A 55,710-nucleotide genomic window follows, 5' to 3' on the forward strand; every position below is an offset into this window, starting at 1 on the left:
TTTGTTTTCTCTGTTGTGTTGGGGGGGGGGGACCCGCGCGGGGGGGTGGGTGGCCCCCCCGCGGGGGGGGGGGGGGGGGGGGCCCGCCCCCCCCCCCCCCCCCCCCCCGGCCCAGGGGTGGGGCAGCGTGAGCCTGCGGATCCTGACCTGACCGGCTCTGCCGTCGCGCCCCTTCCGGGGGGAACGCCTCACGACATTCAACCGGCCGAGGTCGCGCCGGCACCAACCTGGTGGACGTATGTGGTCACAGTGTCAGGAGGCCTCCTCGACGGTGTCGGAGAGGCGGTGGGCGGTGGAGGTGTCGACGCCGAGGGCGGCGAGCAGGTCGAGGACGACGGTGAGGGGTGGGGCTCCGGCCAGGCGAGCGGCTGCAAGGTGGGTGGGGAGGCGGTCGGCGGCGATCAGGGCTGTCCACTGGGTGGCGGAGAGGGCGAGGTAGCGCAGGCCGGGGAGATCGGCCAGCAACGCCAAGTCCGCGGTGGGGCAACGGGACAGGTCGAGGGAACGCAGTCCGGGGAGGGTGCGCAGCGGGGCGAGGTCGACGGGTGACGGGACGTCATTGAGGTGGATCGCCTGGACGCCCGGCGTGAGCCGTTCGTCCAGGGCTGAGGCCACCAGCTGGCGCGAGTCGTCCCCGGACTGCTGCGGGGCGTGCGGATCGGGCTGGCCCAGGATCTGGCCGAGCCAGGCGGTGACGGAGGAGGCGACGTAGCGCGGGCCGCCGTTGTCCGGAAGAAGGAGCCCGGACGGCTCGGCACCACGTACCCGCCGCCGGACAGGCCGACGCTCCCTCGGCTCCCGTGCCCGCGCAGCACGCACTTCGTCCAGCCCTCCGGCGCCTGTGCGACGACCTCCGCCGTGATCTGCCGCGCCGCCTGTTCCACCGTCAGGTCCACACCCACCCTTTTCGTCCCACTGTTCGGACGATCATGTCAGCAGGGTGTGACAGAGCGACCGGCAGTCGGCGCCGACGAGCCGCTTGCCGTCTCCGATCTCGTCAACGCCAACCCGGCCGACCTTCTCGGTCACGGCGCGGGCGTTTTGCGTCGGACGTCTGGGCGAACCCGTACCCGGGATCCACCGCGGCCACCGGCTGACGTGCGGGTTCCGACTCCTCGGCGCTCAGCATTCCGGGAACCCGCGCGTTCTGCCGCGAACCGGGGCGATGCCCGCCATGGGTCACGCGGGTCACACGGGTGACGCGGTGACCTTGGCGACGAAGGCGGCGACGTTGGCCACCGTGCGCCGGATCTTCTCCTCGACGGTGAGCGACTCGTGCAGCCGGGTACCGGTCTCCCGCTTGCCGCGCACGTAGAGCGAGCAGGCGAGGTCGCTGCACATGTAGGCGCCGACGGAGTTGCCCTGCTTGCCGGCCTTCCCGGCCAGGGGTGCGACCAGCAGCGAGACGCCCCCGGTGTGGGTGGTCACGCAGAGCGAACAGATGCTGCGGCGGGCCTGCCAGGAGGCGGCACCGGAGGAGCGCAGCGCGACCGCCACCGCGCGGCCGTCCGACTCGGCCGCGAGGTAGGCGCGATCGGGCGCCTGCGGGTCGCGCCACCCGAGGAAGTCCAGGTCGTCCCAGGGCTGTTCGGCCAGGTCGCGGGGGATGTGCAGTCGCTTCGCCTCGCCCTTGGTGCAGTTCACGAAGGCGGCACGGATCTCTTGGTCGGTCAACGGCTTCATAGGAGCCAACGTAAATTACCTAGGACTATTAGGCAAATGTATAATGGCCTCAGTCGATCGGAGGGAAGGCCATGGCGCGCGTAGGACTGAACGCGGAACGACTCACCCGGGCGGGAGCGGAACTGGCCGACGAGGTCGGCTTCGACAAGGTCACGGTCTCGGCGCTGGCACGACACTTCGGCGTCAAGGACGCGAGCCTGTACTCCCACGTCAAGAACTCCCAGGACCTCAAGACCAGGATCGCCCTGCTCGCACTCGAGGAACTCGCCGACCGGGTCGCCGCCGCCCTGGCCGGACGCGCCGGCAAGGACGCCCTGGCCGCCTTCGCCAACGCCTACCGCGACTACGCCCGCGAACACCCCGGTCGCTACGCCGCCGCGCAGCTCGAACTCGACCCCGAGACCGCGCGCGCCAGCGCCGGCGTCCGGCACTCGCAGATGACGCGCGCGATCCTGCGCGGCTACGACCTCGCGGAACCCGACGAGACCGACGCCGTCCGGCTGCTCGGCAGCACCTTCCACGGTTACGTGGCCCTGGAACGGGCCGGGAGCTTCCAGCACACCCCGCGCGGCACGGAGGACACCTGGGCGCGCATCCTCGACGCCCTCGACGCACTGCTGCGCAACTGGCCGGCGGCCTGACCGCCCGCTCGCAGGCCGCCTGCGCCCCGGGGCGGCCGGTAGGAGGCCATCACCGCGAGGCGGGTGAGCCGGAGTCCGCCCCGGGCCCGGCGGCAGGTGGCCGGCGGTCGGCGCCGGTGTCGGCGTCGGCGTCGGCGGCGCGGCCACACCGGCCCTCTGACGGGGTGACCCCAACCACCCCGAAGAACTCAATGGCGGGCGTCCGCTCCCGGGCCCCTCACCATGGAGCCATGACCGGATCACCGCACACCACACTCGTTCTCGGCGGTACCGGCCGCACCACCGGTTGCATGCCGACCGCGTTCCGGGAGTTCGCGCAGCGCAACGCCCACGCCTGGACCGCAAAGGCGGGTGCGTGACCATGACCATCGGGAACCTCGAGGACTTCGCGGCGCTGGACCCGTTCTTCCGGATCATCCAGGAAGGCCTCGCCGGTCTGGTCGACGGCGGCCACTTCTTCGACCTCCTGGCCGAGGACGTCGTCGTCGAGTACGTGGTCTCCGTCCCCGGCTACCCGCGCCGAGTCCAGGGCCGCCAGGCGGTCGCCGACCTGTACCGGGGCTACGGCGACGCGATGGTCCTGACCGGCGCGGACGAACTGGCCGTCCACCGGGACCCCGACACGTCCGTGGTCGTCCTGGAGTACGCCGTGCACGGGCACGCCGTCCACACCGGGCTCCGCTACGACAACCACTTCGTCTCAGTGATCACCGTCAAGGACCGCCGGGTGACGCACTGGCGCGACTACCTCGACCCCGTCGCCGTCTTCCGCGCCCTCGGATGGCCGTCCGATCGCCACTGACGGAGCGAGCCGCGGTCGCGCACGGGTGACACTGCCACGGCCGTGTCCCGGGCCGACCCGGCCGCCCGGGCCCGAGGCCGGCACCCGTCCCGAGTCCTGGCCTGTCGCGACGGGCACGGAGCGGCCGCGCGGTAGACATGGAGACCATGGAGCGCGCGCGAGACGACGTCTCGGACCCGGACCGGGCCATGCCGAGGCCCGGTCGCCCCCGGGCCTGGGCTGGACTCTGGTACCCGGGCCGTGTGCGGCGGCGGGAGGAAGGTGGTCCGTGAACGTCGTGTTGAGCGAGGTGACGCCGCTCGCCCTGGCCATCGCGCTGTCGCCGCTGCCGATCGTTCCGGCGCTCTTCCTGCTGTTCACTCCCCGGCCCAGGGCGACGGGCGGAGCCTTCCTGGCCGGGTGGGCGGCCGGGATCCTCGTGGTGGCGTCGGTGTCCACGGCCCTCGCGGCCGTCATCGAGACCCGCGAGGAGACGCCCACCTGGGCGTCCTGGACGAAGGCCGGCCTCGGCGTGGTCCTCCTCCTGCTCGCCGGGCGGCAGTGGCGCTCCGGCTCCAAGACGGGGACCCCGGCCTGGATGCGGAGCCTCACGGATGCCACGCCGGCCAAGGCCCTGCGGCTGGGCCTTCTGCTGTCGGCAGCCAACCCGAAGAACATCCTGCTGTCCGCGGCGGCGGGGCTGACCATCGGCTCCGCCGAACTGGGTCCGTCCCGTGGCGTCACCGCCGTGGCGGTGTTCACCGCGATCGCCGTTTCCACCGTCGGGCTTCCCCTGCTGCTCCACATCGCGGCGGGGGAGCGGGTCCTCACTCCGCCGGGCAGGGCCAGGACGTGGTTGGAGACCCACAACAGCGCCGTCACCGCCCTGGTCCTGGCCGTGATCGGCGTGCTCCTCGTCGTCGAGGGTGTCACCGGACTGTGACCGGTACGAGGACCGCCTCCGCCGCGGCTGCCTCTCGGACCGTACGGCCCGGCCCTCCCGGCCGTCGCACGATGCGGCAGGAGGGCTGAGGCCGTGAGCGCGCGAGGCTAGAAGAACGTGGGCCGGCGCGGGACGTAGGGCTCTTCGAGGGAGTCGGTCTCCTCGGCGGTGAGCGTCAGGTCGAGCGCGGCGACGGCGTCGGCGAGGTGGTGCGGCTTGGTCGCGCCCACGATCGGGGCGGAGACCACCGGGTTCTTCAACACCCAGGCCATCGCGACCTGTGCCATCGACACACCGCGGGCCAGGGCGATGCGCTGGACAGCCTCGACGACGGCCCGGTCGCTGTCCAGGAAGATCGGCCGGTCCTGCTGGTCGACTGTCCGGTTGAGCTCCGCACGTGGCGTGGAGCGTTCGCCCCAGGGCCGGGTGACCAGCCCCCCGCCCAGGGGGCTCCACGGAATGCTTCCCACGCCCTGGTCGGCGAGCAGGCCGAACATCTCGCGCTCCTCCTCGCGGTGGATCAGGCTGTACTGGTCCTGCATGGAGACGAACCGGGTCCACCCGCGGGCCTGCGCGGCATGCTGCATCTTGGCGAACTGCCAGGCCCACATCGACGAGGCACCGATGTAGCGGGCCTTGCCCGCCTTGACCACATCGTGCAGCGCCTCCATCGTCTCCTCGACCGGCGTCTGCGGGTCGAAGCGGTGGATCTGGTAGACGTCGACGTAGTCGGTGTCCAGGCGCCGCAGCGAAGCGTCGATCTGTTCCATGACGGCCTTGCGGGACAGCCCCGACCCGCCCGGTCCCTGGTGCATCGGCGCCCACAGCTTGGTGGCCACGACGATGTCCTCACGCCGGGTGTACTTGCGCAGCGCCCGCCCGACGACCTCCTCCGAGGTGCCCAGACCGTAGATGTTCGCGGTGTCCCAGAACGTGATGCCGAGTTCGACGGCCTGGCGGAAGACCGGCTCGGCCGCGTCGTCGTCGAGCGCCCAGGTCGTCCTCCTGGCCGGGTCGCCGAAGCTCATACAGCCCAGGGCGATCCGGCTGATCCTGAGCCCCGACGTTCCCAAACGCGTGTACTCCATGGCGTACTCCTCTTCCTCGGTGACGTGGACGTGTGTACCTGCTCCGAAAGGCCGCCGCGCTCACTCCCCCCCCCACCGTGAACTCACCCTCGGCTACGAGGCCCTGGAACTCGCCGCGACACCGGACTGACCCTCATGGCCTACGGCGCCGAACCCGCCATACCCGCGTGCGACGCCCTGAACCTGCTGGCCGGCTGGGCCGCGACGATGGATCGGGACCATGATCTCCGGCTCGGAAGCTCATCCCTCCCCCACCCCGCGGCCCGGCACCTCCGCCTGACCTCGCGCTCTCATCGCGCGTCCTCCCCGGCGACTGGTCAAGGGCGATCGTCGGCATTCATGGGGTCTGCTCTGTCGTGGGAGGGCCGGAGCGGCCGGCGGCCCTCGCGAGCGGTCAGGTGTCCGGGACGACGGCGACCGGGCAGCGGACGTGGTGGATCGCGGCGTGCGCCACCGGGCCGAGGTGGGCGCCGAGAGGCATCCGCCGGACGTGGCGGCCGAGGACGACCAGCCGGGCCGTCTCCGACGCTTCCACCAGGACGATGGCGGCGTTGCCCCGGACGAGCTCGGACGTCACGGTCACCTGGGGGTAGCGGGCCAGCCAGAGGGCCAGGGCGTCGGCGAACCGCTTCCGCTCGGAGGCGGACAGCTCCTTCTCCAGCCCTCCGATGGCGTCGAACGCCATGTACTCGCTGCCGGCCGGCGGCGCCCAGACGTGGACGATCCGCAGGGGTGCCGAGCGGTGGGCGGCCGCCTCGAAGGCGAACGCGAGGACGTCGTCCGGCGGATGCGCGAGGTCGATGCCCGCCAGGACGGGGTCGGTGGCGGCGCCCCGCTCGCCCTCACCGGCCCGGACCAGCACCACCGGGCAGGTGGCCCGGCGCAGCACCTCCTGGCTCACCGAGCCGACCAGGAAGCCGCGCACGGGCCCCAGCCCCCGGGAGCCGAGCACGAGCACGCTGGAGGTCCGGCCGGCGGTCTCCAGCGCCTTGGCCGGGTCGTCGGGGACCTGGCGGGAGGAGACCTGGAGGCCGGCGTGCGTGGCGCGCAGCTCCGCCTCGCGGGCGGCCAGGGCGTCCCGGCTGCGGTTGTACACCTCGTTGGTGCCGACCGAGTCCCGCTTGGGCCAGGGCCAGGCCTGGAGGAGTTCGAGGGCGAGCCCGCGGCGCAGCGCCTCCCGGGCGGCCCACGCGGTGGCGGCGAGGCTCTCCGGCGAACCGTCGAAGCCCGCGACGACGGGACCGTTCACGGCGACGGGACCGTTCACGGCGACCTCCCAGGGGTCGGGTCCGGGCCGGCCAGGCCCGCAGCGAGTCGAGGGCGGCGGCGACCGTTTCGACCGCCTGCCGGAAGGGGCGGTCGAGCCGGACGCCGCGACCGTGGTCCATGCCGCGTCCCGCAGGTCGTACGTGGCCCGGGCACCCCGGCCAGTATCGGCGGGAGCCGCTGCCGGCGCCTCCCGGCGCAGGGCCGCGCCCCGGGCGGTCCGGCCCCGGCTCGGCGGATCGGCCTGGGGAACGTGGGTGGTCAGAGCACCGGTCAGACGCGCGGGGCGGTGTGCAGGACGGCGAACAGGCCCCGTGCGCGCGTGCCGTCGGGCAGCTGCCAGAGGCCGCCGAGGTGGCCGGCCGTCTCCGGGGCCGGGAGGGCCGCGTCGTCCGCGGCGGGGTGCAGCACCCGGTGCAGGCGCAGGGTCGCGCCCCGGGGTGCCGACAGCTCGGTGCCCTCCTGGTCGTCGGCGGCGGCGGTGGGGCTCAGGGGGGTGTCGCCGCGGTAGGAGCGGGTGACCTCCAGGTCGGGGGTGTCGCTGATGTTCTGGTCCTGGGCTTGGACCCGGCCCTCGATCAGGGCCGACAACTGGGCGACCAGCACCGGGTCGTGGCAGCCGTCGTAGGCCCAGCGGCGCCCCAGCTCGCCGTGCTCCATGGTGCCGACGAGCGCGTGCTCCGCCCCGTCGAGCGGGGCGCCGCGGTAGGTGAGCGGGACGAAGTAGGTGGCGGGGGCGGGGCCCGAGGTGTCGGTGACCACCATGAACTCGATCCCGACCTCGCCCTGGGGGTCGTCCAGCCGGAAGCCGCCGGCCTTGGCCAGGTCCGGGGCGCCCGCGCCGCCGCGGTACCAGGGGCGGGAGGGGAGCCAGGAGGCGAGCAGCTCCAGCTTGCTCGGCTGGAGGGTGGTCTGGTGGATGACGGACATGCCGGGGGTCTCCTCCGTTGTGCGAATGCGATGGTCATACCCTCCCACCCGTGCGGGGCTGACGGGCGGGCAGGTTTCGCTGCGACGTTCGTTGCCGTTCCGGCCCGGTCCTGGCCCTGCTCCTGCTCCTGCTCCTGGCCCAACTCGCCTCCCCGTCCTCCGTCGTCCACCGGCGGGCCTCCCGCCCGGCACCCGCGCGGCCGTCGGGCGGTAGGGCGTACCGGCACCAACTCGCCAGTCTGGCTGGAAAGATGGTTCCGGGTCGGCCGAACTTGCGATCTTTCGGACAAGCAGGCGATCAAGGTCTTGATCTGCTGAGGGGTCACCCTTAGATTGCAGTGCAATGTCACACTGAACCGACCGACACGGCGTGCCTGGGGGACCGGTGCCGGACACTGCACAGCAAGTACCGCACCAGAGCGCCGACAAGCTGCCCCGGGTGTTCTACCGGCTGGCACTGGGCGACGCCCTGTCCACGTACGGGAGCCAGCTCGACCTGGTGGCGCTCAGCCTGTTCGCCTACGAGGCGGCCGGGAACGCGCTCGGCACGGCCGGGTACCTGATCATCCGACTGGCCGGCGGCCTCGTCGGCGGCCTGGTCTCCGGGCGCCTGGTGGCCCGGACCGACCGGCGGCGGCTGATGACGGGCTGCGCGCTGGCCCAGGCGCTGGCCCTGGTCGTGGTGGCCCTCGCGCCCGTCCCGGCACGCATCCCGGTGCTCTACTCGCTCGCGCTGGTCTTCGGCGGCGCGGCCGCGGTGTGCGCCGTCGCGCTGCGGACCAGCATCCCGGAGATGGTCGGCTCCGAACGCAGGGCCCGTGCCAACAGCCTGATGGCCAGCTGCCGTTCGGCCGCCATGGTGCTCGGCTTCGCCTCCGCCGGCGTGGTGGTGGCCTGGGCCGGGTTCCGCGCGGCGCTGCTCATCGACGCGTCCAGCTTCCTGGTGTTCGCTGCGGTGGTGCTCCGGCTGCCGCTGCGCACCCGGGCCGAGCCCGCCGAGCAGCCCGCCGCAGAACCGGCTGATCCCGCCGGTCCCGCAGCGGGGGCGAAGCGGCGCGGGAGCCGGTGGCAGGCGCTGATCGTCCTGCGGGCCGCCCCGGTGGTCGGCGCGATGGCGGCGATCCGGCTGCTGGACGCCTTCGGCTCGGCCGCGCACAACATCAGCCTGCCGGTCTTCGCCAACCAGCACTCTCCCGGCAACCCGGCCGCGCTGCTGGGCATGTTCTGGGCCACCTGGGCGGTCGGCAACCTCGGCGCCCAGCAACTGGTCTCCCGGCTCCTGCTGCGCCGGGGCATCGAACCGGGCGAGCGCGCCTTCGCCCTGGGCACCTGTCTGATGTCCGGCTGTTTCATCCTGGTCTTCACCGGACTGCCGACCCCGCTGTTCCTGCTGGCGGCGATCGGCGCCGGGCTCGGCGACGGCTTCACCGAGATCTCGTACACCACCCGGATCCAGGCCCTCGCCGACGAACGGCGCGGCCAGGCCTTCGGGCTGCTGACCTCCGCCGAGAACGTCGGCATGGGCACCGGGATGCTGCTGAGCGGATCGCTGCTGGCGCTGCTCAGCCCGCTGACCGTGGTCGGTGTCTCGCACGCCGTCCCGATCGTGCTGGCGCTCGGCTTCCTGGTCGTGGTCGCCCGGTCCCGCAAACGCTGAACCCTCCACCCCGCCGCAGTCAACCCACCGCACCCCACCGCACCCCACCACAAGCACCGCGCCACCGGATCCGCCGGCGCCACCGCGCCGCAGGCACCAGCCCGATCCGCTCACCCTCCGTACCCCGGGGCGGTCCGTACCCGCGCGCCCCGGCACCGATCCGAAAGGTGCCGTACCTGATGAGCTCCACCGGTCCCGACCGCGCCCGGCTGCGTGCCCTGGAGGCCCGGCTGCTGCTGCGTCCCGAGGTCGCCGACTGCGCGCTGCTGCCGGTCGAGCGCGCCGACGGCCGCCGCGGGCTGCTGGCCTACCTGGTGCCCGCCGCCGACACCGACACCGCCGCGCTGCGCCGCCGGGCCGCCGCTGCCCTGCTGGACGCCGACCCGAGCGCCGAGGTGCACCTCCTGGACGGCATCGTCCGCACCCCGCAGGGCGAGCCCGACCGCGCCGCACTGGCGGCCGCCGCCGCCCGGCCACCCGCCGAGCCCGGACCCGCCCTGCGCCACCTGCGCGAACTCACCGCGCACTGGCGGCCGTTCGGCGACACCGGGACGACGACGGGCCCCGCCCCGGACGGCCCGACGACCGCCCCCGAGGGCGCCGGGACCGAGGCGGTCGGCGCCCCGCTGCCCGACCCGGCGCCGGACGCGCCCCGGACGCTGCCCGAGGCGCTGCTGCGCGCCGCCGAGCGGCACCCCGGGCGCGGCCTGCACCTGGTCCGGGCCGACGGCGGGGCGACCCGGCTGACCTATCGCCGACTGCTGGAGCAGGCCCGGGAGACCCTCGCCCTGCTCACCTCCGCCGGACTGCGGGCGGGCGACCGGGTGATCCTCCAAGTCCCCGACCCGGAACGCTACTTCCCCACCCTGTGGGCCTGCCTGCTGGGCGGGGTGCAGCCGGTCACGGTGGCTCGCCCGCCGGCCTACGACGAGCGCAACCCCGTACTGGAGAAGCTCTGGCACGCCTGGCAGACCCTGGAGGAGCCGCCGGTACTCGCCTGCGGCCCGGCCGTGGCGGGCCTGGCACGGCTCGGGGAGCTCTACCCGGCGCCCGGGCTGCGGGTCATCGCGGTCGACCACCGGCCCGCCGATACCGGTGCCGCCACCGTCACCGGCGCCGCGCTCGACACCATCGGCGTGCCAGGCGCCGAGCACGCCCCGGACCCCGGCGACGTCGCGATCCTCCAGCTGTCCTCCGGCAGCACCGGCCGGTCCAAGGCGGTGCAGATCACCCACCGCGGCATCCTGGAGTACGTGGCCGGAGCCACCTCCCAGGGCAGCTCGCCCGAGGACGTCACCGTCAACTGGCTACCGCTGGACCACGTCGCCGGGCTGCTGATGTTCCACCTGCGGGACGTGGCGCTGGCCGCCGACCAGGTGCAGGTGCCCACCGAACTGGTGCTCGCCGACCCGCTGGTCTGGCTGGACACGCTGGAGCGCTACCGGGGCGCGCACTCCTGGTCGCCCAACTTCGGCTTCCGGCTGGTCGCCGAGGCGGTCCGGGCCGCCGACCCCGGCCGGCACTGGGACCTCTCCGCGCTCAAGTCGCTGATCAACGCCGGGGAGCAGTGCACCGAGGCGGTGCTGGACGAATTCCTCGCCGCCACCGGTCCGTTCGGCGTTCGCGCGGACCACGTCCTGCTCGGCTGGGGCATGGCCGAGACCTGCACCGTGATCACCTACAAGCGCTACCACGAGGACGGCGCCCGCCGCCTGGTGCGCACCGACTCGCTGACCGGCCGGCTGGAGCCCGCCGACCCGGCCTCGCGCGAGCGCGGCACCGGCTTCCTCAGCATGGGGCGTCCCGCGCCCGGCACCCGGATGCGGGTGGCGGGCGAGGACGGCCGGGCCCTGCCCGAGCACTGGGTCGGCCGGCTCCAGGTCAACTCCGGCCGGGTGACCCCCGGTTACCTGAACAACCCGGCCGCCGACCGGGAGTCCTTCGTCGGCGACGGCTGGTTCGACACCGGAGACCTGGCCTTCCTGGCCGACGGGGAGGTGGTGCTCACCGGCCGTCGCAAGGAGATCATCATCGTCAACGGGGTGCACTACTTCTGCCACGAGCTGGAGGACGTGGTCGCCTCGGTGGCGGGAGTGCGCTCCGGGCACGTCGCCGCCTTCGGGGTCCCGGACGACCGCACCGGCACCGAGCAGCTGGTGGTCGCCTACGTGCCGAACGACCAGGACGCCCCCGCACCGCCCGTGGCCGCCGAGGTCCGGCGGCTGCTGGCCGCCCGCCGACAGCCCGCCCCCGCCCTGGTGCTGCCGGTGCCGCCGGCGGAGTTCCCGCGCACCACCAGCGGCAAGATCCAGCGCACCGCGCTGCGCCGACGGCTGCTCGACGGCGAACTCGACGAGCACATCGTGGCCCTGGACCTGGCGGAGGCCAACTCCCGGACCCTGCCGGACTGCGTGCGCCGACTCGCCTGGGAACCCCGCCCGGTGCCGCAGGCCCCGGCGGCCGGAACGGTCCCGGGCGACGGGGCTCCGGCGGGGCCGACCCTGCTGCTCGGCCCCGCCGGCCCCGGCACCCTCGCCGAGGCGCTGCGCGCCGCCCTGCCACAGGCCGTGGTGGTGGACCGGCCGCCGACCACCGACCCGGGGGAGTGGCTGCGGGCGCTCGGCGAGGAGCGTCCCGCGCGGGTGGTGCACCTGTGGGGCGCGGGGCCCGAGGGCGCGCCGCGGCCCTCGGACGCCGCTGCGCGGGACGAAGCGCTGCTCGCCCTGCTGCGGGCCCTGGCCGGCCGGCCGCCGATCGGCGAGCTGGTCACCGTCAGCGCCGGGTTGCATGCCGTGCTGCCCGGTGAACTCCCCGACCCGAGTGCGGAGTTGACGGCGGCGCTGATCGCCGGAGCCCGGGCCGAGCAACTGGTGCCGGCCGCCCGGCACATCGACCTGCCGGCGGGCGCACCGGCCGCCGAGCAGGCCGCCGCGCTGCTCGCCCTGCTGGCCGAGGCCCGGCCGGAGCCGGAGTGCGCCTGGCGCGAGGGCCGCCCGTGGGTGCCCCGGCTGGGACCGGCCGGGACCGTGACCGGGACCGCCACCGACCCCGACGCCGGGATCGTGAGCGGGCCCGACGCCGGGAGCGCCACCGAGGGCTGCTCACTGCTCACCCCCGGCGCCCGCTACCTGGTCACCGGCGGCCTCGGCGGGATCGCCGCCGAGCTGCTGCCCGGCCTGCTCCGCGACCACGGCTCCCGGCTGCTCGTGATCGGCCGCACCGACCTGGACGCGCCGACCGCCGAGGCGGCCGAGCGCCGCGCCGCGCTGCACCGGCTGTCCTCCTACGGCGGCCGGGTCGACTACCGCCGCGCCGACGTGACGGACCCCGAGCAGCTGGCGGCGGTGGTCGCCGAGGCCGAACGGGACTGGCAGGCGCCGCTGGACGGCGTGCTCCACCTCGCCGGCAGCTACCGGCTCGCGCTGCTCGCCGACACCGGCCCCGACGGCTGGCGCGAGGCGGTGCGCGCCAAGACGACCGGCACGGACCACCTCGTCGAGCTGGTCCGGAAGCGGCCCGGCGCCCAGTTCGTCGGCTTCTCCTCGATGGTCGGCTTTCAGGAGGCCGTCGGCTCCACGGCGTACGCCGCCGCCAACCGCTACCTGGAGAGCGCCGTGGAACGGCTGCACCGGGAGACCGGGGCCCCGGCCTGGACGGTCTCCTGGGGCCTGTGGAGCGGGGTCGGCATGAACCGCGCCACCGACCACGAGCAGGCCGCCGCCGACCGGGGCATCGCCGTGCTGAGTGCCGCGCACGGCCGCCGACTGGCCTCGCTGCTGCTGGCCGCCGCCCCGGGCCGCTGGTACGCCGGGCCCGACCCGAGCGCTCCGGCCGCGCGCCGCCGCCTGCTGGCCACCGCACCGCGACCGGTCCGCGAAGCGCCCGCCGCGCGGCCGACCGACGAGCGGGCCCCGCAGCGGGCCACCGAGCCGCCCGCAGCCGTACCGTCCGCCGCCACCGGGCCCGCCGGCCCCGTCCACCCCGCCACCCCTGCCGCCGCCGAGTTGCGCCGGGCCGTCCTGGACGCCTTCGAGGCCGTCCTCGACACCCCGCTCGACCCGGGCCGCCCGCTCGCCGAACTCGGCATCGGATCACTCCAGTTGATGCGGGTGCACGGCGCGCTCGGCGCCGTCCTGCCGACGCCCCCGGCGCCCACCGAGCTGTTCCGGCACCCCACCGTGGACGCCCTGATCGCGCACCTGACCGAAGCGCCCACCGCGTCCACCGCCGCCACGACCGCCACCGCCGCGCCCGCCGCCCGGGACGGCGGCCCGGACGGCGGCGACCGCCGGGTGGCCATCGTCGGCCTGGCCCTGCGCTTCCCCGGCGCCGACACCCCCGAGCAGTACTGGCGCAACATCGTCGACGGCGTCCGCAGCACCACCCGCTTCACCGAGGACGAACTGGCGGCGGCCGGTCTGCGCCCGGCGGAGTACCGCCACCCCGACTTCGTCCCGGTGACCGGCGCGCTGCCCGACACCGACCGCTTCGACGCCGAGGCCTTCGGCATCAGCGGCACCGAGGCGGCGCTGATGGACCCCCAGCAGCGCCTGCTGCTGGAGATCTGCCGCCAGGCCCTGGAGAACGGCGGCTACGACGCCCCCGACCCGCGCCGCCGGGTCGGGGTCTTCGCCGGCACCGGGATGACCCTGTACGCGCTGCGCAACTACTACCAGCACACCCTGGCCGCCACCGCCGACCCGGCCGAGCCGGTGGCCGCGCTCCAGACCGCGATCGGCAACCAGGCCGATTTCGCCGCCACCAGGGTCGCCTACCGGCTGGGCCTGACCGGGCCGGCGATCGGCGTGCAGACGGCCTGCTCGACCTCGCTCGTCGCGGTGCACCTGGCGGTGCAGTCGTTGCTGGCGGGCGACTGCGACCTGGCGCTGGCCGGGGCCGCCGCCCTGCACATCCCGCAGGCCGCCGGATACCGCTACGAGGAGGGGTCGATCCTCTCCCCGGACGGCGCCTGCCGGGCCTTCGACGCGGCGGCCGGCGGCACGGTCGGCGGCAACGGCGTCGCGGCCGTCCTGCTCAAGCGCCTGGACCGGGCGCTGGCGGACGGCGACACCGTGCACGGCGTGATCCTCGGCTCGGCCGTCAACAACGACGGCGGGCTCAAGGTCGGCTACACCGCGCCCAGCGTGGACGGGCAGGCCGCCGTGGTCGGCCGGGCCCTGGACCTGGCCGGGGTGCCGGCCGAGAGCGTCGGCTACATCGAGGCGCACGGCACCGGCACCCCGCTCGGCGACCCGATCGAGTTCCGGGCGCTGTCCCAGGCGTTCCGCGCCCGCACCGAGGCCGCCGACTTCTGCTCGCTCGGCTCGGTGAAGCCCAACATCGGCCACCTGGACACCTGCGCGGGAATGGCGGGGCTGATCAAGGCCCTGCTGGTGCTGCGGCACGGCACGATCCCGCCGCTGGTCAACTTCAGCCGCCCCAACCCCGCGCTGGAGCTCGCCGGAAGCCCGTTCCGGCTCTCCGCCGAGCGCCGGGACTGGCCGGCCGGCCCCACCCCGCGCCGGGCCGGGGTCAGCGCGCTGGGCGTCGGCGGTACCAACGCCCACCTGGTGCTGGAGGAGGCGCCGGCCGCGCCCGGCATCGCCGACCCGCGCCCCGCCCCGACCGTGCTGCCGCTGTCCGCCCGCACCGAGCAGGGCCTGACCGCCCTGGCCGGCCTGCTCCGCGACCGGCTGGCCACCGGGCCCGCCCCCGCCCCCGGCGACCTGCCGCTCACCCTCGGCGGCGGCCGCCGCGCGCTGCGCCACCGCCTCGCCGTCACCGGCGCCGACCCCGACGAGCTGCGCCGGGGCCTGGAGGCCCACCTCGCGGGCCGCACCTCCGGCGTCGCACCCGATGCGGGCCGCACCTCCGGCGCCGTACCTGTGACGGGCCGCACCTCCGGCGGCGTACCCGTCCACCGCGAGGCCCGGCGCGGCGACGTGCAGCCGGTGCTGCTCTTCACCGGCCAGGGCGCCCAGTACCGGGGCATGGCCGCCGAACTCCACCGCGCCTTCCCGGTCTTCCGGGCCGTGCTGGACGAGTGCGACCGGCTGCACCGCGACGCCTGGGGCGAGCCGCTGCTGCCGCTGCTGCTCGACGCCGTGCCCGAGGGCGCCGACGACGCCTGGACCACCGAGGCGGCGCAGCCCGCGCTGTTTGCCCTGCAAGCGGCCTACCTGCGGCTCTGGCAGGAGCTCGGGCTCCGTCCGGCCGCGGTCGCCGGGCACAGCGCCGGCGAGTACGCGGCCTTCCACGCGGCGGGTGCGCTCGACCTCGCCGACGGGATGTTCCTCACCGCGTTGCGCGGGCGGCTGATGCACCGGGCGACCGAGCCCGGCGCCATGACGGCGGTGATGGCCGGCCCGCAGCGGCTCGCCGCACTCGGTGACTGGCTGCCCGGGGTGGAGCTGGCCGTGGTCAACGGCGCCGGCCAGTGCGTGCTGGCCGGCGCGCCGCGCGAGATCGCGGCAGCCGAGGCCGTGCTGGCCGCCGACGGCGTGACCACCGAACGGCTCGCCACCGACCGGGCCTTCCACTCCCGCCTGCTCGACCCGGTGCTCGACCCGTTCCGCGAGCAGCTCGCCCGGCTGCGCCTGCGGCCGTTGACCGTACCGCTGGTGAGCAACCTGGGCGGCGAGGTGCTGGCTCCCGGCACCGTGCCCACGCCCGACTACTTCGTCCGGCAGACCCGGGAGACCGCGCGCTTCGACCTGGTCCTGGCCGCCCTGGACGGGCAGGGCCGCGAGCTCTTCCTTGAGCTCGGCCCGCACCCGACGCTCACCGGCATGGGCCGCCGGGAGCTGCCGCACCGCCACTTCGTGGCCGGCGCCCGGCGCGGCGCACCGCCGGAGCGGCAGTTCGGCGTCGCGGCCGCCGCGTTGTGGTCCCACGGCGTCCCGCTCGACTGGGCACGCTTCGCCGCCGCCCGCGACTGGCCGGACGGCCCGGCCCGCCGCGTTCCCCTGCCGACCACCGTCTTCCAGCGCCGCCGCCACTGGTTCACCGCCCCCGACCGGCCGACCACCGAGGACTCCGCCATGCACCAGGCACCGCCGCCCCGGCAGCCCGTTCCGCCGTCGTCCATACCCGAGGCCGTATCGACGCCCGGCCCGGTGCCCGTCGTATCGGCACCCGCCGCAGTGACGCCCGCAGCGAGCCCCGAGCAACTGGCCGAGGAGGCCGTGCTGCGCCAGGTGCTGGAGCAGACGGCCCGCCAGCTCGGCCACGACGAGGGGTCGGTCGGAGCCGACGAGCCCTTCTTCGACCTCGGCGCCGACTCGCTCTCGATGATCAACATGATCCGGGACCTGGAGCGGACCTTCCGGGTACGGGTCTCGATGCGCGAACTGTTCGAGGCGGCGGACACCCCGGCCCGGCTGGCCGGGCTGATCGCCGGCCGGCTGGAGCCCGCCGTCCGGGACGCGCTGCTACCGGCCGCCGCGCCCGAGCCGGCGGCGGCTCCGGCACCGGTCCCTGCCTCCGTCCCCGCCTCGGCCCCGGAAGCGGCACCGATACCGGCACCGATACCGGCTCCGGCACCCCCGCCCCAGGTGGTCGCGGCAGCCGCCGTCCCCGCTCCGCCCGTCCACCTCGCTCCGCCCGTCCCGTCCGTGCCCGCGTCACCGCCCGCGCTCGCCCCGGTGGCCGACGGCGCCGGTCTGATCGAGCGCCAGCTCGACCTGCTCGGCCAGTTCTCCGACCTGATGCGCGACCAGCTCGGCCTGCTGGCCGGGACCGGGGCGGCGCCGCCCGCGCTCCCCGGGGCTGCCGCCCCCGTCGCCCTGCCGCCGGCCGTCGCCCAGGTCGCTGCCGTCACCCCGGCCGCCGCTGCCTCCGCCGTCACCTCCGCCGCCGCCGCACCCGCGTCGGCCACCCCGCCCGCCCCGCAGGTGCACGGCCCCCGGGTGACCGTCTCCCGGGAGTCCGGCATGGCCTCCGGCGGCCTGACCGACCAGCAGCGCGCCCACGTGGACGAGCTGGTCGCCCGCTTCACCGCCCGGACCGCCGCCTCCAAGGCGGTCACCCGCCGCCACCGGCGCACCCTCGCGGACAGCCGCGCCGTGGTCGGCTTCCGCTCCGCGACCAAGGAGATGCTCTACCCGCTCGCCGCCCGCCGGGCCCGGGGCTCCCGCCTGGAGGACCTCGACGGCAACACGTACGTCGACATCACCATGGGCTTCGGCGTCCTGCTGTTCGGCCACGACCCGGAGTTCGTCTCCGACGCCGTCCGCGAGCACCTGGCCGGCGGACTGCGGCTGGGCCCGCGCGGCCCGGAGACCGGCGAGGCCGCCGAACTGCTGGCGGAGCTGACCGGCACCGAGCGGGTCGCGTTCGCCAACTCCGGCACCGAGGCGAACGCCGGGGCGATCCGGCTGGCCCGCGCGTACACCGGCCGGGACAAGATCGTCATGTTCGAGGGCTCCTACCACGGCCACTTCGACCACACCCTGGGCCGGACCGTGGGCCGCGGCGCCGACCGGGAGACCGTCCCGGTGTCGATCGGCATCCCCGGCAGCGCGGTCGCCGACCTCGTGGTGCTGCGGTACGGCGATCCGGAGAGCCTCCAGGTGATCGAGGAGCTCGGCGACCGGATCGCCGCCGTGCTGGTCGAACCCGTCCAGAGCCGCCACCCGGGGCGCCAGCCGGTCGACTTCGTCCGCGCGCTGCGCGAACTGACCGCCCGCCGCGGCATCGTGCTGGTCTTCGACCAGATGCTCACCGGCTTCCGGCCGCACCTGCGCGGCGCCGAGGGCTTCTGGGGCGTGACCCCGGACGTCTCCACCTACGGCAAGGTGCTCGGCGGCGGCTACCCGATCGGCGCGATCGCCGGGCGCGCCGACATCCTGGACGGGATCGACGGCGGCCACTGGGACTACGGGGACGACAGCTACCCGCCCAGGGACACCACCTTCTTCGGCGGCACCTACATCCAGCACCCGCTGGCGATGACCGCGGCGGGCGCCGTGCTGCGCCACCTCAAGGCGTCCGGCCCCGGCTTGCAGGAGCGGCTGAACGCCCGCACCGACGAGCTGGCCGCGACCCTCAACGGGTTCTTCGAGGAGGAGGAGTTCCCGCTGCGGCTGGCCCACTTCGGCTCGCTGTTCCGGTTCGAGCCGCGGGCCGACATGGAACTGCTCTTCCCGCAGCTGCTGACCCGCGGGGTCTACGTGTGGGAGTGGCGCAACTTCTTCCTCTCCACCGCCCACACCGACGGCGACCTGGAGTTCGTGGTCGACGCGGTCCGCGACTCGCTGCGCGACCTGCGGCGCGGCGGCTTCTTCCCGGCCTCGCCCGGGGTACGGCTCCCGGCCCCGCGCCCGGCGGCCGCACTCCCGGAGCCCGCGGCGGACGACCGTACGAGCACCGGCACCACCGGCACCACCGGCGCCGGCCACACCGAGCCCGCCGGGACGCCCTATCACCCGGTCAGCGACCCGCAGCGCCCGGTCGACTTCAGCCTCTACTTCTTCGGCGACTACCCCCTGGACTCCCCGGAGGACGAGAAGTACCGCATCGTCCTGGAGAGCGCCCGCTTCGCCGACCGGCACGACTTCCACGCCGTCTGGCTGCCGGAGCGCCACTTCCACTCCTTCGGCGGGATCTTCCCCAACCCCTCGGTCCTGGCCGCCGCACTGGCCCGGGAGACCACCCGGATCCGGCTCAACGCGGGCTGCGCGGTCCTGCCGCTGCACCACCCCGTCCGGGTGGCCGAGGAGTGGTCGGTGGTCGACAACCTGTCCGGCGGCCGGGTCGGCCTGGGCTGCGCCAGCGGCTGGCACCCCAACGACTTCCTGTTCTTCCCCGAGAACTACGGCGGCCACAAGGAGCTGATGCACCAGCAGATCGACACCGTCCGGGCGCTGTGGCGCGGCGAGCCCTACCGGGGCCGCAACGGCAAGGGGGAGCCGATCGAGGTGACCCTGCACCCGCGCCCGCTGCAGGAGCAGCCGCCCATGTTCACCGCGATCGTCGGCAACCCGGACAGCTTCCGCGAGGCCGCCCGGCACGACCTGGGCATCATCACCAACCTGATGACCCAGGACGTCGCCCAGCTCGCCGAGAACGTCGCGCTCTACCGGCGCACCCGGGCCGAGCACGGCCTCGACCCGGAGGCAGGCCGGGTGGTCGTGCTCGTCCACACCTACCTGGGCGCCGACCTCGCCACCGCCCGCGAGCAGGCGTACCGCCCGTTCTGCCACTACCTGCGCTCCTCGCTCTCGCTGTTCGGGCAGATGGCCAACAGCCTCGGCCTGACCCTGGACTTCGAGAACACCCCGGAGGAGGACCTGGAGTTCGTGCTGGAGCGCGCCTACGAGCGGTACTGCGCCTCCCGCGCGCTGATCGGCACCCCGGAGAGCGTGCGGTCCGTCCTGGCCGAGCTACGGGCGGCCGGCGCGGACGAGATCGCCTGCTTCGTGGACTTCGGGCTCGCCCCCGACCTGGTGGCCTCCGGCCTGCCGCAGATCGACGCCCTGCGCCGCTCCGCCCAGCGCGGCGCCCCGCTGTCCTACGCGCAGCAGCGGATGTGGTTCCTGCACCGGATGCTGCCCGACACCGGGCAGTACAACGAGGTCAAGGCCATCGAGCTGGACGGCCCGCTCGACCCGGCCGCACTCGACACCGCGCTGCGCGCGCTGGTCGAACGGCACGTCGGGCTGCGCACCGCCTTCCGCGAGCAGGACGGCGAACCGTTCCAGCAGGTGCTCCCGGTGCCCGAGGGCCCGCTGCTGGAGCGGGTCGTGGCCGACGGGCCCGAGCACGAGGCGGTGGCCGCGCTGGTCGCCGCCGAGGGCACCCACCGCTTCGACCTGACCGAGGGCCCGCTGTTCCGGGCCCGGCTGCTGGAGACCGGGCCCGACCGGCAGGTCCTGGTGCTGTCGATGCACCACATCGTGATCGACACCCTGTCCACCGTGGTGATCACCCGGGAACTGGGCGAGCTGTACCGGGCCGCCCGGGAGCAGCGCCCCGCCCGGCTGCCGGTGCTCACCACCACCCCGGCCGCCGAAGCCGCCCGGGAGCGGGCCGCGGTGGCCGCCGGGGCGTACGACGAGAGCCTCGCGTACTGGCGCAAGGTGCTCGGCGGCGACCTGCCGGTGCTGGCCCTGCCGACCGACCGGCCGCGCCCGGCGGTGCCGGACGGCCGGGGCCGCTCCCACGTCCGCCAACTTCCCGCCGAACTCTCCGACGGCCTGCGGGACTTGGCCCGCAGCCGCCGCTCGACCCTGTTCATGGTGCTGCTCACCGCCTTCGCCGGGGTGCTGCAGCGCTACGGCGGCCAGGACGAGGTGGTGCTGGGCACCCCGGTGGCCAACCGGACCGAGGGCACCGAGGACCTGGTCGGATTCTTCGTCAACTCGCTGGCGCTGCGGCTGGACCTGTCCGGGGAGCCGGACTTCGCCGAGGCGCTGGACCGGGTCCGCTCCAGCGCGCTGGACGCCTACGAGCACCAGCAGCTGCCCTTCGAGGTCCTGGTCCAGGAGCTCAACCCGCAGCGGGACACCAGCCGCAACCCGCTCTTCCAGGTCCTCGTCGAGTTCGAGAACCACGCCGTCTTCGAACTCGACCTGCCCGGGGTGACGGCCCGCCCGCTGGACCACGTGGTGGACCGCTCCGCCTTCGACCTGTCGCTCTTCCTCACCAACCTGCCGGACGGCATCCGCTGCCACGTCGAGTACGCCGAGGCCCTGTTCGACCGGGCCACGGTGGACCGGCTGTTCGACGCCTTCCAGCGGCTGCTCACCGCCGCCGTCGCCGACCCGGCCCGCCCGCTCGCCGAACTGACGGCCACCCCGGCCGACCCCGCCCTGGAGTGCGGGCCCGAGGCGCAGCCGGCGCCCGCGCACCCGCTGGCGGCGGTGGCCGCCGTCGCGGCCGCCCGTCCTGACGCCCTCGCGGTGGTCGCCGCCGACGGCACCGGGACCGACTACCGGACGCTGCACGCCCGGGCCGGCGAGCTGGCCGGCCGGCTGCTGGGCGCCGGGGTGCGGGAGGGCAGCCGGGTGGGCGTGCTGCTGCCGCGCTCGGTGGACCAGGTGGCCGCGCTGCTGGCCGTGCTGCGCCTCGGCGCCGTCCACGTGCCGATCGATCCGCTGCAGGGCCCGGAGCGCTGCCGGCTGATCGCCGCGGACAGCGCACCGGCCGTGCTGCTCACCGCCTCGGACACGGACCTGATGGGCCTGTCCCTGCCGACGGTCCTGACGGACTCCGATGCCGAGGCCGATGTCGCCGTCGCCGCCGAACTGCCGCCGCTGCCCGCCCCCTCCGCGCAGGCCCCCGCGTACCTGCTGTACACCTCCGGCTCCACCGGCCGCCCCAAGGGCGTGCTGATGCACACCCTCGGCCTGTCCGCGCTGCTGGCCTGGAACGTCGCCGAGCACCCGGCCGCCCGCACGCTGCAGTACGCCTCCTGCGGGTTCGACGTCAGCGTCCAGGAGGTGCTCACCACGCTGGCCGGCGGCGGCACCCTGCTGCTGATCGAGGAGGAGACCCGCTACGACGTGACGGCGCTGGCCGCCGTGGTCCGCGCGACCCGGGCCGAGCGGCTGCACCTGCCGTACACCCCGCTGGCCGCGCTGGTCGACGCCCTCGGCGGCGAACCGGTGCCCCACCTGCGCGAACTGATCACGGGCGGCGAGCAGTTGCTGCTCACCCCCGGGCTGCGGGCCTTCCTCGCCCGCAACCCCGGCTGCCGGCTGATCAACCACTACGGCCCCACCGAGACCCACGCCGTCACGGCCGGCGAGGTCGCCCCGGACGGACCGGACCACGCGGCGATCGGCCGCCCGGTGCCGGGCACCCGCATCCTGCTGCTGGACGCCGCCGGGCGCCCCGTCCCGCCCGGGGCGGTCGGCGAGATCCACGCGCTCGGCGTCCAGGTCGGGCTCGGCTACCCCGGCCGGGAGCAGGAGAGCGCCGCCGTCTTCACCGACACCCCGGACGGCCGCCGCTACCGCACCGGCGACCTCGGCCGCTGGCGGCCCGACGGCACCCTGGAGTACCTCGGCCGCGCCGACCGCCAGGTCAAGGTGCGCGGCTACCGGATCGAGCCGGGCGAGGTCGAGACCGTGCTGCAGTCCGTCCCGGGCGTGCGCGGCGCGGCCGTGACGGCCCGCCGCACCGAGACGGGCACCACGCTGGCCGGGTACGTGCAGTGCGCCGCCGCCGAACTGCCCCGGGTCCGCGACCACCTGGCCGACCTGCTGCCCGAGCACATGGTGCCGGGGCTCTGGGCCGCGGTGGCGGCGCTGCCCTTCACCGCGCACGGCAAGCTGGACGCCGCCGCCCTGCCGGAGCCGCTGCCGCTGGGTGCGGGCCGGGCCGCCGTCGCCCCGGCCACCGAACTGGAACGCACCGTGCAACGGCTGTGGGAGGAGGAACTCGGCCGCCCCGCAGGCGTGGAGACCTCCTTCTTCGACCTCGGCGGGCACTCGCTGGCCGCCACCCGGCTGCTGAACCGGGTCCGCGAGGCCACCGGGATCCGGACCGGCGTCCTGGACTTCTTCCGCCGCCCGACCATCCGGGCCATGGCCGCCCAGCAGCCGCAGACCGAGGACCGCCAGGCCCCGGCCTACGAGGAGGGCACGCTGTGACGACCCCTATCGACGATGGCTGGCACCGGCTCGTCCGGCTGCTCGACGAGCGCGAGATCGTCCTGCGCACCACCGGCGACCGGCTCGGCTACCTCGCCCCGCCCGGCGCGCTCGACGAGGAGGCCACCGGGCTCGTCCGGGCCCACCGGGAACGGCTGCTGACCACCCTGACCGGCGCCGGCACGGCCCTCGCCGCCGCGCCCGCCGGGGTGGCACAGCGCCGGATGCACCGGGCGCACGACCGGGCGGCGGACCCGGCGGTGTGGAACATCACCCAGCGGATCGCCCTGCGCGGGCCGCTGGAGCCCGAGCGGCTGGCCGCCGCGCTGACGGCGCTGACCGGGCGCCACGAGAGCCTGCGCACCAGCTACCGGGACACCGACCTGGGTCTGCTCCAGCAGGTGCTGCCGAACGCCCCGGTGCGGCTCCCGGTCGCCGACCTGCGCACGCTCACGCCCGGTGCGCGGGACGCGGCGCTCGCCGAGGCCGCCCGGGCCGAGAGCGACCGCCCCTTCGACCTGGCCACGGCCCCGCTGCTGCGCGCCCGGCTGCTGCGGCCCGCCGATGACGCGTGGGTGCTGCTGCTGACACTCCATCACATCGCGGTCGACGGCTGGTCGTTGGCCACTCTGCTGGCCGATCTGGGCACGTTGTACCGCCCGGACGGGCGGCTGCCGGAGGACCCGGGCCGGATGACCGACCACGCCTGCTGGGAGCGGACCGTGGTCACCCGCGCCGCTGTCGCCGAGGCCGCCGACCACTGGGCCAAGACCCTGGACGGCGTCGCGTCGGCGGTGGACCTGCCCACCGCCCGCCCCCGCCCCGCACAGCGCTCCGGGCGGGGCGCCACGGCCGCCTTCCGCCTCCCCTCGGCACTGGCCGAGGCGGTGGGCCGCTACGCCGCCGCCCGCTCCACCACCGCCTCGGCCGTCCTGCTCGCCGCCTACGCGCGGCTGCTGGGCGAGCTGAGCGGCGCGGCGGAGACCCTGGTGGTGCTCTCCCACGCCAACCGCACCCGGCCGGCCGACGAAGGGGTCGTCGGCCTGCTCACCTTCGGCCTCCCGATCCGGCTGCCCACCCGCTCCCCGGGCGGGTTCGGGGCGTCGGTCGACACGGCCGCGACGGCGATCGCCACCGCCCTCGACCACGCCACCGTCCCCTTCGGCCTGCTGGTCGAACCGCTGCGCGAACGCGGCGTCCGGCTGCCGGACGCCTACCCGCAGGTCCTGCTCACCGTGCAGAGCACCCCGCCCGCCGTCCTCGACCTCCCCGGCCTGACCGCCGAGGTCGAGGACGTGCCGGGCCCCTCGGCCCGCTCCGACCTCCTGCTGCTCCTCACCCCGGACGCGGACGGCTACGAGGGCCTGGCCGAGTACGACGCCGACCTGTTCGACCCGGACACCGTGCGCTCCTGGCTCGACACCCTGGTGAACGACCTGGCCCGGCACCTGACGGACCGGCCGGGCTGACCGGGCGGACTGGCCGACCGGCGGCTGACCCGGCCGAGAGGGCCGATGACCGGGTCAGCGCCGGGCCGGCTCCGCTGCGGGGGCCTGCCGGGGGAGTGGAGGCACTCTCGGGCAGTGCGGTCGGAGACCGGAATTTTCCGTGGAAAATTCTCCCAGCACGAGAGCACGCCGGGGAGAACCACCGGCGCCCCGCTCAGACACCCCGCTCACAGACGGCTGTCCTCCCTGGTCCAGGCGCCGACGCCGAGCCGTCCCGTGGTACCCAGGTCGATCTCCGGGACGACCATCACCGGGGCCGCGTCGGGGGTGGCTCGGACCCGCACGTACGGGGCGTTCACCGGGCTGCCCGCCTCCACGGTGTTGCGCCACACCAGCGTGGAACGGGCGCCCTCTCCGGGGCGCAGCACGATCTCCTGCGGCGGGTCGTCCGCGCCGGTGCCGCCGGCGATCCCGGCGCCGCCGGACAGGAAGCGGACCCCGTCGACCGGCCGGTGCCCCACGCCGAGCAGTTGCAGCTTCGGGTAGCCGTTGACGGACACCGCGGACGTCCCGCAGTTGCGCAGGTGCAGGCCGACCGCGCGCAGGCCCATCGCGGCGTCGCCGTCATCCGCGTACAGCCGCAGGCCCGAGGCCGGGCAGGGGCCGCCCGGCCGCGAGGCCTCGGCGCTGGGCACACTGCGGACCTGGACGATCTTCACCAGCGGTCCGGCGCCCGGCCGCGCCTGCCCGTGCCCGTCCAGCTCGATCCGACCCTTCGCGGTGGCCCCCGGAGCGAGCGAGGTGACGACCTGCGTCACGTTGTCCAGCGCACCCCCGGCCGCCGAGAGCCGGCTGAACACCGCTGTGACATCAGAGGCCTGGTCCTCCGGATTGGTGACCTCGTACTCGGCGCAGGCCGCACTGGCGGCCGTGATCCGCACCCCGCCCTGTGCGGGCCCGGGCGACGCCTGCGCATCGCGGGACGACGACGGCGACGGCGCCCCGCACGGCCCGGCACTGCCGGAGGCCGCCGGAATCCCCGTCGCCCCGTCCGCGCAGCCCACGAGCAGGGCCGCGCAGGCCGCGACCACCACAACCGCGGCAGCCGGCCGGCGGGCCGTCAGGTGATTCCCGGCGTTCTCGAACTGATGCATCAGCCGATGCGATCACGAACCACCCGGAACGACTATGAGCTGCGCCACTGCCCGCGCAACAGGACCGCAACGATCCGCCCGGCACCCGCCGAACCGAGCCCGGTCGGAGCTGCGGGCGCCCCTTCGCGCCGGCTGGCACCGTTGCCATCGGTGACCGGACCCCGCTGCCCGATGGTCCGAACCGGTCGCCTTCCGGCGCGGGGCGTGGTCTGCCGCGCGCGGTGGGGGATGTTCCGCGCCGGAGGCGACCAACAGAAAGGATTCTTCATGGTGGAGCACGTGTTCGCGCGCGTGGTACGGACGGTGACCGTCTCGGCCCTCGCCCTGGCGACGAGCGTCGGTGCGAGTGGTACGGCCGGCGCCGCCTCGCCGGAGGACCACCCCGTCGAGGTGAGCATCGGAGCCTCCGGTCTGCAAGCACCGGACACCGCGAAGGGCGGCCTGGTCAGTTTCCGGGTCAAGACGGACGACCCGAACGGCCGGCAGCTACAGCTGCTGCGTCCGCACGGGGGAGTGACCATCGACCAGGTCATCCGGGACCTCGCCGCCGCGGTCAGCCCGTCGCCGGCCACCGCGAGCGCCGGGATCCGGGCGGTGAACGGTGAGGCGGACCTGCTGGGCGGGGCGCTGGTCACCTCGCAGGTGCACGAGCAGTTCACCGAGGAGGTCAGCCCCGGGCCGGTCTACCTGCTGGACCTCACCGCGTTCCGGGCGGACCCGGCCCACCCGGTCTCCAGGCTGCTGAACCTGGTCGGTACGAACGGTCAGAACGACAACCAGGTCCGCTTCGACGACGGCATCGTGATCGAGAAGGACACGGCCGAGGGCCCGCGTTTCCAGACCGAGGACGTCGACCACGCGCACCTGGCCTACCTGGTGCACGACGGGTCCGAGCAGATCCACGAGATGCAGCTGCGGCCGATCGGTGCGGACACCACCGACGAGCAGATCGGGGAGTACCTGAGGGACGTCGCGCTGGGCGGCCTGCCGGCCCGGTCCCCGTTCACCGGGCCGGCCACCGGCCTCGGCGCCATGTCCGGCGACCGCACCGCCTCCGTGCAGGCCCACGGCCTGCAGCCCGGACGGTACGTCCTGCTCTGCATGATTCCCGACGAGCGGACGGGCGTCCCGAACGCCGGCCTGGGCATGCGCAAGATCGTCACCCTGAAGTGACCGGCCGGGCCCTGGCACGCCGGCGGCAGCGGGCTGCCAGGGCCGACCGCCCCGGTCGGCGCATCTTCGCGATGGCGGGCCGGGTCAGGCGCCGAGCACGTCGTCGGCGCTGCGGGGTTCCGTGCGCGGCTGCTGGTTGAGCTTGTGGCGCGCGATGGAGGACCGCCGGTAGACCTCCTTGCGGGCCCGCATGATGTTGCCCAGGGGCGCGTGCTCGGCGGTGACCCGCCAGGGCGTGAAGGACAGCGAGTCCATCCTCTCCAGGTTCCCGGGGCCGGAGATGTCCTGCTGCGGCAGCCGCAGCTTGGCCACGGTGACGGACGGCGAGAGCTGCTCGGGCCACTCCACGGTGGTGTCCTCCACCGGCATGCGCTCCAGGTCGGTGCAGAGCTGGACCTGGATGTCGAAGGCGTAGGGCCGCTCCTGGAGCTCGGCTTGCAGGGCCGGCCGGAAGACCTCCGCCCCCGAGGCCGGGTCGATGGTGCGCCGGACCACCGCCGCGGCGAAGGCCGGGTCGGGGGTGATGCGCACCTTGGCGATGTAGTCCCCGTGCCGGACCGCGCCCATCGTCCAGTAGCTGGACAGCAGCAGGTTCGCCGGAGGCGTCTTCGACAGGCGGAGGAAGGCCAGGAACTCGTCCCAGGCCCAGTCGTCCTGGTCCAGCGTTCCTTTTCCGGTCACGAACTCGGTGAAGAACCGATGTGCGCCGGGTCGGCCCTGGGAGAAGTACGCCGGCGCGTTCAGGAACAGTTCCTGGATGAACAGGTAGTGCTCGACCGTGTTGCAGAAGAAGACCGGCCCGTTGATGTTGGCGTAGTCGAACGTGCCCGTGTCCGGTTCGTCCTCCAGCAGGGTCGGGCCGGGGATGTCGAACATCTTCAGCGCCAGTCCGGTGGCGGCGCCCAGACGCGCGTCGGCTCCGGCGTGGGGCGAGCCGTTGGAGAAGCGGATCAGCGCGTCGTGGGTTCCCGCAGTCGCGTAGATTCCCTGGGCGTACTCGGGGGGCAGCCCGTCCAGGATCTCCACTTCCCCTCGGACCAGCCCGTAGCCCTTGGCGTGGGCGTCGCGCAGGGCCCGTCCGGTGCCACCGGCCTTGACCGACTCGGCGATGTAGCTCTCGGTCTTCTCGATCACGGTCTGCACGTCGCGGTCGAAGTGGGGGTCGTCGTCTTCGACGTCGGGCGTGTAGCGGACGAACTGTGCTGTCATGACTCCGACCTCTCCTCGGAGAGTGCGACCGGACCTCAGGGGGTGGGAATCGCCCTCAGCCCTCCAGCTCGGCGAGCCAGCGCAGGGCGCGCAGACCCGGCAGGAAGCAGTACTCGCCGCCGCGGGTGACCACGAAGCTGGGCAGGTTCCTCAGACGACGCCGGACCGGCTTCTCGGGGATGGTGACGCTGCCGGTTCCGCCGTGATGCCCGGCCACCGGGTCCTTCTCGCCGGGGTAGCCGATGAAGTTGCCGTCGTTGACCCACTCGGCCTTGATGAACTCGAACTGCCGTTCCAGATGGGCCCCCATGAACACTCCGACCAGGCCGCGGTCGGCGCCGTCGTCCTCCAGCACGCCCTCGGGCAGCGGCGGGCCGTAGGTCGTGCCGCGCCGGATGAGCCGGTGCATCCGCGCGTCGCCGATGATGGTGGAATCACGGGGGTTGGTGCGCCGGATGTGCGCACCGGCCGGGCACCGGAAGCCGCGGTCGTCGTTCTCCCGGTACAGGAAGTCGTTGACGCGGCGCGGATCGGCCGCCAGCTCCGGATCATCGTGCTCCGGCGCCAGCGTCAGCGGCGCCCCGCTCGGCCAGCGCCCGACCATCTTCGCCGCCAGCAGTGCCTCCTCCTCGGCGCTGGAGCTGTTCGCGCGCAGGTACCGGCGCCAGGCCGCCACGTTGGTGTGGATCTTGCGCACGGCCACGTAGGTCCCGTTGCGTCCCAGGACGTCGGGGCTCGGCATGGGCGGCAGGCTGCCGGTTTCGTCGGCGTAGCCGAGGATGAACTCGCCGGCCTTGATGGGAACTTCCTGCGGGTTGGAGCCGGGCAGCCCGACGCCCTCGATGTTCGGATGGCTGATGCCGTCACGGAAGCCGAAGGTGGTACGCCCGGTCGGGAGCTGGTGGACCTCCTGCTGCCAGATCACCTGGACACCGGGTGTGTCCTCGTAGGCGACACGGGCCCGCGCCAGCTCCCTCTCCAGCTGCGCCGCGTCGGAGGAGAGGGCGCTCAACGCGATGTGGACCTCACCGGTTCCGAACGGTGCCTCCCAGTGGGCCGGTGCACTCTCGCCCGCGTCGCCGATCAGCCCGGCCCGAGCGGCCATGCCCTCGCGGAACGCCCGCGGAAAGCTGTCCAGCGACTCCCGGGGCACCCCCAGGGCCCTCAGCCCCTGGTAGGTGAACGCCACGGTCACCCAGGCATCCCGGCTCGGGTCCACGCTGGGCAGACCGCCCGAGGTCAACGGGAGCAGCCGGCGCAGCAGGGCGCGCCCGACGTGGCGGTCATCCACGCGCAGGAAGACGAACCTTCCCTCGTAGGGCACGGGCCGTGGACGCAGGGCCCCGCTCTGGACGTCGTCGATCTCGACGCGCACGCCCGCCGCGCTGCTGCCGTCCGCTGTGTTCATGGTCGCTTGTGCCTCTCCATACCTGTCTCCACACCTGTCTCTGCATCTGTCTCTGCCTGGACAGCCCGGCAACGGCCGACTCGCACCGGCCGAGTTGGTCCACCGATGGTGGGTGGGCTCCGACCGTCGGCCGTGCCCGGGTTCTATGCCGAGGCTTCCTCCAGCAGCTTCCGGAACGCCGGCGTGGCCACCAACTCCGCGTTGGCCGGGTTGTCCAGCGCCGCCCGGAACTGGGGGGTGTCCAGCACCTCCTGGAACGCGTCGTCCACGCGGTGGTCCTTGTAGATCTGCTGAACGGTGAGGTCGGGATAGGCGCTGACGAAGACCCCCGCGGGCTCCTGGTGGGCGACGAACCAGTCCTTCGCCCCCGGATCGGTGACGCCGGGGAACCCTTCGCTGTGCGAGAAGATCCTGTCGAAGCGGGACCCGACCACCGTCTGGGCGAAGTCGTCGATGTAGGTGTCCCAGGAGCCGTCGAAAACGCTGGCGAACATGAACCGGGTGTCGTTGTCGAAGATCACGTGCCGTGCGTCGTGCAAGGTGCCGATCTGGCGCACTGCCGCATGGACCTTCTCGTCGTCCGCCGAGTCGGCGAGCGTGGCCAGGTCCTCACGCAGCGCATCCGCGTGGCCCGGCTTGATCCTGGTGAAGACGGTGAACTCGCTGCAGACCCCATCCGACCTGCCCGGGCGTTCGGGGTGAGCCGATGGCGTTGCGCCTGTCGTCGCGGTCATCATGACGTCCTCCTGCCATGGTCGGTGCGAGGGTCGCCAACCGCCCGAACATGAGGCGCCATCGCCCTCACCTCTTCATCCTGACCCGAGCGCGACGGGGGCACCACCGGGCAACGAGCAGGCCGAGGCCCTCAGAGCTCCGAGAAGCTCACGAGGACAGCTTCGTCAGAGCGCAGGATCATGGAACATGGGCCTGCCGGGTTCGTCGTCACGCGCTCTGACTCCCGTCTGGAGGCAATCATGGGCAAAGTTCTCGGTGACGTCCTGGGTCTCGCAGCCGGCGTCGCGATCAGCCCACTGCCGATCATCGCCATCATCCTCATCCTCGCCACGCCTCGGGGACGCCTCAACGGAGTCCTCTTCGCCGTCGGCTGGATCCTGGGGCTCTCGGCGCTGGGCGCGGTGATGCTGGCGGTCGCTTCCCCCGCAGGCGCCTCTGCCCACGATCACCCGGCCACCTGGGTGGGAGTCCTCAAGCTCGTTCTGGGCCTGCTCCTCGTCCTCTTCGGCGCCCGGCAGTGGCACCGGCGCCCGAAGGATCCGTCGCAGGCCCAGCTGCCGAAGTGGATGAGCGCGATCGACCGCCTCACGCCGGTCAAGGTCCTCGCACTCGGACTGGCCCTGTCCGCGCTCAACGCCAAGAACGCCCCGCTGACCATCGCCGCGGGCGCCGCGATCGGCTCGGCCGGACTGCCGGTAGGGCAGCAGATCGCCTCACTGGCGGTCTTCGTCGTGATCGCCACCCTCGGCCTGTTGGCCCCCCTGGGAGTCTTCGTGCTCGGGGGAGAGCGAGCCCAGACCACGCTCGGTAACTGGAAGGACTGGGCAGCCCAGCACAACGTCGCCGTGATGGCGGTCCTGTTCTTCGTCCTCGGATTGAAACTGTTCGGAGACGGGATCTCCGTCCTCACCTCCTGACAGGCCGCTCCGTGAATCCCTTTCCTGGCGCGGAAGTCCGTGACCATGGAGGCGTCAGGTCGCGCCGATCGACAGGGCGCGGCACTGCCTAGTTTTCGCGCCGGGTCTCACGCCGGGTCTCGCGCTGGAGGTCGGCCACGTGGTGGAGGGCGGTCTTGAAGGCGGCGTACTCCCGCGCGCCCAGCGCCTTCGCGTGGCGCTCCTCGATCGAGCGCATGATGGCGGCGGCCGCCTCCATCTGGAGCAGGCCGCGTTCGGTGGGGTGGATCAGTTTGGCGCGGCGGTCCGCGGGGTCGGGTCTGCGTTCGACGTAACCCAGGCGTTCGAGGTCGTCGACGAGGGTCCCGATGACCTGCTTGTGCTGTCCGGAGGCGCGGGCGAGTTCGCTGGCGCGGATGCCGTCGGTACGCAGGTAGGCGAGCACGGCGCCGGCGCGGGGCTGGATGTCGTCGAAGCCCTGCTCGGCGAGCACGGTGAACAGCTCGCGCTGGACGGAGAAGAGCACCCGGGCGGCGAGCACGCCGAGGTCCGGTTCCGCCGCCTGGTGTCCGCTCAACGCGTCTCCCGCTTCCGCCGTCTCTGGGCCCGCCCCGCGCTCCGCCCTGTGACCAGCAACTTTAGTCGCCCGCCCGGTGGGCTCGGGCGACACCCCAGGCGTTTCGGCGCCCCGCCCTGACCAGTGCTTGCGCCCCGGGGGACAGGGGTATAGCGTCAAAGTAGTCACTAATCTTGACTATCAATATCGGTGACTACTAGTGGCCAATGGAGCCGTGGCTCAACCCGAAGGAGCGCACGATGAGCGAGCACAGCAAGTTCCTGGAGCCGGTCACCCGGGAGAACGCCGCCGTGGTCCTGGTCGACCACCAGGTGGGCCTGCTGTCCGGCGTCCGGGACATCCCGCTCGGCGAGCTGAAGCACAACGTGGTCGCGCTGGCGCGCGCGGCGACCGTGCTCGGCATCCCGCTGGTCGTCACCACCACCGCGGCCGACAGCATGTGGGGGCCGACCGCCCCGGAACTGGTCCAGGCCCTGCCGGCCGGACAGCGGATCATCGACCGCAGCACGGTCAACGCCTGGCACGACGGCCGGGTCCGCGAGGCCATCGAGGCCACCGGGCGGCAGAAACTGATCTTCGCCGGAGTGTCCCTGGAGGTGTGCGCGGCGCTGCCCGCGATCGCCGCGACGGCCGCCGGGCACCACGCGTACGTCGCCGTGGACGCCTCCGGCACCTTCAGCCAGGCCAAGCGCGAGGCGGGACTGCTGCGCATGCAGCAGGCGGGCGTCACCGTCTCCGACTACGCCACCCTCATGGTCGAGGCCCTGGCCGACAACGCCGCCCCCGAGGCCGGCGACCTCTACGCCGCCCTCGACATGCCCTTCGCCGTCCTGGTCGGCCAGATCTCGGCGGCCGCCCGCCCCGCGTAACGGCCGGCGTACTCAGCTGATCCGGCCGTCACCGACCCACCCCACGGGGGGATGCGCCTCGCCCGTCGCCCGTCGCCTGTCAGTGCCAGCTGGCATGCTGCCGGACGGAAGAGGACGGCAACGGGTGGCAAGAGCTGTGTGCGATGGGTTTTGAGGGCGGGGTCTGGCGTCTGGTGCGCCGGGAAGAGCCGGTGGGCGAGATCGTGGTCGAGGAGACGGACTTCCCATGGCTCCACGGGCGCTTCGTGCCGGGAACGGCGTTCCCCGCCGTCCAGCCGCTCTTCGCCCGTTCGCTCGCGCTGTCCGAGGCGGAGGACTGGGAGGCCTTCGACGACGCGTACGACGAGATCGCGAGCACCGTGTCGATGCTCTCGCCCTCGGGCCCGGTCGCCGAGTTCCTGCTGCACATCCAGGACGACAGGGCTTGGTTCCGGTGGAGTGACGAGCCGTTCGAGGACGCGGACGGGCCGGGCGGAGGGGAGGCGGGCAGTGCCGGACCGTCCGCCGCCTGACCGAAGTTCTCGCACGCGAGCCGCTGGGCCGGAGCATCGGCTTCGGTGAGCGTCTCGCCGAGGCGCTCCACCGCCTGGACCAGGAGCAGTTCGGAACGCTGCCGATCACCGGGGCGGTGTTGCCCGACGGCTCGCCGTTCCCTCAGTCGAGCGACCACTTCCTGTACGCGCAAGCTGCGGCCGTGGCTGCGGGCCGCGACGTGTACGAGAGCGTGTTCCACGATCCCGAACGGTTCGCTCCGTTCACCGCGCGACAGTGCGAACCGCTGCTCTACGTGCACGAGGAGGCGTTCGAGCTTGTGACCGGGACGGAGTGGGACCGCTTCACCCGCTACGACTACGAGTCCTGCTCGAACGCGGACGGCTGGCCCGAGCTCCGCGGCTGAGCACCAACCGTCGCAGAGCACCGTTCACCGCAGAGCCGGTCTCCGGTCGCGGGCCGGTCCGCGTGGCGGCCGCACAGTGTTCAGCGGGATCGAGGAGCGGGCCCGGGCCCCGCTCGGTGGGCGAGCGGGGCCCGGTCCCCTGGCGGCTGCCGGTCCGTCCGGCAGGCAGGCAGACAGGCAGCTCAGGCTTCGATGTTCTCCAGGTCCGCGAGCAGGCCCGGGTGCGTCGGCTCCCAGCGGAGGGCGGTGCGGGTGTGAGCGCTGGAGGCAGGCTGGTCGGCCGCGAAGATCGGGCCGAGGGGACCGAAGCTCTCCTGCGGCACCGGCTCGACGGGAAGGTCGAGCCGCCGTCCGATGACCGCGGCGATGTCGCGTACCGCGTCGCCTTCGTCGGCGACGGCGTGCCACGCGCTTCCGGCCGGGGCCTTCTCCAGGGCGAGCCGGAACAGGACGGCGGCGTCGAGCGCGTGGACGGCGGGCCAGCGCTGCGCGCCGTCTCCGGGGTAGCCGGCGACGCCGGTGCCGCGGGCGATGTCGGTGAGCAGCCCGGCGAACCCGCCCTGGCCCCGGTTGTGGACCGTGCGCGGCAGTCGTACCGCCGAACTGCGTACGCCTCGTGAGGCGAGTGCGAGTGTGCGGTTCACCGACAGGCTGCGTCCGCTGACAGGTCCGTCCAGCGGCAGCGGGTCTTCCTCGGTCGAGGCGCGTCCCACCACGAGGGGCGTGCCGGACGCGGTGACGAGCGGCCTGTTCGTGCCGACGAGGGTGTCGCCGAGGGCCGCGAGTGCGGCGCTCTCCTCGGCGATCCCTCGCGCGAGTGCGTCGGGCGAGCTGAAGTCGTTGCTGAAGGCGAGGTGGATGACGCCGTCCGCCTGTTCCGCGCCGGTCCGCAGCACGTCGAGGTCGGCGAGCCCGCCACGGAGCACGTCGGCGCCGGCGGCTTTCGCGGTGGCCGCGGAGGCGTCGGATCGGGCGAGGGCGGTGACCAGGTGGCCTGCGGTGAGCAGTTCGGCGACGACGGCGGAGCCGATCAGGCCTGTGCCGCCGGTGATGAAGACGCGCATGGTGAGCTCCGAGGAGTGATGCGACTGTTGTCCCATCACTGTACGACGCGATGCGACACTTGTCCCGTCATCTAGACTGGCACTATGCCGCGATGGAAACCCGATGCCCGACAACGCCTGGTCGTGGCTGCGCTCGGCCTGTTCGCCGAGCAGGGCTACGACGAAACGACCGTCGCTCAGATCACCGAGCGGGCAGGGCTCACGCGGAGCACCTTCTTCCGCCACTTCACCGACAAGCGCGAGATCCTCACCATGGGACAGACGGCGCTCAGCCGCCTGCTGGCCGAGGGCATCGACGGCGCCCCTGCGGACGCGACGCCGATGACGGCCGTCGCGGCCGGACTCGAACGCGCATCGGGCGAGATGACGTCGTTCAACCGCGAGCTCAGCCCGCTGCTGCACGCGGCGATCGAGGCGAACGCGGAGTTGCAGGCGCGCAACGTGCTGAAGTGCATCGGCATGGCCACGGCGATGGTCGACGCGCTGAAGCGACGGAACGTCGCGGAACCCACGGCGCAGGTGGCCGCCGAACTCGGCGTCCTCGCGTTCAGGCTCGGCTACGCCCGGTGGGCCGACCCCAGCCGCGACGAGGACCCCGGCGAGCTGGCGCCTCACACGCGAGCCGCGTTCGACCAACTCCGCGCGGCAGCCGCTGAGCTCCGCTGAGCTCCGCATCAGCCGCCACGAGGAGTCCTGCCGCCGGTTGCCGCCGCGTAGAGTGGACACAGAGAGTGCTGGATCACGGCTTCCCTTTTCGGAGGGTCATCGGTGAGACGCACGGATGCCTCCGGTGAGGCGGTGCCGGTCCGGCCGTTCCTGGACTTGGTCGACGGCGGCGCGAGTCGCGCCCGGCCGATCTGATCTGCGCGTCGGCGCCTCGTCTCGGGAGAGGCGATCCTGCTCGCGGCGGTTGCGGCGCGCGGGAGGAGACCTTCGCCATGAAACTGACCGCCGAGCGGCTGCGGACCTCCGTCCGCAGTGCCGCTCCGACCTCCACGCATCCGCCGCCGGTGTCCGCCGCCGACGTCGGCCTGCTGGTACTCCGGCTCGCCGGCCTGCTGCTGGCCGGCCACGGTGCCCAGAAACTCTTCGGACTGTTCGGTGGCGCCGGCCTGAGCGCGACCGGCAAGGGCTTCGAGGCCCTGGGCTACCGGCCCGGTGTGCTCTTCGCCGCGCTGGGCGGCGCCTCGGAGCTGGGTGGCGGCCTGGGCCTCGCCCTCGGGCTGTTCACCCCGCTGGCCGCCGCCGCCGTGATCGGGGTGATGATCAACGCGATGTCCGTCAGCTCGGGCGGCGGCCTGTGGGCCGACAAGGGCGGCATGGAGTACCCGCTGTGCCTGGCGCTGATCGCGATCGCGGTCTCCGCCATCGGACCCGGACGCCTGGCGCTGGACCGTTCGTTCCGGTGGGGCCAGGGCGGGTGGTGGAGTGCGGCCGTCGCCCTGGGGATGGGCGGCATCGGCGCGGCCATCGTGCTGTCCCTGCAAGGGGTGACCCTCTAGCGCCACCAGCAACCAGGCGCACCCCTCACCCAGGACGTGCTCGGCATCGACCTGGACGGCGACCTGGTCGGCACCGTCGAAGCAGGGTGTGGCCGCCGGGCGGCAGAACCGCGTCCAACTCGCTGAGCCCGGCACGCGGGCGCGCTCATCCGGCGTGGTCGTAGTCCGGCAGGATCACGCCGTTGTGGGCGGCGCGTCCCTCGGCGCCCGCCGGGTTGGTGGGGTTGCGCAGGGTCGCGTTGCGGGTGTCGAGCAGGTCCTGGGTGCCGGGGACGAGGGTGGTGCCGCCGGAGGCGGCCAGCGCCTGGTTCCGCTCCACGAAGGGGCGTGCCTTGCGCTCGTAGGCCGCGAAGGCGGCCGCGTGGTCGGTGTGGCCGGCCAGTTCTCCGGCCAGGAGGTAGGCGCCGACGAGCGAGACGCTGGAGCCCTGGCCGGACAGGAACGAGGTCGCGTGGGCCGCGTCACCGGCGAGGGCGACGCGGCCGCGGGACCAGGTGGGCATGTGGATCTGGCTGACGACGTCGAAGAACAGGTCGTCGGCCTCGCGCATCGCGTTCACCAGGCGCGGGATGTGCCAGCCGCGCTCGGGGAAGGCGGCGGCGACGAGTTCGCGCTGCGCCTGCGGGTCCCGGAAGGCGTTGACGGGGGCGTCCTCCCGCTTGAGGACGAGGAACCCGTGTACGCGGTCGGCGGGTTCGTGGGCGTAGAGGACGGCCGCCCGGCCTGGCGTGTTCCAGACGATCCCTTCGTGGGCGAGGCCCAGGTCGTTCGCGAGGGTGAAACCGGCGAAGACGTGGCCGAGGTAGCGGTGGAACGCGTCCTCGGGGCCGAAGACCAGCCCGCGGGTGTTGGAGTGCAGCCCGTCCGTACCGATCACCAGGTCGAAGGTGCGGTGGGCGCCGCTGTCGAAGGTGACGTCGACGCGGTCCGCCCGGTCGTCCAGGGTGGCGATGGAGTCGCCGAAGAGGAATTCGACCCGGTGGCGGAGCGGAGCGTAGAGGGCGCTCGCCAGGTCGCCGCGCCGTACTTCCAGGTCCAGGCCTGCGGCGCCTCCGTTGACGGTTTCGGGGGCGACGGAGCCGATGGGCGCCCCGTCGGCGTCCACGAACGAGAGCTTGCGCGTGTCCACGTGGGCCTCGCGCAGTTGCGGGAGCAGCCCCATGCGGTCGACGACCTCGCGGGCGGCGCCGCGGATGTCGATGGCGTACCCGCCGCCCCGTACGGCTGACGCGCGCTCGACGACGGTGACGTCGAAGCCGTAGCGGTCGAGCCAGTAGGCGAGGGCCGGGCCGGCGATGCTCGCGCCCGAGATGAGGACCTTGCGGTTCGCGGAGTGGTTGTTCACGGTGTGCTCTCCTCCTGGCTGTCGCATCCTGGCGGTCACACCGAAGATGCGTACCTTAGGTATCTTTATGGACGGCACGGCGCACCCGCGGAGAGCGGGCGCAACCCCAGGATATAGATACCTAAGTTAGGTATTCAAGTGGAGGTGGTGGTCCGATGACCGCGGACTCGCGGGACAACCCCGGCGCGGACGAGCAGGCGGCAGCCGTCTGGGCGGCCCTGCCCCGGCTGGCCCAGCTGAGCAACGCCATGACCCGCGGCCGCCTGGCCGAACGGGCGGCCGAGGCGGCGGGACTCGCCCTGGACCGCCCCGCACTGAGCGCGCTCATGACCCTGCACATGGCGGACCGGCCGCTGCGCATCGGGGAGATCGCCGAACGGATGCAGGTGGTCGGCCCGCACGTCACGCGACAGGTCCAGGCGCTGGAGCGGCGCGGCCTCGTCCATCGCGTCGGCGACCCGCACGACCGGCGTGCCAGCCTCATCGAGGCGACCGCTGAAGGGACGAGGGCCGCGAACGCCTACGCGACGTCCATGATCGGCTGGTTCACGGACGCGACGGCGCACTGGTCGGACCAGGACCGCGGGGACCTGGGCCGATTGCTCGCGAGGCTGGCCGACGACGTCATCGCCCGCTTGGCCCTCCTCGACGACGACGACAGGCCATCGCCCGCCACCTGACCGCACACGGCCGCAGCCGCGCCGTTGACCGTCGATCACCACCCGGCCGGTCCGCGGCGGCGCGCCCCGCCGTTGCGCCCCGCCGTTGTGCCGCCTCCTATCGGGCGGCGGCCTCGTGGTGAATCATGGAGGCGGCCGAACGGAGCGAGGGCCTCGGGGCGGACGGCATCAGGTCGGCCGTCGAGGGTCCTCATCGAGTGGGATGGGAACAGCATGCCTCTTAGCGGCGAATACGAGCCGAGCCCGGAGAAGTGGGTCAGCGACCAGGTCGCGTTGTACGAGGGCTCCGGGGGCGCCGAGGGCACGACGCTCCGGGGCGTGCCGATGGTCGTCCTCACCAGCCTGGGGGCCAAGAGCGGGAAGATCCGCAAGAACCCGCTGATGCGGGTGGAACACGAGGGGACGTACGCCCTGGTGGCCTCGCAGGGCGGCGCGCCCAAGAATCCGACCTGGTACCACAACCTGGTCGCGCATCCGCGGGTCGAGCTCCAGGACGGCGGCGTGCGCCAGGACATGACGGCCCGCGAGGTCGAGGGCGCGGAGCGGGAGCTGTGGTGGTCCCGCGCGGTCGAGGTCTGGCCGGACTACGCCGAATACCAGACGAAGACGGACCGGGTGATCCCTGTCTTCGTGTTGGAGCCGGAGACCGCCGGCCGTTGACCCCGAACGGCTCGGGCGGGGCCCGGACGGTCAGAAACCGCCCACCCGCCCGAGCCCTTCGGCCGGGACGGCAGCTCCAGTGCGCGACATGACACGACGCGACATGGCACGAACGGAGAACCCGGCCGAAGCGGGCGAACCACTCGGACGAGGTCCTGCCGCCGCTCAAGCGTGCCGTCGGTGGGGTGGCGGCCGTCGACGTCAGCGGGGCCGTCGGGGCCTGGAGCCCCTCGTACCTCAGGAAGGCAGTCGAGCGGTACACCGACGGGTCGGCCCCCGAGCCGACGGGTGACGCGAAGGGGATCGGTGACGTCGTGGCCGAGCTCCCGGGCGACCGCCACGGGCCGGCCCGGCCCGGATCCGACCCCGTAGGCGGTGCGTTCGGCGTCCACGGGTCAGTCCGCCGACGCCCGACAGCCGCAGGGCCGTTGTCGCCCCCGGCACCACACCATCCTCACCGTCAGATGGCGGTCGGCCGCGGCCCTGGAGATCACGACCCCGGCCTCGGTCGCGAGATCGATGCCGAACCCGACCTCCACCTCGGCCGGCCCCGCCTCGCGCAACCGGGCCAGTACGGTGCTCGCCGTCGCGGTGACCGGGCCCAGCACCGTGGACAGCCCCACCGGTAGATCGCGTCACCGGCCCGGCCCGCCTTCACCGGCCCGGCCGCACCGTCCACAGCCTCGACGAGGATGGATCCACCGCCGTCGAGCGGGACCCGGACAAGCTGCTGACCCATGTCTGCACGGCCCAGCCTTCGCCGCGCAGCGCGGGTGTCAACGCCCTGGCCGCGAGCACCCGCCATGGAGCTGATGGACAGTCAGATTTCCTGCCGAGCCTGCCGAGCCTGACGATCGCACGTTCAAGGCCACATTCCGAACCGTCACCGGCCGCATTCCGGAACGTCGATCGCCCTGCCGTCGTATGCGCCGGCCCGAGGCACTGGGCGTCCGCATCCGACCACGGTGGACGGCTTGGGCCAATGCCGGTTCAGGCCAGCGCGGACCCCTAGTTGGGCCACTGGCCAGAGGGCAGGATCGTACCCAACGGCAGCGACAAGCAGCCGAAAGGAACCGGGGCAGCGTCACCGCGGGACGCACCGGATCCGGACCACCTCCTGTTGCGCGTGTGTTCCGAAGGAGCCCTGCCATGATCCGCACCCGCATCGCGAAGGCCGCCGCGGTCGCCGCCCTCGTCACCCCGCTCGTCACCGCCACCCCGCTTCCGACGCCGCCCCTTGTGAGCATCGACACCATGGGCCGGCAGTAGCAGCCCACTTCGGGCCCACCCGCACGTCACCGGCCCGGGCGCCGCGTCCGTCGCCGTGACGGCGCCGCGCGGCCGGGGCGGTCGCCGGACCGGGGCGTTCTCACTCTGCTCTCACGTGTTGCACACCGGGCTCGTCCATGCCCTGTCCGGCGCACGGTCGAGGCGAATTCCCTCAGTGCCCTCGAGACCTGTCGTGGCCCGGATCTCTGGCGACGACACATCCGACCCGCGAACGAAGGAAACATTTCACGATGAAGAAGGCTGTGCGCAATGCCCTGCAACTCCTCGTGGTGAGTGCGGTGCTGGCCGGCGGGGCGATGGCCGCGACGAGCCCCGCGCACGCGACCCTGCCCGATGTGTCCTGCGGCACGATCACCTCCGCCGACACCACCGCCGCCGCCCAACTGAACCAACAGCTCACCGGCAGCCTGCGGAACGCGATGAACGCGTACCGGATGTCCTGCGCCCGGGCCATCGTCAACACCGTGCGGGCCAACGGACTACCGCAGCAGGCCGAGGTCATCGCGATCACCACGGCGATCGTGGAATCCACCCTGCGGAACAACCTGAACATGGAGGACCACGACAGTGTCGGCCTGTTCCAGCAGCGGGCCTCGTGGGGCACCACCGCGCAGCGGCTCGATCCGGCGACGACGACCCGCAAGTTCATCAGCGCGATGCTCTCGACGTATCCGAACAACACTTGGCAGAGCAAGCCGATCGGCGAGGTCTGCCAAGGCGTCCAGCAGTCGGCCTATCCCGACCTCTACCAGGTTCAGGCGGCCGACGCGCAGAAGATCGTCAACGCCATCGGCCAGAGCCCCGCAACTCCGGTGGGGATGACGGGTTTTGCGTCGGCTGACTTCAATGGTGACGGGAAGACCGACCTGGCGGCGGTGGACGCGGCGACGGGGAAGATGTATCTGTACCCGGGCACCGGTGTCGGTACGTTCGGTGAGCGGAGTCTGATCGGTACCGGTTGGGACACGGTCAGCAACGTGACACCGGGTGACTTCAACGGTGACGGGAAGATCGACCTCGCCGCGGTGAACACCGCCAACGGGAATCTGTACGTCTATCCGGGCAATGGCGCCGGCGCGTTCGGCGCGCCGTGGTCGGCAGGTACCGGCTGGAACAACCTGGACCACCTCATCGGAGGTGACTTCAATGGTGACGGTAAGTCGGATATCGCCGCGGTCGGCACTGGCGACGGGAATCTGTACGTCTATCCGGGCAACGGCGCCGGTTCCTTCGCGGCGCCGATCAACGCCGGTACCGGCTGGAACACCCTGGGCAAGTTCGCCGGCGGTGACTTCAATGGTGACGGTAAGTCGGACATCGCCGCGGTCGGCACTGCTGACGGGAATCTGTACGTCTATCCGGGCAACGGCGCCGGTTCCTTCGCGGCGCCGATCAACGCCGGTACCGGCTGGAACATCATGCGCGACCTCATCGGCGGTGACTTCAACGCCGATGGCAGGACCGACCTCGCCGCCGTCCAGGCCCCCCAGGGATCGACCGGGGACATGTACTTCTACCCCGGCACCGGTCAGAGCACCTTCGGCAACCGCACCAACATCGGCACCGACTGGTAGACCCTGAGTTCCGCTCCCGCTCTGAGCTTGGCGTTTATCGTCGCAGGTCACTCGACCTGCGACGATGAACGCCAAGCTCAGAGCTCGGGGAGCGGGCAGCCCCGGCCGCTGCCGATCAGCTTGTTGACGATGCTCAGCGCGTCCTCGTGGCGGAACAGCACGGCGTACGGCAGTGCCGCCGCCGAGTGCCGTCGGACCAGTGTGGTCTGGTCCTCGGGAAGTTCCGGGTCCGCGACCAGCTCTGCCTGTGCGAGCAGTTCGGGTTGGTCGGTGCGGACCAGCTCCGCAGCGCAGAACCGTTCGAGTTGGTCCGGCCACGCCACGGCGACGCTCGGGCGCGGCCCGGGGGCAGCCGCCGGGGTCGCCAGCCAGGCCCGCACCGGGTCGTCGGAGGGGACGCGGCCGGGTTCGAAGAACGACCAGAACGTTCCCGGCCACATGGCGGAGGCGCGGTAGGCGGTGATCGACACATGGCTGCCCGTGGTCAGGTCGACTGCCAGGTGCACCGGTACGCCTTCCTCGTACCAGTGCGCTCCGTACTCACAGACGGCGAAGCGACGTCCGTCGTGGTCGAGGAGTACGAACGAGGTGTTACGGCGGCGCTCGGTGGCCAGGTCATGCCGTGTCACTAGGACGTCCAGCAACTCCTGGTGCCGTTCCGGTAGTTCCTCGCGGGAGAGGTCGAGCACGGGAGCCTCCAGGTCGACTGTTCGGCAGATCGGGTTCCCACTCTGCCCGTCCGGGGGCGATGAGGTGTGCGAATTCGATGTTTCGGGACGTCCCGTCTCGGCTGATCCGGTCCGAGCGCCCGGCGGTGGCCAGGTGGCGAACCGGCCGGTGGGGCGGCCGCTGTTCGGGCGGTGTCGGCGCCCGAGGCCGTGGGTTGTCCTGAGGTCCCCGGTGACCGGCGCGACGACTGACGGCGGGTCATCGCAACTCCCGGGCAGTGAGGCGGAGTTCCTCTGCTGCCGGTCTGCCGAGGCCCTGACCCGCCGTCGAGGGATCACCGCTGGCGGAGGCCGGCCTGATGGTCGATCCACGGGCCGATCGAGGCGGCGCCGTCCGTCAGGATGCCGAGGTGGTTGTCATGTGCCACGGTCTGGAAGGTGTCGTCGGCCGGGCGGCCGGCTTGTGCCGCGTAGGCGATCACCCGGGCCGGGTTGAACACCTCGTCCTGGGCGCCGATCCACACGCCGAGCGGCTTGGTCAGGCCGCGCAGCACGGCGGCGCTGTCGTCGGCGTTCTGCGCCAGTGCCATGTTCACCGTGTAGCGCGGGACCAGCTTCGCTGACTGGACCTCCTGGGACGTGTACGCGAACCCGAGCGCCGGGGTGTGTCCGTCGAGCACGTGGTTGCTGACCGCGTTGACCACGAAGGCGCGCTGGCAGACGGTGGCGAAGTTCGAGCCGCCGCTCACCTGTTCGGTGTCGGAGTGCAGGCCGAAGTCCGGGGCGAGGAGGACGTAGCCGGCTACCTGGTCGTCGATCCGGTCGAGGCTGTTGAGTACCAGGCCGGCGCCGGCCGAGTGGCCGCCGACGAAGAGCGGCAGTTTCGGCTGCTGCCGGTGCACGAAGTCGACCATGGTCCGGGTGTCCTGCCAGACCTGTTCCGGCGTCGGCGCGTCACCGCGCGGGCCGCCGGAGGCGCCGTGGCCCCGAATGTCCACCAGGTACGTCGCGATGTGGTGGTCGTCGGCGAGTTCGCGGCCGAGCGGGAGGTACCCGGCCGCGCTGTTGGCGCCCGAGCCGTGGTAGAACACCAGGCTCGCGACCGGGTCGGCGGGGAGGTACGCGTGGTACGCGAGCGGCACCCCGTCGGTCGCGGCGACCCGCCCGGTCGGGTCGGCGTTCGTGGCTGCGGTGGTCTGGTCCTGCTGCAATCCGCCCACCGCGGGCGTGGGGAAGTCGCAGGGCATCAGCGCGGCGGCGGCGCCCGCACCGGTCAGCACGCCCAGCGCGGCGACGGTGACACCCAGCACGCCCAGCGCCCCCACCCATCGGCGCAGCAGCGGCGCCCGACCGGCTGCTGTGCGCTGTGTCGCGGGCCCGTCCGCGGCGCCCTGCTCCAGCCAGCGGCGGACCGCAGGTTTGCGCAGCCGCCCGTAGGCCAGCAGCGGCAGGACGAGTCCGGCCGCCGGCAGCGCGCTGCCGAACCGGAGGGCCTGGTAGACCCGGATCGCCGCGAGCAGCCCGAGCAGCACCAGTAACCGGCCGAACAGCCGTGTTCCGGGCCGGCGCAGCCGCCAGACCGTCCACCAGCAGCCGAGGCCGAAGACGGCCAGCAACACGCCGAAACCCCGGGTGGTGGCCGGGTAGGTCGGGTTCTGTTCCAGTAGGCCGTTGAGTACGGTGGCGACGCCCGTGAAGAGCAGCAGCATCCGGATCACGGTCACGTCGCGTGGTCGCCGCCCGGGCCGGTCGCGGTCAGCGGACATCGTCGGACTCGCTGGAGGCGCCGAGTTGTTCGGCGATCAGGGCCTGGGCCTGGTCGCACCAGGCGAGTTCCGCGTCGGCCAGGGCGATCGTGTGGGCACGGACCAGCCAGGTGGCCGGGACGGTGTCGGCGCTGCGCTCGGTCTGTTCGGGCCATTGGGCGCCGGGCACGGTCGCCGTGGCCTGATCGCGGTGCCTGCGTGCCTCGTCGCGGCGCTGCTCGATCAGCCGCAACATCGCCCGTGGACCGGCGTGGTCGCTGAACAACAGCTTGACCATGCCCTCGTCGCGCCGCTGCGCCGGCTGGGCCGGGAGGCTGAGCCAGCCGTCCAGGGCTGTCGCGCCCTGCTCGGTCAGCTGCCAGACGGTCTGCCTGCCCCGCTCGGCGGCCGGCTCGTCCGCGGCGATCAGGCCGTTCGCCTCCAGGTGCTTCAGTTGCGGGTAGAGCTGGCCGTAGCTCACACCCCAGAAGTGCCCGACGGAGCGCTGCACGGCCTGCCGCAGCTGGTAGCCGTTGCGGGAGCTGAGCGACAGGAAGCCGAGCACCGTCCATCCCGTGGGCGTGAGCTTCGGCAGTCCGATGTCGGCGGCGTGAGGATCCTCGCTATATCTTCCAGATAGGGTCATGGGGCGAACGTACCATTCCCGCGGACCCTCGGGGCGGCGGCCGATCCCGGCCACCCGGAGTCAGCAGTTGAGGCAGGAACAGGGGCGGCGGACACGAGAGCAGGTGCTCGATCCTGATGGTCCGGTGGGCAACGGAATCGGCTTGTGTGGGCCTGCCATCGGCTGGGAGGCTCAGAATCATGATCGACAAGCACGTCGGAGCAGCGGAGACCACGGACGGCGCCTGGTGGCTGCGGGGCGTACCCGCGGCCGAACTGCCCTGCGGCCAGCGGCCGGAGTGGGCCGAGTTCGCCGAATCGGCCCTCTCCCGCGCCGAATCGGCCCTCTCCCGCGCCGAGTCGGCGCCGCGCGTGCCGACCGGGGAGCTGCCGGGCATCACCGGCTTCGCGGCCGTGCTGGCGCCCTTCGCCGAGCTGGCCGGAGTGCGACTCCCGACCGTCCTGCCGGACGCCGTGGCCGACCTCCGGGCCATCCGGGCGGACTTCGTCCGACAGCTCGCCGGTGCGCTGGCCCGACTGGCCGCCCGCACCCTCGTGCTGGAGCTCAACGTCGCGAGGGTGACGGGCCGCCTCGACGGCGCGGCACCATCAGACCGGTTCCGGAGCTTCCTGCTTCTGGCCGGACGTCAGGACGGGCTGTCCGCGCTGCTGGGCGAGTACCCGGTGCTCGCCCGCCTCCTGGCGCAGGCCTGCCGCCACGGCGGTTCGGCGTTGGCGGAACTGCTCGACCGGTTCGCCGCCGACCGGGCCGACATCGTCGCCACCCTGCTGGCCGGCGCCGACCCCGGGCGGTTGGTCGCGGTCGAACGGACCACGGGCGACGGGCACCGCCGTGGGCGCAGCGTCGCGGTGCTGCGGTTCGCCGACGGTACCCGGGTGGTGTACAAGCCGAGATCGCTGCGCGTGCACGGGCGCTTCAACGAGCTGGTCGGCTGGTTCAACGCGCGGCCCGGTACACCGGGGCTGCGGGTCCTCGCTCTGCTGGAGCGTGACGGGTACGGCTGGGTGGAGTTCGTCGCGCCCGGCTCCTGCACGGCGGAGCGGCAGTTGGAGCGGTTCTACCTCCGGCAGGGGGCGTGGCTGGCGCTGCTGTACGCACTGGACGGCACCGACCTGCACTTCGAGAACCTGATCGCCTGCGAGGACGAACCCGTCCTGGTCGACGTCGAGACCCTCTTCCATCCGTGCGTCCCGGCCGACGCGCAGGAGGATCCGGCGGCTCGCGCGCTGGAGTCCTCGGTGTACCGCAGCGGCCTGCTGCCGCGTCTGTTGCTCGGCGACGAGACGGCGGTCGACGTCTCCGGCCTGGGCGGTGACGCGGGGCGCCGCTCACCGGTGGAGGGTGTGGACTGGGCGGCCGGCGGTACGGACGAGATGAGACTGGTCCGCCGGGCCGGAGAGATCACCGGCGCCGGGAACCGCCCCCTGCTCGACGGAGCCGAAGCGGACCCGGCCGGGTACACCGAGGCCCTCGTCGCAGGCTTCCGCGCCGGATACCGCGCGATCGAGGCCGGCCGGGACGAACTCGTGGGACCACAGGGCCTGTTGCGCGGGTTCGCGGAGGACGAGGTGCGCGTGGTGGCCCGGGCCAGCCTCGTCTACGCGACGCTGCTCGACGAGTCGACCCACCCCGACGTCCTGCGGGACGCGGCGGACCGGGACGAGATCCTGAGCCTCCTGGGGACGGACGCGCTCGAAGCCTCCGGTTGGCCCGCGCTGCTCGATGAGGAGATCGCCGAACTGTGGGACGGCGACATCCCGTTGTTCACCACCCGGCCGGGTTCGTCGGACCTCTGGAGCGGCACGGGTCGCCGGCTGCCCGGCGTACTCGACCGGCCGGGTCTGGACCGGGTGTCGGACAAGATCCGGGCGATGGGCCGAACGGACCGCGACGAGCAGGAGTGGATAGTCCGGGCGGCGATGGCCGGCAGGTCCACCGCCTCCGCCCACGGCGTCGGCGCCCCGCCCGGGCTTCCTCCCCGGCCCGCCCGCGGATCCGCCCTGGATCCGGCACGGCTGCTTGCCGCCGCCCGGGGCATCGGCGACCAGCTGGTGGACAGGGCGAAGCAAAGCGGGACGCGCATCAACTGGCTCGGGCTCGAACTCCTCGCGGACCGGTACTGGCGGGTCGGACCGTCCGGTGCCGACCTGGGCGCCGGCTACCCGGGGGTGGCGCTCTTCCTGGCGCAACTCGCCGGCCTCACCGGCGAGGCGCGCTACGCGGAGGTGGCCCGCCGTGCTCTGCGGCCGCTGCCCCGCCTGCTGGAGCGGCTTGCGGAGCACCCGGAGGAACTCGGTGTCGTCGGGTCCGGGGCCTTCGCCGGTCTGGGCGGTATCGCCTACGGCCTCACCCAGGTGTCCACCACCCTGGACGACGCCGAGATCCGCGGCTGGATCGGGCCGGCCGCGGCCCTCACCACCGCTGCGGCCCGGGCCGAGGACGCGTCCGGTGTCTTCGACGGCACCGCCGGCGGCCTGGCGGCCCTGCTCTCGGTGCACGCGGCCACCGGCTCCGCCGAAGCCTGGCAGGGTGCGCAGCTGTGCGCGGCCCGCCTCGCCGATCGCCCCCTCCCCGCCGCCCCCGGCTTCGGTACCGGATCGGCGGGCATCGGCTGGGCTCTGCTCAGGTTCGCGGCGGAAGGCGGCGGCGCCAGGTACGAGCAGGCGGGGCTGGCCGCCCTGCGGGCGGCGGTCGGGCAGGACCTGGACCACTCCTGGTGCACGGGCCTGCCGGGCATCGCGTTGGCGGCCTCCGACAGCGCAGCCGGGCCGACTGAGCTCGTCGACAGCGCGGTCAGGGTGCTCGCGCTGGGTGACCCACTGCCCAACCACAGTCTCTGCCACGGTGAACTCGGCGCCCTCGAACTGCTCACCGGTACGGCCGAGCACTCCGTTGGGCACACCGTGCGGAACCGGCGCGCGGGCGCGCTGCTGGAGACGCTCGACCGGAGCGGACCGCGCTGCGGCACCCCTGGAGGGCTCGGCACACCCGGCCTGCTGACCGGGCTCGCCGGTATCGGACACGGTCTGCTGCGGCTCGCCGCCCCCGAACGAACAGCTTCGGCGCTGCTGCTGCAGCCGCCGATCACGCCCCGGTCGTCATCGTGGACGCCGTGGCCTCAGGAAAGGAACGGCCGAACACCATGAACACCCCCGATCTGGTCCGCCAGTGGAAGCAGCCCGGCATGCGGCAGGGCGAAGCCGTGGATCACCCCGCCGGGGAGATCAGGCTCCGGGCGGCCGGCGGGCTTGCCCGTCGCACCGCTCTGCTCGCCGCGCACGACGGCGTGCGGTTCTCCCACCAGTTCCCGACGATGACCTTCACCGGCGGCCCCGAGGTGAGCCGGTAGCCGGCATCCGCCGACCGGCAGCCGGTGCCTCCGACAGGGTCGCACCGGCTGCCGGGTGTGAGAAACCCCCCTTGATCCACTCCTGTCGGACCGTCACAACCCTCCAGTAACCTGCGCGGTATGCGTACAACCTCGTCGGTCACCATCGGCCGGGAAGCCGAACTTTCCCAGCTCAGCGGCGCCTTGACGGCGCTCCGAGAGAGGGCGGGTCGTGCCGTGTTCCTGCTGGGAGATGCCGGGATCGGCAAGTCCCGGCTGCTCGGCGACTGCTGCGGCCAGGCCGCCGACCTGGGCCTGCCGGTCCTGCGCGGCCGGGGCAGCCCGACGAGCGCGGGAACCCCCTTCCGCCCGCTCGTCGAGGCGCTGTCGTCCCGTTTCCGGACCAGCGGGCCGCCCGAGGACGCGGAGCTCGAACCCTACCGTCCGGCCCTGGCCCGGGTCGTTCCGGAATGGCGGCACACCACCGTCCCCGGCTACCCCGAGAGCGTGGTCGAACTCGCCGAGGCGCTGCTGCGCCTGCTCGCCGTCCTCGGGCGGGGGACGGGCATGGTGCTGGCGCTGGAGGACCTGCACGACGCGGACACCGAGACGATCGCCGTCGTCGAGTACCTCGTCGACAACATCGCCGGACTGCCGGTGCTGCTGCTGGCCACGCTGCGCCCCGAACCCGGGGCCGCCTTCGACCTGGCCCGCGCGGCCGAACGGCGCCGGACGGCTTCCCTTCTCCCACTGCGCCCACTGGCCGCGCCGGACGTCCGCGCGATCGCCGGCGGCTGCCTCGCCGTTCCCGTCGACGAGGTACCGGTGGCCGTGGCCGACCGGTTGGCCGAGGGCGGCGACGGGAACCCGTACCTGATCGAGGAACTGTTGAAGGAGATGGTCGGCTCCGGGGCGCTCCGCCTGGAGGCCGACGGCTGGCACGTGGTCCGCGACCTCTCCGCGACCGTTCCGGAGAGCGTCGTCCAGAGCTACGGGCACCGGATCGATCTGCTGGACCCCGCGCTGCGGGAACTCCTGCTGATCGGGGCCACCCTGGGCGCCCGCTTCTCGGTCGGCACGCTCCGGCTCATCACCGGGCACGACGAACAGACCCTCTTCGCCCATCTCAGGTCCGGCGTCGAGGCAGGCCTGCTCGTCCCCGACTGGGCCGGTACGGACCAGTACGCGTTCCGGCACGCGCTCACCGCCGAGGCGCTGCTGGCGAACCTCCCCCGGGCGGAGCGCGCGGCCATCGCCCGCCAGGCCGCCACGTCGCTGCTGGAGGCCGATCCCGAGCTGACCGACGGCCGGTGTCAGGTGGTCGCGGGGCTCCGTCTCGCCGCCGGGGACGAGGCCGCGGCGGCGCTGGCGTACGCGGAGGCGGGCCGACGGGCGCTGGCCGACGGCACGTCGGGGTCGGCGGTCCGGTTGCTGGAGCGCGCTCACGACCTCGCCGACCAGGCGGACCGGACCGACATCACGGAGGCGCTGCTGTCCGCCCTCGCCGAAGCCGGTCAACTCGACCGCGCCTTCGCCTCGGCGGACACCCTGCCGTCCGTCGGGGCGGGGTCTCTCGGCACCGACCGCAGGATAGCGCTGCACACCCGGCTCGCCTGGGCCGCCGTGATCGCGGAACGGAGCGCCGACACCATCGCGCACGTGGCGGCGGCCAGGGCGCTCCTCGACAGCTGCGCCGGCCCCGAGCAGACCGCCGCGCTGGCCGTGGTCGAGGGGCACCTCGCCCTGCTCCCGGGCCAGGGCGAGCGGATGGTCGACGCCGAGCGGTCGGCCCTGGAGGCGGCGGCGGTGGCGCAGCGCGAGGGGCTTCCGGTGGTCGCCTGCCAGGCCTGGCAGTTGCTCGCGCTGCTGGCCCGGGAGCGGGGCTTCGACGACGCGGACGAGTGCCTGCGGCGGATGCTGGCCGTCGCCGAGACCCACAGCCTGCCGGTCTGGCGCATCGAGGCCGCGCTGCGGCTCGGCGCCAACAGCTTCATGCGGACCGGTGACACCCGCACGCTCGAACAGGCGCGGGACGCCGCGCGAGGGCTGGGTGCCATCATGCTGACCCAGCGCGTGGAGGCACTGCTCGCGATGAACGCGGTGCTCACCGGGAACGGCGCGAAGGCGCGCGAGACCATCGACCGCTGCCTGGACGCCAGCGCGCGGATGAGCGACCTCGGGACCCACCGCTACCTGCTGCTCACCTCGGCGACGCTCGCCGCGCACGCGGGACGCCGCCGCGAGATGGAGCACGAGCTGCTGCTCTTCCGGCAGTCCGGTGGTGGTGAGTCCTTCCTGACCCCGGTGATGCTCGGCCTCTGTCGCACGATCTGCGCGCTGTTGGAGGAGGACCGGATCCAGGCGGTCACCGAACTCGCCGCCGCGGCGGCATGGGAGGAGCGGCACCCGAACGTCTTCTACCTCTCCGGACGGTACGGGCTGGGCCCCCTGCTGGACGTTCTCGCGGGCACCGCAGGCCGGGCCGAGTACGAAGCCGTGGCCGCCGCCCCGGCGGCGGGGCTGGTCTGGAACCGGCAGTTCCTGCTGCTGGCCCACGCGGTCCTGCTGGGCCGGGAGGGGCGGGCCGAGGAGGCCGCCCTGGCCGTCCGTAGGGCCGAGCAGAGTGCCGGGCTCTTCCCGATGGCCCATCACCTCGGACTGCGGCTGGTCGCCGAGGCGGCGATCGCCGACGGCTGGGGCGAGCCGGTGGCATGGCTGCGCACCTCCGAGGAGTACTTCCACGACCACGACATCCCCTCGGTGGCGGGCGCCTGTCGGGCCCTGTTGCGTCGCAGCGGCGCGACGGTCGCCCAGCGCCGCAGCGGGTGGGACCGGATCCCGGCCCAGCTGCGCGCGCAGGGCCTCACCGCTCGCGAGTACGAGATCCTCGCCCTGCTCGTGGAGCGGCCCGGCAACCAGGACATCGCCCGGCGGCTGTCCATCTCGCCGCGCACGGTGGAGAAGCACATGGCCACGCTGATCAGCAAGACCGGCAGTCCCGACCGTGCGGCGCTCTGCCGGTTGGCCATCGAGGTCTCCCCCCGTGCCTGACCCCGTGCCTGACCCCGTGCCTGACCCCGCGACCGGCCTGCGGGTACCGGGCGATGAACGGCCCGGTCCGGGAACCTACGTGCCCGCCGGCCGGATTCGCCCGGTCGCCGACCGGAACCTACGTGGGCCGCCCCGATGCCGGGCCGGCGGATCGCCGGAAGGATCGGTGATGCAAACGGAGCAGAGCGGTCCGCCGCCGCCCCGCACCGCCGCTCCCCACCGCCGCAGGAGGCCCGCTGATGACAGGTACGAGAGCGACGCCGAGCGCGGTCCGCGACGAGGACTCCGACCTGCTCCCGGACCTCGTGGCGTCGGTCCTGCACCGGCGGGGTGCGCGCGGCTGGACGGTCGGTTCGCGGGCGTTCTGGTGCCACGTCACTCCGGAGGGCCGCACCATCCCGGCGCAGGGGTGGAAGCTGCACCTCTCGGCGACCCCGCTGTCCGCGCCCATCGTCCTCCTCAAGGCCGCAGAGGTCCTGGTCGCCGGGCGGGCCTCGTTCAAGTTCGCCGGCACTCTCGACCGGGTGACCGAACTGGTCTCCGCGAGCTACGACCGGGGTGGCGGTGGCAAGTTCATCACCGTCTATCCGGATGACGACGACCACTTCCGCGCACTCGCCGAGGAGCTCCACCACGCCACCCGCGGGCTGCCCGGCCCGGGCATCCTCTCCGACCGGCCGTACCGCCCCGGCAGCCTGGTGCACTACCGCTACGGCGTCTTCACCGGCACGACGCAGCTCGGCAACGACGGCACCGTCGAGTCCCTGCTGCGCACCCCCGACGGCGCTCTGGTCAGGGACCTCCGCCTGGCGCGGTTCAAGCCACCGGCCTGGGCGCGGTCGCCGTGGCCGCAGCAGCGGCCGGAGCCCGGTCCGCAGCCGCAGCCGCAGTCGCAGCCCGGTTCGCAGCCGCAGGCGGCGAGCCGTCCGGCCGCCGTCCTTCTCGACGGCCGCTACGTGGTGCGCTCGGCCGTCCGGCACACCTACAAGGGCGGGGTGTACTACGGCACGGACCGGGAGACCGATCGGCAGGTCGTCATCAAGGAGGCCCGACGCCACGTCGGGTCGACCGTCGCCGGCACGGACGCCGGCGACCTGTTGCAGCACGAGGCGCGGATGCACGCGGCGCTGGCACCCCTGGGCGTGTGCCCGCAGGCGTTCGGCGTGTTCACCCAGGGGGGCAATCTCTACCTCGTCCAGGAACGCGTGGACGGAGAGAACCTGCGGGACTGGGTGGTGGCGAATCCCGCGCCGGTCAGCGCCGTCCTGCTGGACCTGGTCGAGCAGCTGGTGACGATCGTCGAGCGTGTGCACGCCGCCGGCCATGTGCTGCGGGACCTGAACCCGAACAACCTCATGCTCACCCGAGACGGGGCGCTGCGGCTGATCGATCTGGAGATGATCGTTCGACCGGGCGACCAGGTCCAGCGCGCCTACACCCCGGGGTATGCCGCGCCCGAGGTGGTGGCCGCGGAACACAGCGGCCCGGCGCCGGACTTCACCTCGGACCTGTTCAGTCTCGGCGCGGTCCTGTTCCACCTGGCGAGTGGCGCCGAGACGGTGCTCGCCGCGGACCGCCCGACAACCCGCACGAACGGCGAGCGTCTGGCCCTTCTGGTGTCCCGGGCCCTTGCCGACAACCCGGTCGCGCGGCCGTTCGCCCCCGCGATCCTCGGGCTGATGGCGGAGTCCGTCGATCAGCGGTGGAGCCTGGAGCGGCTGCGCGAGCTCCTGGCCGAACTGCGGTCCGGCCGGCCGGAGCTTCCCGGGGAACCGGCACGCCCGGTCCTTGCGGCGGACGTCGAGGAGCGGGTCCTGGCCGACGGGCTGACCCACCTGCTGGACACCATGACCCCGGCCGGGCAGCCGCGGCTGTGGCCCGCCGACGGGTTCGCCGCCCTCAACGACCCGCTCAACGTGCAGCACGGCGCCGCCGGGGTCCTGGCGGTGCTCACCGCGGCCGACGTCGCGCGGACGGACCCCCGGCTCAGGTCCGGGGTCGCCGAGGCGGCCGACTGGACGGCGGGCCGTCTGCGGCTGGACGAACCACAGCTCCCCGGCCTGTACTTCGGCCGCTCCGGCACCGCCTGGGCACTGCTGGACGCAGCCCGGCTGCTGGACGACGACAAGCTGGCCGACACCGCGGCACGCTTGGCCCGGGCGGTGCCGGTGCGCTGGCCGAACCCCGACGTCTGCCACGGCGCGGCCGGCGCGGGTCTGACACAGCTGCACTTCTGGCAGGCCACCGGCGAGCCGGACTTCCTGGCCCGGGCGGTCGAGGCCGCCGAGGGGCTGGTGGCCGCCGCCGAACCGGGCCGGTCCGGAACGCTCTGGCCCGTTCCGAAGGACTTCGACTCCGCGATGGCGGGAGCCAAGCACCTGGGATTCGCCCATGGCGTCGCCGGAATCGGCACCTTTCTCCTGCTGGCCGGCCAGGCCACCGGACGGGACGACTTCCTGGCACTCGCACAAAGTGCCGGTGACACCCTGGTGGCGGCAGCGCGGACCGGCGACGGTGCGGCCTGGTGGCCCGAGGGCGACCACGACGAGAACGCCCCCTTCCGTCCGCCCTACTGGTGCAGCGGATCCTCGGGAGTGGGGACCTTCCTGGTGAGGCTCTGGACCGCCACCGCCGACCAGCGCTACCGGAACCTGGCCGAACAGGCCGCAGCAGAGGTGTACCGCAGGAGGTGGCAGCTCTCTCCGGCGGCCTGCCACGGACTGGCGGGCAACGCGGAGTTCCTGCTGGACCTGGCCGCCGCCCTGGACGACCCGGACTACCGCCAGCGGGCGGCGGAACTCGTCGCCTGTGCCCACGCGCGCCACACGCTGCGCGACGGTCTCCTGCTCCTGCCCGACGAGTCGAACACCGAGGTGACGGCCGGTTACAGCGGTGGGACGGCCGGCATGCTGGCCGCACTGGTCCGGCTACGGCACGGCGGCACCCGGCTCTGGCTGCCCGACTCCCTCGCACTCTCCGTGCCGACGGACGAGCCGGTCGGGATCGAGGCCGGCGCATGGTGACCTGGACCCCGGCTCCGAGCCGCGCGCCCGAGTTGCCCGTGGTGCCCGCGCTGCCGGCCACCCGGACGAGTTTCGCCTTCTCCGCGACGGCCGAGCATGCTGCGTGCCTGACGACAGGCTCGCAGGGCGGCCTGGTGCCCGAGCACCGGTCGTTCGACGGGCCGTCGTCCCGGCGCCGGACGCTCGCGCTGGAGGAGTCCCTGCGGACCCAGCCGCTGCCGACCGAGGACGGGAGACTCCTGCTACTGCGTGGTGCGGCCGGCCGGCACGAACTCGTCCTGGCCGACCCGGAGACGGGGCGGGCCGGTGAGCGCCTCACCGTCGAGCGCCTCACCGTCGAGTGCCGCGCGCTGCGTCTGGTCGCCTCCGCCGAACCGGGCACCCTGGCGCTGGCGGTCCGCTCCGACAGCCCGGGCCGGTCGACGCTGTACCGGGTGCTCGACAGTCCGTTGCGGTGGGAGCCGGTCGCGGCCCTGCCCGGCACGGTCGGCCGCATCTGCGGGTTGGAGCACAGCGGACGGCTGCTCGGCGTGGCCCTGCGACACGAGAGCCGCTCCCGGACCGTACTCGTCGATCTCACCGACGGCAGCCACCACGACCTGCCCTGCGCGCCCGGCCGGGAAGGCGACGCCCTCCTGCTGGCAAGCCCGTCCTCCGGTCTGCTGCTGATGGCGACCGACACGCCACAGGGACGCCGGCTGGCGTGGAGATCCCTGGCCGATCCGGCCGGACTGCGCGCCCCCGAGCGGCTCAACACCATCGACGGCGCCGTCCTGCCACTGGCCTTCGACCCGGCCGGTGAGCGGGTGGCCCTGCGAGTGCTCCGCGGAGCCCGGGCCCGGCTGCTGGTCTACGACCTGCGCCAGGACCGGCTCACGGAGGTGCCGCTGGCGGCGGGGGCGGTCCAGCAGGTGGCCGGCTGGGGGCGCAGTGGCCTGCTGGTGCCGGTCTCCACGGCGGACCGCCCGGCCGAGATCGCGGTGCTCTCGCCCGAGGCCACGACGGAGTGGGCCCCAGCCGGAAGCCAGGCGGCGGGACGCTCGCGAGTCGAGCGGTTCTCCGGCCCCGCAGGGCAGTTCGAGGCCGTCTGCCAAGGCGACTGGCGCAGCGCCGACGCCGTACTGGTCGCCCTGCACGGCGGGCCCGAGGCGGCCTGGGACCTCGGATACGAGCCGGTGCTGCACCGGCTCGCCACCGCCGGCATCGCCGTCGTCGCCCCGAACCAGCGCGGCAGCACCGGCTACGGGGCCGCGCACGCCGAGGCCCTGCACGGCGCCTGGGGCGGACCCGACCTCGCCGACATCCGCGCCCTGGTCAGAGCCCTCGCCGCAGGGCGCCCCGGATCGGCGCCACCGCCCATGCTGTACGGGGTCAGCTACGGTGCCCATCTCGCCCTGCTGGCGGCTGCCGCGGACCCGCAGCTGTGGTCCCGCTGCGCCGTCGTCGCCCCCTTCCTGTCCGCCGCCCGGCTGCACGCTCAGGCGTCGCCCGCGGTCCGTGCGCTCATCGACCGGCTCGGCGGCCGGACCGAGGTCGAGGACGGACTGGGCCCCCGCGACCTGTGGACCCTCGCCGACCGGATCCGCACCCCACTGATGATCGTCCATGGCACGGACGACCGGACGATCCCGGTCGACCAGTCCCGGCAGCTGCGGCAACGGCTGCTCGACACCGGCCGCAGCGAGGGCACCCACTTCCGCTACGCCGAAGTACCCGGCGGCGGACACTCCCCGCTGGAGAACCTCGCGGGCGCGCACCTGCGGGAGCAGCTGGTGGAGTTCCTCTCCCAGCGCCCCGGGAACGCGTGAGGACCGCTCGGGACCGCGGGACCAGAGACTCACGGCCATTCGGGCCGTGCGACGCCGGTACGGCCGGCGTCATCTGCGACGACCTTCAGGAAAGGGGGTGAACACGATGACCGTTGATGTCGATGCGCTGCAGGCGCTGGACGGGGAGGAGGAGGCCGCTGGTCTGCGGCCCTGCCAGAACACCTGTAGCTGGACCTGCACCTACACCGGCCAGTGATGTCGGGTCGGTCGGACGGTGAGTTTTCTGCCTGAAGGGAGGTGAACACGATGACCGTTGACGTCGATGCGCTGCAGGCGCTGGACGGGGAGGAGGAGGCCGCTGGTCTGCGGCCCTGCCAGAACACCTGTAGCTGGACCTGCACCTACACCGGCCAG

The 55,710-nt window shown here is 73.5% G+C and carries 40 protein-coding genes; 24 read left to right on the forward strand and 16 right to left on the reverse strand.

Going from position 1 to position 55,710, the window contains the following annotated elements; genetic code table 11:
* Positions 1-252: 252 nt before the first annotated feature.
* Positions 253-819, reverse strand: coding sequence for a hypothetical protein (locus AC07BF_RS29310; protein ID WP_478334128.1), 567 nt, complete (start codon positions 817-819; stop codon positions 253-255).
* 369 nt (positions 820-1,188) lie between these two features.
* The gene (locus AC07BF_RS29315; protein WP_363633416.1) at positions 1,189-1,683 is read right to left on the reverse strand and encodes an FBP domain-containing protein; all 495 of its coding nucleotides are present in this window, start codon (positions 1,681-1,683) and stop codon (positions 1,189-1,191) included.
* Positions 1,684-1,754: 71 nt separating this feature from the next.
* Here AC07BF_RS29315 and AC07BF_RS29320 point away from each other — a divergent pair, with 71 nt between their 5' ends.
* The 4 genes from AC07BF_RS29320 to AC07BF_RS29335 all read left to right on the forward strand — a co-directional run bounded on the left by AC07BF_RS29320 (position 1,755) and on the right by AC07BF_RS29335 (position 4,048).
* Positions 1,755-2,324, forward strand: coding sequence for a TetR/AcrR family transcriptional regulator (locus AC07BF_RS29320; RefSeq protein WP_063351909.1), 570 nt, complete (start codon positions 1,755-1,757; stop codon positions 2,322-2,324).
* A 230-nt stretch (positions 2,325-2,554) separates the two neighbouring features.
* A complete protein-coding gene (locus AC07BF_RS29325) occupies positions 2,555-2,683 on the forward strand; it encodes a hypothetical protein (RefSeq protein ID WP_363586656.1) in 129 nt (42 codons plus the stop codon).
* Between the two features lie 2 nt (positions 2,684-2,685).
* Positions 2,686-3,126, forward strand: a complete 441-nt coding sequence (locus AC07BF_RS29330; protein ID WP_363586655.1) for a nuclear transport factor 2 family protein — start codon at positions 2,686-2,688, stop codon at positions 3,124-3,126.
* Positions 3,127-3,394: 268 nt separating this feature from the next.
* Complete coding sequence (locus AC07BF_RS29335; protein WP_478334129.1) at positions 3,395-4,048, forward strand: GAP family protein; 654 nt, start codon at positions 3,395-3,397, stop codon at positions 4,046-4,048.
* A 107-nt stretch (positions 4,049-4,155) separates the two neighbouring features.
* Here AC07BF_RS29335 and AC07BF_RS29340 read toward each other — a convergent pair whose 3' ends face one another.
* The 3 genes from AC07BF_RS29340 to AC07BF_RS29350 form a co-directional block, all read right to left on the reverse strand.
* On the reverse strand, positions 4,156-5,136 hold the full coding sequence (locus AC07BF_RS29340) for an aldo/keto reductase (protein ID WP_363586653.1): 981 nt from the start codon (positions 5,134-5,136) through the stop codon (positions 4,156-4,158).
* A 394-nt stretch (positions 5,137-5,530) separates the two neighbouring features.
* Positions 5,531-6,403, reverse strand: coding sequence for a universal stress protein (locus AC07BF_RS29345; protein WP_478334130.1), 873 nt, complete (start codon positions 6,401-6,403; stop codon positions 5,531-5,533).
* A 272-nt stretch (positions 6,404-6,675) separates the two neighbouring features.
* A complete protein-coding gene (locus AC07BF_RS29350; protein WP_478334131.1) occupies positions 6,676-7,332 on the reverse strand; it encodes a maltokinase N-terminal cap-like domain-containing protein in 657 nt (218 codons plus the stop codon).
* Between the two features lie 385 nt (positions 7,333-7,717).
* Here AC07BF_RS29350 and AC07BF_RS29355 point away from each other — a divergent pair, with 385 nt between their 5' ends.
* The 3 genes from AC07BF_RS29355 to AC07BF_RS29365 all read left to right on the forward strand — a co-directional run bounded on the left by AC07BF_RS29355 (position 7,718) and on the right by AC07BF_RS29365 (position 24,053).
* Positions 7,718-8,989 (forward strand): MFS transporter, encoded by a 1,272-nt coding sequence (locus tag AC07BF_RS29355; protein ID WP_478334132.1) that lies wholly within the window; start codon positions 7,718-7,720, stop codon positions 8,987-8,989.
* Between the two features lie 179 nt (positions 8,990-9,168).
* Positions 9,169-22,584: a MupA/Atu3671 family FMN-dependent luciferase-like monooxygenase gene (locus tag AC07BF_RS29360; RefSeq protein WP_478334133.1), complete on the forward strand. Its 13,416-nt coding sequence runs from the start codon at positions 9,169-9,171 to the stop codon at positions 22,582-22,584.
* Positions 22,581-24,053 (forward strand): condensation domain-containing protein, encoded by a 1,473-nt coding sequence (locus AC07BF_RS29365; RefSeq protein ID WP_478319248.1) that lies wholly within the window; start codon positions 22,581-22,583, stop codon positions 24,051-24,053. The genes AC07BF_RS29360 and AC07BF_RS29365 overlap by 4 nt, the downstream gene beginning before the upstream one ends.
* 206 nt (positions 24,054-24,259) lie before the next feature.
* Here the strand turns inward: AC07BF_RS29365 and AC07BF_RS29370 are convergent, their stop codons facing one another.
* Positions 24,260-25,186 (reverse strand): DUF4232 domain-containing protein, encoded by a 927-nt coding sequence (locus AC07BF_RS29370; RefSeq protein WP_478334134.1) that lies wholly within the window; start codon positions 25,184-25,186, stop codon positions 24,260-24,262.
* Between the two features lie 267 nt (positions 25,187-25,453).
* On the opposite strand from AC07BF_RS29370, the gene AC07BF_RS29375 reads away from it, so the two are divergent.
* Positions 25,454-26,359: a hypothetical protein gene (locus AC07BF_RS29375; RefSeq protein WP_478319246.1), complete on the forward strand. Its 906-nt coding sequence runs from the start codon at positions 25,454-25,456 to the stop codon at positions 26,357-26,359.
* 84 nt (positions 26,360-26,443) lie between these two features.
* On the opposite strand, the gene AC07BF_RS29380 is transcribed toward AC07BF_RS29375, so the two are convergent.
* From AC07BF_RS29380 to AC07BF_RS29390, 3 genes are all read right to left on the reverse strand, one after another.
* Positions 26,444-27,568 carry a catalase family protein gene (locus AC07BF_RS29380; RefSeq protein ID WP_400810679.1) on the reverse strand — a complete coding sequence of 375 codons (1,125 nt, stop codon included), beginning with the start codon at positions 27,566-27,568 and terminating at the stop codon, positions 26,444-26,446.
* Positions 27,569-27,623: 55 nt separating this feature from the next.
* A complete protein-coding gene (locus AC07BF_RS29385; protein ID WP_400987607.1) occupies positions 27,624-28,976 on the reverse strand; it encodes a Dyp-type peroxidase in 1,353 nt (450 codons plus the stop codon).
* Between the two features lie 143 nt (positions 28,977-29,119).
* Positions 29,120-29,713 (reverse strand): hypothetical protein, encoded by a 594-nt coding sequence (locus tag AC07BF_RS29390; RefSeq protein WP_363586643.1) that lies wholly within the window; start codon positions 29,711-29,713, stop codon positions 29,120-29,122.
* Between the two features lie 237 nt (positions 29,714-29,950).
* Here AC07BF_RS29390 and AC07BF_RS29395 point away from each other — a divergent pair, with 237 nt between their 5' ends.
* Positions 29,951-30,628 (forward strand): GAP family protein, encoded by a 678-nt coding sequence (locus tag AC07BF_RS29395; RefSeq protein ID WP_363620737.1) that lies wholly within the window; start codon positions 29,951-29,953, stop codon positions 30,626-30,628.
* Positions 30,629-30,716: 88 nt separating this feature from the next.
* Here the strand turns inward: AC07BF_RS29395 and AC07BF_RS29400 are convergent, their stop codons facing one another.
* The gene (locus AC07BF_RS29400) at positions 30,717-31,184 is read right to left on the reverse strand and encodes a MarR family winged helix-turn-helix transcriptional regulator (protein ID WP_363586641.1); all 468 of its coding nucleotides are present in this window, start codon (positions 31,182-31,184) and stop codon (positions 30,717-30,719) included.
* A gap of 239 nt (positions 31,185-31,423) precedes the next feature.
* Between AC07BF_RS29400 and AC07BF_RS29405 the strand changes: the two genes are divergently transcribed.
* The 3 genes from AC07BF_RS29405 to AC07BF_RS29415 all read left to right on the forward strand — a co-directional run bounded on the left by AC07BF_RS29405 (position 31,424) and on the right by AC07BF_RS29415 (position 32,951).
* Positions 31,424-32,053 carry an isochorismatase family protein gene (locus tag AC07BF_RS29405; RefSeq protein WP_363586640.1) on the forward strand — a complete coding sequence of 210 codons (630 nt, stop codon included), beginning with the start codon at positions 31,424-31,426 and terminating at the stop codon, positions 32,051-32,053.
* Between the two features lie 191 nt (positions 32,054-32,244).
* Entirely contained in the window at positions 32,245-32,565 is a 321-nt protein-coding gene (locus tag AC07BF_RS29410) for a hypothetical protein (protein ID WP_400810691.1), read from the forward strand.
* Positions 32,566-32,588: 23 nt separating this feature from the next.
* Positions 32,589-32,951: a DUF4240 domain-containing protein gene (locus AC07BF_RS29415; protein ID WP_478334140.1), complete on the forward strand. Its 363-nt coding sequence runs from the start codon at positions 32,589-32,591 to the stop codon at positions 32,949-32,951.
* A 182-nt stretch (positions 32,952-33,133) separates the two neighbouring features.
* Here AC07BF_RS29415 and AC07BF_RS29420 read toward each other — a convergent pair whose 3' ends face one another.
* Positions 33,134-34,015, reverse strand: a complete 882-nt coding sequence (locus AC07BF_RS29420; protein WP_363586638.1) for an SDR family oxidoreductase — start codon at positions 34,013-34,015, stop codon at positions 33,134-33,136.
* Between the two features lie 84 nt (positions 34,016-34,099).
* Here AC07BF_RS29420 and AC07BF_RS29425 point away from each other — a divergent pair, with 84 nt between their 5' ends.
* Complete coding sequence (locus AC07BF_RS29425; protein WP_363586637.1) at positions 34,100-34,681, forward strand: TetR/AcrR family transcriptional regulator; 582 nt, start codon at positions 34,100-34,102, stop codon at positions 34,679-34,681.
* A gap of 272 nt (positions 34,682-34,953) precedes the next feature.
* Positions 34,954-35,517, forward strand: a complete 564-nt coding sequence (locus AC07BF_RS29430) for a DoxX family protein (protein WP_363632200.1) — start codon at positions 34,954-34,956, stop codon at positions 35,515-35,517.
* Positions 35,518-35,662: 145 nt separating this feature from the next.
* On the opposite strand, the gene AC07BF_RS29435 is transcribed toward AC07BF_RS29430, so the two are convergent.
* Complete coding sequence (locus AC07BF_RS29435) at positions 35,663-36,889, reverse strand: FAD-dependent monooxygenase (protein WP_478334141.1); 1,227 nt, start codon at positions 36,887-36,889, stop codon at positions 35,663-35,665.
* Positions 36,890-37,017: 128 nt separating this feature from the next.
* Between AC07BF_RS29435 and AC07BF_RS29440 the strand changes: the two genes are divergently transcribed.
* Together AC07BF_RS29440 and AC07BF_RS29445 are read left to right on the forward strand one after the other, a co-directional pair.
* Positions 37,018-37,542 (forward strand): MarR family winged helix-turn-helix transcriptional regulator, encoded by a 525-nt coding sequence (locus AC07BF_RS29440; protein WP_363586635.1) that lies wholly within the window; start codon positions 37,018-37,020, stop codon positions 37,540-37,542.
* 213 nt (positions 37,543-37,755) lie between these two features.
* A complete protein-coding gene (locus tag AC07BF_RS29445) occupies positions 37,756-38,202 on the forward strand; it encodes a nitroreductase family deazaflavin-dependent oxidoreductase (protein WP_478334135.1) in 447 nt (148 codons plus the stop codon).
* 395 nt (positions 38,203-38,597) lie between these two features.
* On the opposite strand, the gene AC07BF_RS29450 is transcribed toward AC07BF_RS29445, so the two are convergent.
* Positions 38,598-38,825, reverse strand: coding sequence for a CU044_2847 family protein (locus AC07BF_RS29450; RefSeq protein WP_363632203.1), 228 nt, complete (start codon positions 38,823-38,825; stop codon positions 38,598-38,600).
* An 897-nt stretch (positions 38,826-39,722) separates the two neighbouring features.
* Between AC07BF_RS29450 and AC07BF_RS29455 the strand changes: the two genes are divergently transcribed.
* Positions 39,723-41,066, forward strand: coding sequence for an FG-GAP repeat domain-containing protein (locus tag AC07BF_RS29455; protein WP_478334136.1), 1,344 nt, complete (start codon positions 39,723-39,725; stop codon positions 41,064-41,066).
* Positions 41,067-41,143: 77 nt separating this feature from the next.
* Here the strand turns inward: AC07BF_RS29455 and AC07BF_RS29460 are convergent, their stop codons facing one another.
* The 3 genes from AC07BF_RS29460 to AC07BF_RS29470 all read right to left on the reverse strand — a co-directional run bounded on the left by AC07BF_RS29460 (position 41,144) and on the right by AC07BF_RS29470 (position 44,125).
* Entirely contained in the window at positions 41,144-41,755 is a 612-nt protein-coding gene (locus AC07BF_RS29460) for a hypothetical protein (protein ID WP_363586631.1), read from the reverse strand.
* Positions 41,756-42,069: 314 nt separating this feature from the next.
* The gene (locus AC07BF_RS29465) at positions 42,070-43,500 is read right to left on the reverse strand and encodes an alpha/beta hydrolase (RefSeq protein ID WP_478334137.1); all 1,431 of its coding nucleotides are present in this window, start codon (positions 43,498-43,500) and stop codon (positions 42,070-42,072) included.
* Positions 43,490-44,125 (reverse strand): PadR family transcriptional regulator, encoded by a 636-nt coding sequence (locus tag AC07BF_RS29470; RefSeq protein ID WP_478334138.1) that lies wholly within the window; start codon positions 44,123-44,125, stop codon positions 43,490-43,492. The genes AC07BF_RS29465 and AC07BF_RS29470 overlap by 11 nt, the downstream gene beginning before the upstream one ends.
* Positions 44,126-44,304: 179 nt before the next feature.
* On the opposite strand from AC07BF_RS29470, the gene AC07BF_RS29475 reads away from it, so the two are divergent.
* From AC07BF_RS29475 to AC07BF_RS29505, 7 genes are all read left to right on the forward strand, one after another.
* Complete coding sequence (locus tag AC07BF_RS29475) at positions 44,305-47,271, forward strand: type 2 lanthipeptide synthetase LanM family protein (protein ID WP_478334139.1); 2,967 nt, start codon at positions 44,305-44,307, stop codon at positions 47,269-47,271.
* Positions 47,268-47,474: a hypothetical protein gene (locus AC07BF_RS29480; protein WP_363586627.1), complete on the forward strand. Its 207-nt coding sequence runs from the start codon at positions 47,268-47,270 to the stop codon at positions 47,472-47,474. Before AC07BF_RS29475 ends, AC07BF_RS29480 begins: the two co-directional genes overlap by 4 nt.
* A 120-nt stretch (positions 47,475-47,594) precedes the next feature.
* On the forward strand, positions 47,595-50,504 hold the full coding sequence (locus AC07BF_RS29485; RefSeq protein ID WP_363586626.1) for a helix-turn-helix transcriptional regulator: 2,910 nt from the start codon (positions 47,595-47,597) through the stop codon (positions 50,502-50,504).
* A gap of 239 nt (positions 50,505-50,743) precedes the next feature.
* Positions 50,744-53,527, forward strand: a complete 2,784-nt coding sequence (gene lanL / locus AC07BF_RS29490; protein ID WP_478318635.1) for a class IV lanthionine synthetase LanL — start codon at positions 50,744-50,746, stop codon at positions 53,525-53,527.
* Positions 53,521-55,335, forward strand: a complete 1,815-nt coding sequence (locus AC07BF_RS29495) for an alpha/beta hydrolase family protein (RefSeq protein WP_363586624.1) — start codon at positions 53,521-53,523, stop codon at positions 55,333-55,335. Before lanL ends, AC07BF_RS29495 begins: the two co-directional genes overlap by 7 nt.
* Before the next feature lie 106 nt (positions 55,336-55,441).
* On the forward strand, positions 55,442-55,552 hold the full coding sequence (locus AC07BF_RS29500) for an ALQxL family class IV lanthipeptide (RefSeq protein WP_363586623.1): 111 nt from the start codon (positions 55,442-55,444) through the stop codon (positions 55,550-55,552).
* A 50-nt stretch (positions 55,553-55,602) separates the two neighbouring features.
* On the forward strand, positions 55,603-55,710 hold a 108-nt coding region (locus AC07BF_RS29505; protein ID WP_363586623.1), incomplete at its 3' end, for an ALQxL family class IV lanthipeptide.

The organism is Kitasatospora sp. NPDC043950, assembly GCF_056435345.1.

Excerpts from the sequence above, each read along its gene's own strand:
- AC07BF_RS29475 (WP_478334139.1), top strand. The coding sequence starts at position 44,305 with ATGATCGACAAGCACGTCGGAGCAGCGGAGACCACGGACGGCGCCTGG.
- AC07BF_RS29360 (WP_478334133.1), top strand. The coding sequence starts at position 9,169 with ATGAGCTCCACCGGTCCCGACCGCGCCCGGCTGCGTGCCCTGGAGGCC.
- AC07BF_RS29470 (WP_478334138.1), bottom strand. The coding sequence starts at position 44,125 with ATGACCCTATCTGGAAGATATAGCGAGGATCCTCACGCCGCCGACATC.
- AC07BF_RS29320 (WP_063351909.1), top strand. The coding sequence starts at position 1,755 with ATGGCGCGCGTAGGACTGAACGCGGAACGACTCACCCGGGCGGGAGCG.
- AC07BF_RS29500 (WP_363586623.1), top strand. The coding sequence starts at position 55,442 with ATGACCGTTGATGTCGATGCGCTGCAGGCGCTGGACGGGGAGGAGGAG.
- AC07BF_RS29405 (WP_363586640.1), top strand. The coding sequence starts at position 31,424 with ATGAGCGAGCACAGCAAGTTCCTGGAGCCGGTCACCCGGGAGAACGCC.
- AC07BF_RS29480 (WP_363586627.1), top strand. The coding sequence starts at position 47,268 with ATGAACACCCCCGATCTGGTCCGCCAGTGGAAGCAGCCCGGCATGCGG.
- AC07BF_RS29455 (WP_478334136.1), top strand. The coding sequence starts at position 39,723 with ATGAAGAAGGCTGTGCGCAATGCCCTGCAACTCCTCGTGGTGAGTGCG.
- AC07BF_RS29395 (WP_363620737.1), top strand. The coding sequence starts at position 29,951 with ATGGGCAAAGTTCTCGGTGACGTCCTGGGTCTCGCAGCCGGCGTCGCG.
- AC07BF_RS29390 (WP_363586643.1), bottom strand. The coding sequence starts at position 29,713 with ATGATGACCGCGACGACAGGCGCAACGCCATCGGCTCACCCCGAACGC.
- AC07BF_RS29375 (WP_478319246.1), top strand. The coding sequence starts at position 25,454 with ATGGTGGAGCACGTGTTCGCGCGCGTGGTACGGACGGTGACCGTCTCG.
- AC07BF_RS29435 (WP_478334141.1), bottom strand. The coding sequence starts at position 36,889 with ATGCGACAGCCAGGAGGAGAGCACACCGTGAACAACCACTCCGCGAAC.
- AC07BF_RS29380 (WP_400810679.1), bottom strand. The coding sequence starts at position 27,568 with ATGACAGCACAGTTCGTCCGCTACACGCCCGACGTCGAAGACGACGAC.
- AC07BF_RS29330 (WP_363586655.1), top strand. The coding sequence starts at position 2,686 with ATGACCATCGGGAACCTCGAGGACTTCGCGGCGCTGGACCCGTTCTTC.
- AC07BF_RS29425 (WP_363586637.1), top strand. The coding sequence starts at position 34,100 with ATGCCGCGATGGAAACCCGATGCCCGACAACGCCTGGTCGTGGCTGCG.
- AC07BF_RS29370 (WP_478334134.1), bottom strand. The coding sequence starts at position 25,186 with ATGCATCAGTTCGAGAACGCCGGGAATCACCTGACGGCCCGCCGGCCG.
- AC07BF_RS29485 (WP_363586626.1), top strand. The coding sequence starts at position 47,595 with ATGCGTACAACCTCGTCGGTCACCATCGGCCGGGAAGCCGAACTTTCC.
- lanL (WP_478318635.1), top strand. The coding sequence starts at position 50,744 with ATGACAGGTACGAGAGCGACGCCGAGCGCGGTCCGCGACGAGGACTCC.
- AC07BF_RS29465 (WP_478334137.1), bottom strand. The coding sequence starts at position 43,500 with ATGTCCGCTGACCGCGACCGGCCCGGGCGGCGACCACGCGACGTGACC.
- AC07BF_RS29385 (WP_400987607.1), bottom strand. The coding sequence starts at position 28,976 with ATGAACACAGCGGACGGCAGCAGCGCGGCGGGCGTGCGCGTCGAGATC.
- AC07BF_RS29495 (WP_363586624.1), top strand. The coding sequence starts at position 53,521 with ATGGTGACCTGGACCCCGGCTCCGAGCCGCGCGCCCGAGTTGCCCGTG.
- AC07BF_RS29340 (WP_363586653.1), bottom strand. The coding sequence starts at position 5,136 with ATGGAGTACACGCGTTTGGGAACGTCGGGGCTCAGGATCAGCCGGATC.
- AC07BF_RS29325 (WP_363586656.1), top strand. The coding sequence starts at position 2,555 with ATGACCGGATCACCGCACACCACACTCGTTCTCGGCGGTACCGGCCGC.
- AC07BF_RS29315 (WP_363633416.1), bottom strand. The coding sequence starts at position 1,683 with ATGAAGCCGTTGACCGACCAAGAGATCCGTGCCGCCTTCGTGAACTGC.
- AC07BF_RS29420 (WP_363586638.1), bottom strand. The coding sequence starts at position 34,015 with ATGCGCGTCTTCATCACCGGCGGCACAGGCCTGATCGGCTCCGCCGTC.
- AC07BF_RS29440 (WP_363586635.1), top strand. The coding sequence starts at position 37,018 with ATGACCGCGGACTCGCGGGACAACCCCGGCGCGGACGAGCAGGCGGCA.
- AC07BF_RS29430 (WP_363632200.1), top strand. The coding sequence starts at position 34,954 with ATGAAACTGACCGCCGAGCGGCTGCGGACCTCCGTCCGCAGTGCCGCT.
- AC07BF_RS29350 (WP_478334131.1), bottom strand. The coding sequence starts at position 7,332 with ATGTCCGTCATCCACCAGACCACCCTCCAGCCGAGCAAGCTGGAGCTG.
- AC07BF_RS29445 (WP_478334135.1), top strand. The coding sequence starts at position 37,756 with ATGCCTCTTAGCGGCGAATACGAGCCGAGCCCGGAGAAGTGGGTCAGC.